31 protein-coding genes, 1 tRNA gene and 2 pseudogenes (1 of these 34 only partly in view) are annotated in these 57,671 nt (G+C 68.5%); 24 read left to right on the top strand and 10 right to left on the bottom strand.

The genetic code is table 11. From position 1 onward, the window contains the following. From KUTG_RS56480 to KUTG_RS20505, 10 genes and pseudogenes are all read left to right on the top strand, one after another. Window positions 1-1,033 (top strand): annotated as a pseudogene (locus tag KUTG_RS56480) (amino acid adenylation domain-containing protein) (its annotated part extends 3,113 nt beyond the left edge of the window); the annotation flags it as partial. Window positions 1,034-1,037: 4 nt separating this feature from the next. Next, entirely contained in the window at window positions 1,038-8,969 is a 7,932-nt protein-coding gene (locus KUTG_RS63755; protein WP_084579582.1) for a non-ribosomal peptide synthetase, read from the top strand. Between the two features lie 16 nt (window positions 8,970-8,985). Continuing rightward, window positions 8,986-11,802, top strand: a complete 2,817-nt coding sequence (locus KUTG_RS20540) for a non-ribosomal peptide synthetase (RefSeq protein WP_157494673.1) — start codon at window positions 8,986-8,988, stop codon at window positions 11,800-11,802. Then, on the top strand, window positions 11,799-21,671 hold the full coding sequence (locus tag KUTG_RS20535; RefSeq protein ID WP_157494672.1) for an amino acid adenylation domain-containing protein: 9,873 nt from the start codon (window positions 11,799-11,801) through the stop codon (window positions 21,669-21,671). Before KUTG_RS20540 ends, KUTG_RS20535 begins: the two co-directional genes overlap by 4 nt. Further along, on the top strand, window positions 21,668-22,345 hold the full coding sequence (locus tag KUTG_RS20530; RefSeq protein ID WP_043718852.1) for a thioesterase II family protein: 678 nt from the start codon (window positions 21,668-21,670) through the stop codon (window positions 22,343-22,345). Before KUTG_RS20535 ends, KUTG_RS20530 begins: the two co-directional genes overlap by 4 nt. Then, complete coding sequence (locus KUTG_RS20525) at window positions 22,339-24,540, top strand: non-ribosomal peptide synthetase (protein WP_043718850.1); 2,202 nt, start codon at window positions 22,339-22,341, stop codon at window positions 24,538-24,540. Before KUTG_RS20530 ends, KUTG_RS20525 begins: the two co-directional genes overlap by 7 nt. Before the next feature lie 97 nt (window positions 24,541-24,637). Further along, entirely contained in the window at window positions 24,638-25,771 is a 1,134-nt protein-coding gene (locus KUTG_RS20520) for a cytochrome P450 (RefSeq protein WP_157494671.1), read from the top strand. Further along, window positions 25,771-26,841: a thiamine pyrophosphate-dependent enzyme gene (locus tag KUTG_RS20515; protein WP_043718847.1), complete on the top strand. Its 1,071-nt coding sequence runs from the start codon at window positions 25,771-25,773 to the stop codon at window positions 26,839-26,841. The genes KUTG_RS20520 and KUTG_RS20515 overlap by 1 nt, the downstream gene beginning before the upstream one ends. Before the next feature lies 1 nt (window position 26,842). Further along, entirely contained in the window at window positions 26,843-27,868 is a 1,026-nt protein-coding gene (locus tag KUTG_RS20510) for an alpha-ketoacid dehydrogenase subunit beta (protein ID WP_052395089.1), read from the top strand. Further along, the gene (locus KUTG_RS20505; protein WP_043718845.1) at window positions 27,853-28,947 is read left to right on the top strand and encodes a dihydrolipoamide acetyltransferase family protein; all 1,095 of its coding nucleotides are present in this window, start codon (window positions 27,853-27,855) and stop codon (window positions 28,945-28,947) included. The genes KUTG_RS20510 and KUTG_RS20505 overlap by 16 nt, the downstream gene beginning before the upstream one ends. A gap of 113 nt (window positions 28,948-29,060) precedes the next feature. Here the strand turns inward: KUTG_RS20505 and KUTG_RS20500 are convergent, their stop codons facing one another. Continuing rightward, a complete protein-coding gene (locus KUTG_RS20500) occupies window positions 29,061-30,146 on the bottom strand; it encodes a branched-chain amino acid aminotransferase (RefSeq protein ID WP_043718844.1) in 1,086 nt (361 codons plus the stop codon). 2,439 nt (window positions 30,147-32,585) lie between these two features. On the opposite strand from KUTG_RS20500, the gene KUTG_RS53665 reads away from it, so the two are divergent. From KUTG_RS53665 to KUTG_RS20475, 4 genes are read left to right on the top strand one after another with little or no spacing between them, the layout of a single operon-like run. Beyond that, complete coding sequence (locus KUTG_RS53665; RefSeq protein ID WP_198047246.1) at window positions 32,586-35,312, top strand: non-ribosomal peptide synthetase; 2,727 nt, start codon at window positions 32,586-32,588, stop codon at window positions 35,310-35,312. A 2-nt stretch (window positions 35,313-35,314) separates the two neighbouring features. Further along, on the top strand, window positions 35,315-36,679 hold the full coding sequence (glyA, locus tag KUTG_RS20485) for a serine hydroxymethyltransferase (RefSeq protein ID WP_043730078.1): 1,365 nt from the start codon (window positions 35,315-35,317) through the stop codon (window positions 36,677-36,679). A gap of 15 nt (window positions 36,680-36,694) precedes the next feature. Beyond that, on the top strand, window positions 36,695-37,621 hold the full coding sequence (locus tag KUTG_RS20480) for a DMT family transporter (protein ID WP_198047245.1): 927 nt from the start codon (window positions 36,695-36,697) through the stop codon (window positions 37,619-37,621). Next, the gene (locus KUTG_RS20475) at window positions 37,596-40,727 is read left to right on the top strand and encodes a non-ribosomal peptide synthetase (protein WP_198047244.1); all 3,132 of its coding nucleotides are present in this window, start codon (window positions 37,596-37,598) and stop codon (window positions 40,725-40,727) included. Before KUTG_RS20480 ends, KUTG_RS20475 begins: the two co-directional genes overlap by 26 nt. Before the next feature lie 485 nt (window positions 40,728-41,212). Here KUTG_RS20475 and KUTG_RS20470 read toward each other — a convergent pair whose 3' ends face one another. Beyond that, complete coding sequence (locus tag KUTG_RS20470) at window positions 41,213-41,488, bottom strand: DUF2076 family protein (RefSeq protein WP_052395076.1); 276 nt, start codon at window positions 41,486-41,488, stop codon at window positions 41,213-41,215. Window positions 41,489-41,875: 387 nt separating this feature from the next. Between KUTG_RS20470 and KUTG_RS58775 the strand changes: the two genes are divergently transcribed. After that, window positions 41,876-41,949, top strand: a tRNA-Ala gene (locus KUTG_RS58775). A gap of 489 nt (window positions 41,950-42,438) precedes the next feature. On the opposite strand, the gene KUTG_RS53660 is transcribed toward KUTG_RS58775, so the two are convergent. Next, the gene (locus KUTG_RS53660; RefSeq protein WP_255361029.1) at window positions 42,439-42,747 is read right to left on the bottom strand and encodes a DUF2326 domain-containing protein; all 309 of its coding nucleotides are present in this window, start codon (window positions 42,745-42,747) and stop codon (window positions 42,439-42,441) included. 74 nt (window positions 42,748-42,821) lie between these two features. Here KUTG_RS53660 and KUTG_RS53655 point away from each other — a divergent pair, with 74 nt between their 5' ends. Beyond that, the gene (locus tag KUTG_RS53655) at window positions 42,822-43,211 is read left to right on the top strand and encodes a hypothetical protein (RefSeq protein ID WP_052395072.1); all 390 of its coding nucleotides are present in this window, start codon (window positions 42,822-42,824) and stop codon (window positions 43,209-43,211) included. A gap of 297 nt (window positions 43,212-43,508) precedes the next feature. On the opposite strand, the gene KUTG_RS20460 is transcribed toward KUTG_RS53655, so the two are convergent. Both KUTG_RS20460 and KUTG_RS20455 read right to left on the bottom strand, forming a co-directional pair. Further along, a complete protein-coding gene (locus tag KUTG_RS20460; RefSeq protein WP_043730072.1) occupies window positions 43,509-44,582 on the bottom strand; it encodes a fatty acid desaturase family protein in 1,074 nt (357 codons plus the stop codon). 24 nt (window positions 44,583-44,606) lie between these two features. Further along, complete coding sequence (locus KUTG_RS20455; RefSeq protein WP_084579576.1) at window positions 44,607-45,722, bottom strand: ferredoxin reductase; 1,116 nt, start codon at window positions 45,720-45,722, stop codon at window positions 44,607-44,609. Window positions 45,723-46,278: 556 nt separating this feature from the next. Here KUTG_RS20455 and KUTG_RS20450 point away from each other — a divergent pair. Continuing rightward, the gene (locus KUTG_RS20450; RefSeq protein ID WP_043718839.1) at window positions 46,279-46,458 is read left to right on the top strand and encodes a hypothetical protein; all 180 of its coding nucleotides are present in this window, start codon (window positions 46,279-46,281) and stop codon (window positions 46,456-46,458) included. 75 nt (window positions 46,459-46,533) lie between these two features. After that, entirely contained in the window at window positions 46,534-46,827 is a 294-nt protein-coding gene (locus KUTG_RS20445; protein WP_052395070.1) for an ANTAR domain-containing protein, read from the top strand. A 522-nt stretch (window positions 46,828-47,349) separates the two neighbouring features. Here the strand turns inward: KUTG_RS20445 and KUTG_RS20440 are convergent. Continuing rightward, window positions 47,350-47,769 carry a CBS domain-containing protein gene (locus KUTG_RS20440; protein WP_043718836.1) on the bottom strand — a complete coding sequence of 140 codons (420 nt, stop codon included), beginning with the start codon at window positions 47,767-47,769 and terminating at the stop codon, window positions 47,350-47,352. Between the two features lie 608 nt (window positions 47,770-48,377). Here KUTG_RS20440 and KUTG_RS20435 point away from each other — a divergent pair. After that, window positions 48,378-49,730, top strand: a complete 1,353-nt coding sequence (locus KUTG_RS20435) for an IS110 family RNA-guided transposase (RefSeq protein WP_232240876.1) — start codon at window positions 48,378-48,380, stop codon at window positions 49,728-49,730. A 374-nt stretch (window positions 49,731-50,104) separates the two neighbouring features. On the opposite strand, the gene KUTG_RS20430 is transcribed toward KUTG_RS20435, so the two are convergent. From KUTG_RS20430 to KUTG_RS20420, 3 genes are all read right to left on the bottom strand, one after another. Continuing rightward, window positions 50,105-50,524 (bottom strand): SgcJ/EcaC family oxidoreductase, encoded by a 420-nt coding sequence (locus KUTG_RS20430; protein ID WP_043730068.1) that lies wholly within the window; start codon window positions 50,522-50,524, stop codon window positions 50,105-50,107. A gap of 259 nt (window positions 50,525-50,783) precedes the next feature. Beyond that, window positions 50,784-51,209, bottom strand: a complete 426-nt coding sequence (locus KUTG_RS20425) for a MarR family winged helix-turn-helix transcriptional regulator (RefSeq protein ID WP_052395068.1) — start codon at window positions 51,207-51,209, stop codon at window positions 50,784-50,786. A gap of 1,591 nt (window positions 51,210-52,800) precedes the next feature. Then, the gene (locus KUTG_RS20420; RefSeq protein WP_043718833.1) at window positions 52,801-53,604 is read right to left on the bottom strand and encodes an SAM-dependent methyltransferase; all 804 of its coding nucleotides are present in this window, start codon (window positions 53,602-53,604) and stop codon (window positions 52,801-52,803) included. A gap of 221 nt (window positions 53,605-53,825) precedes the next feature. Here KUTG_RS20420 and KUTG_RS66340 point away from each other — a divergent pair, with 221 nt between their 5' ends. After that, window positions 53,826-54,005, top strand: a complete 180-nt coding sequence (locus KUTG_RS66340; protein ID WP_043730061.1) for a (2Fe-2S)-binding protein — start codon at window positions 53,826-53,828, stop codon at window positions 54,003-54,005. A 37-nt stretch (window positions 54,006-54,042) separates the two neighbouring features. Here KUTG_RS66340 and KUTG_RS65700 read toward each other — a convergent pair whose 3' ends face one another. Further along, the gene (locus KUTG_RS65700) at window positions 54,043-54,276 is read right to left on the bottom strand and encodes a hypothetical protein (RefSeq protein WP_157494670.1); all 234 of its coding nucleotides are present in this window, start codon (window positions 54,274-54,276) and stop codon (window positions 54,043-54,045) included. 190 nt (window positions 54,277-54,466) lie between these two features. Here KUTG_RS65700 and KUTG_RS58765 point away from each other — a divergent pair, with 190 nt between their 5' ends. The 4 genes and pseudogenes from KUTG_RS58765 to KUTG_RS61480 all read left to right on the top strand — a co-directional run. Further along, window positions 54,467-54,703 (top strand): hypothetical protein, encoded by a 237-nt coding sequence (locus KUTG_RS58765; RefSeq protein ID WP_157494669.1) that lies wholly within the window; start codon window positions 54,467-54,469, stop codon window positions 54,701-54,703. Beyond that, complete coding sequence (locus KUTG_RS58760) at window positions 54,703-55,101, top strand: hypothetical protein (protein WP_157494668.1); 399 nt, start codon at window positions 54,703-54,705, stop codon at window positions 55,099-55,101. The genes KUTG_RS58765 and KUTG_RS58760 overlap by 1 nt, the downstream gene beginning before the upstream one ends. 2 nt (window positions 55,102-55,103) lie before the next feature. Continuing rightward, window positions 55,104-56,441, top strand: coding sequence for a hypothetical protein (locus tag KUTG_RS53650; protein ID WP_052395066.1), 1,338 nt, complete (start codon window positions 55,104-55,106; stop codon window positions 56,439-56,441). Continuing rightward, window positions 56,408-57,671, top strand: a pseudogene (locus tag KUTG_RS61480) (cation-transporting ATPase); the annotation flags it as partial. The gene KUTG_RS53650 and the pseudogene KUTG_RS61480, both read left to right, overlap by 34 nt.

Raw genomic sequence — 57,671 nt, 5'->3', positions numbered from 1 at the left:
GGATGTCGTGGCCAGGCACGAGATCCTGCGGACGACCTTCCCGATCGAGGAGGGCGTGCCGTGCCAGCGGGTCCACCCCCCGGTCGAGGTTGCCCTGACTCACATCGACATCGACGAGGGCGGCCTGCCCGGCGCCCTGCGGGACGCGGCCGACCGCCGGTTCGACCTGGCCACCGAACCTGCCTTCGCTGTCGTGGTGTTCGCGCTTGGCCCGGATTCCCACGTGCTGCTCATGGTGACTCACCATGTGATGAGCGATGGCTGGTCGGCGGGGATCCTCGCGACCGACCTGAGCACCGCCTACCGCGCCCGGTGCGGTGGCCGACCTCCGACGTGGGCACCGCTGCCGGTCCAGTTCGCCGACTACGCGCTCTGGCAACGGGACCGATTGGGTTCCGAGGACGACCCGGAGTCGCTGGTCTCGCGGCAGCTGGCCTACTGGGAACGAGAATTGGACAGCCTGCCCACGGAGCTCCCACTGCCGGTGGACCGCCCGCGCAGCGCCTTCTCCTCCGCAACGGTCTCGCACACCTTCGCACCCGACCTCTGTCGTCGGATTGCCACCGTGGCCAGGGAATCTGGGGCGACACTGTTCATGGTGTTCCGCGCGGCGCTCGCGGTCGTGTTGCACCGGTACGGCGCCGGCACGGACATCCCGATTGGGACCGTGGTCGCCGGTCGCGACGACGACGCCTTGGCTGGATTGGTCGGATGCTTCGTCAACACGGTCGTGTTGCGGACCAACCTGCACGGTGAGCTGTCATTCCGGGAGTTGCTGGGTCGTGTCCGTGAGCAGGACATGGCGGTCCACGCACAGCAGGACGTGCCGTTCGAACGCTTGGTGGAGCGGCTCAACCCGGTCCGTTCGGCCGGCCGGCACCCACTCTTCCAGGTCATGCTGACCATGCAGAACAGCACCCCGCCCGTCCTCGAGCTCGGCGGCGCGCGGAGCGCAGTGGAGCCGCTCGGCCAAGGCGCAACCGAACTCGACCTGTCGGTCGACCTGATCCAGGTCTCGGACGGGACGATCCGGTCGGATGTTTTTTTTCGACGCGGCCCTTTTCGACCCGGCGACGATCGACCGGTTGCTCGGCTCGCTGGTGAGGACTCTGGAATCGGTGGTAGACGACCCAGAGGCACCCGTCCGGCGGCTGGCCCGGCTGGACGGACAGACCCGCGCACGGATCCTCGACGAGTGGAACGACACGGCCATCGACGTCGGGCCGTCCACGATGATCGAGGTTTTCGACGCACAGGTCGCCCGCACCCCCGATGCTGTCGCCGTGGTCGCTGGCGCGAGCACGCACACCTTCGCCGACCTGGATCGAGCCTCCCGGCGGCTGGCCGATGCTCTCGGATGGGCCGGTGCCCGGCCAGGAACGCTGGTGGGACTGGTCCTGCCGCGCACGGCCGACTTCGTCGTCGCGATGCTCGCGGTCTTCCGGACTGGCGCCGGCTACGTCGCGGTCGACCCGGCGCAGCCGTCGTCGCGGACGGCACACGTGCTCGCCGATGCTGGGGTGACGCTCGCCGTCGCGACCGCGGAGACAGCTACCAAGTTGTCCGGTGTGGACATTCCAGTGCTCGGGCCGGACGCGGTCGCACCCGAGGTGACCGCGGCTTCTGGCCGGGGGCAGGTCGCCTACGTCACCTACACCTCTGGGTCGACTGGGCTGCCCAAGGGGGTCGTGGTCACCCAAGCCTCGCTGGTGAACCTGTTTGCCGGCTACCGGGACGTCGTGCGGCTTGCAGCAACCGGACATGCTCGCGTGGCGCATGTGGCGTCGTGGTCGTTCGACGGCGCCTGGGACGGGTTCATGTGGCTGTTCCACGGCCACGAGCTGCACATCGTCGACGAGGAGACTCGGGTCGACCCGGACGCGTTCACGGCGTTCGTCGCCGACCGTGCTCTCGACGTCATCGACGTCACCCCGTCGCACGTCGACCAGCTGGTGCACGCCGGCCTGCTCGACGGCGAGCGCAGGCCTGCGGTTGTCCTCCTGGGGGGTGAGGCCACATCTGTGTCGCTGTGGGCGCGGTTGGCCGGGTACTCCGACGTCACGTTCGTGAACATGTACGGCCCTACGGAGTCCACTGTGGACGCGTGCGCTCAGGTGCTCGTCGGGCCGGGGAAGCCGCTGATCGGCCGGCCGATGCCGGGAGTCCGGTGTTACGTGTTCGATGACGACCTCGAACCCGTGGACGTCGGTGTGGCCGGTGAACTGTACATCGCGGGTTCCGGCGTCGCCCTCGGATATCACCGGCAGCCGGGCCGTACCGCGGATCGGTTCGTTGCCGACCCCTACGGCCCGCCCGGCACGCGAATGTACCGCACTGGTGACCTCGCCAAATGGACCGAAGGTGGTGCCCTCGACTACGTCGGCCGGGTCGACGACCAGGTGCAGCTGCTCGGCGTCCGGGTTGAGCCGGGCGAGGTCGAGGCTGTGCTGGCCGGTCACCCGGATGTGGCTCGTGCCGCCGTCGCCGTACGGGAGTCCGCCGCCGGGACCCCGGTCTTGGTCGGCTTCGTGGTCGCCGTGGCAGCCGGCCTGAACGTCAACGCGGTGCGGGACCACGTGGCCGACCGGCTGCCCGCGAACCTGGTGCCCGCCGCCATCATCGTCCTCGACGAACTGCCGAGGTCGCAGGTCAGTGGCAAGCTGGACCGAGCCGCCCTGCCTGCCCTGGTGACCGAGGCTCCCGTCGGCGGTCCGCGCGACGTGCGGGTGGAGATCATCTGTGGCCTGTACGCCGAGGTGCTGGGTATCCCGTCGGTCGCGCCCGACGACGGGTTCTTCGCGCTGGGCGGGCACTCCCTGCTGGTGAGCCGGCTGCTGAGCCGGGTCCGGGCAGTATTCGGTACGGACCTGCCGGTGCGATCGGTGTTCGACGCGCCAACCCCCGCAAGGCTCGCGCGGCTTATCGACAACGGTCACCACCGTGTCCCGCCCCTGCGCCGTGTTGCTGCGCCTGAACGTCTCGCGCTGTCGTTCGCTCAGCGGCGCCTGTGGTTCCTCAACCACCTGGAAGGACCCAACGCGACCTACAACATGCCGTTGGTGCTGCACCTCGCCGGCCCACTCGACCGAGCGGCGTTGGCCGCCGCCCTGCGGGACGTCGTCGATCGGCACGAGCCGTTGCGCACGATCTACCCGCTCCGTGACGGTTCACCCGAGCAGGTCGTCCTCGGTCTGGCAGCGGCCTGGTCGGCGCTGGATGTCGTGGAGATCGACGAGAAAGACCTCCCCCAAGCCGTCGAGGAGGTCGTGCGGCAGCCATTCGACGTCATGACAACCCTGCCGTGGCAAGCACGCCTGTTCGCGGTTAGTTCGCGACGGCACACGCTCGTGATGGTCCTGCACCACATCGCAGCGGACGGCTGGTCGCTCGGTCCACTGGCGCGGGACATCGAACGTGCCTACACCGCCCGTGTGGCCGGCGAACGTCCGCAGTGGAGCGAACTGCCGGTCCAGTACGCCGACTACACCCTGTGGCAACAGGAGATCGCTGGTGACCAGGACGACGCGGACAGCGCATGGAACCGCGAGATCGCGTTCTGGCTCGACGCCCTGGCCGGACTGCCCGAGCAGCTCACACTGCCTACTGATCGCCCCCGGCCTGCCATGGCGAGCAACCGGGGCGCTTTCGTGGAGTTCGACGTGCCGGCCGAACGGCATAGAGCGGTGGCCGAGCTGGCACGGCGGTGTGACGTCACTCTGTTCATGGTGTTGCAGGCCGCGCTCGCGGCCACCCTGACGCGGCTGGGCGCCGGCACCGACATCCCGTTGGGCAGTCCGATCGCCGGCCGGGTGGACGAGGCTCTGGACGACCTCGTCGGGATGTTCGTGAACACGGCCGTGCTGAGGGTCGACACCGCCGGGGACCCCACGTTCGCCCAGCTGCTGGCCCGGGTCCGGGAGACCAGCCTGGCCGCCTATGACCACCAGAACGTGCCGTTCGAGCACCTGGTCGAGCTGCTCAACCCGGAGCGGTCGCTATCCCGGCACCCGCTGTTCCAGGTGATGCTCGCATTGCAGAACACCGCCGAGGAGCCGTTCGCCCTGCCCGGGCTGGACATCAGCACCGAGCTCACCGGCGCCGGAGTCAGCCGGTTCGACCTCTTCGTCAGCGTCTCCGAACGCCCGGACACGGGCGGCCTGCATTGCGCGGTTGAATACAGCACCGACCTGTTCGAGGCCGACACCGTTCGGGCCATCCTGGCTCGCTGGGAACGTGTCCTTGCTGCGGTTACGGCCGATCCGGGCGTGACCGTCGCGCGGCTCCCAATTACAGACGACGCCGAGCGTGCGTCAATGCTAAAGACCGGCACCGGGTCGGACATTCCGTCGAAGCACGCCACGCTGCACGCCTGGTTCGAGGCGTCCGTGGCCGCCGGGAAGGACCGCATCGCCGTCGCCGACGGGGTCTCGCAGCTGACTTACGACGAGCTGAACGCGCGTGCGAACCGGGTCGCCCGCTGGCTCGTGGCTCGTGGCGCTGGCCCTGAGCGGTTCGTGGGCATCGCCATGCCTCGTACGTGCGACCTGTTGGTGGCCGTGCTCGGCGTGCTGAAGGCCGGTGCCGCGTACGTCCCGCTGGATCCGGCCTACCCAGCGGATCGACTGTCGTTCATGACCGCTGACGCCGACCCGCTGTGTGTGCTCACGGAACTGCCCGACCTCGGCGAGTTCACCGACGCCGACCTCGCGGACGCAGACCGGGTCGGGTCGCTGGTGGGCGCGAACGCCGCGTACATGATCTACACGTCCGGCTCGACCGGCATGCCCAAGGGCGTCGTGGTGACACATGAGAACGCGGCCACCCTGATGGCCTGGGTCACCGGGGAGCTTGGCGCCGATGTGATGGCCCGCGTGCTCGCTTCGACGTCACTGAGCTTCGACGTGTCGGTGTTCGAACTGTTCGGCACGCTCGCCGCGGGTGGCGTCGTTGACCTGGTCACCGACCTGCTGGCGCTGGTGGAACGGCCATGGTCCGGCTCATTGCTGTCTGGTGTCTCCGCCGCCGCGTTGCCGGTCCTTCGGCACGAGGCCGTCCAGGTGGATGTCGGGACCGTGGTGTTCGCGGGTGATGCGCTGACCCGCAGCGGCTGGGAGGAGACCCGGCGCCGCCTGCCGGGTGTGCGGGTGCACAACATCTACGGCCCGACTGAGTCCACTGTGTACGCCACAGCCTGGGCGGGCGACGACCCGTCCGGCGCACCACCCATCGGCGGCCCGATTGCCAACCGTCGCGGCTATGTGCTGGACCTCGACCTGTGTCCGGTCCCGCCAGGTGTGCCGGGTGAGCTGTACCTCGGCGGTGGTGGTGTCGCGCGCGGATACCACGACCGTCCCGAACTGACCTCACACCGGTTTGTGGCTGACCCGTACGGCCCGCCGGGAACCCGCATGTACCGGACCGGTGACCTGGTCCGATGGCAGGGTGGTGAACTGGAGTTCCTCGGCCGGGTGGACCACCAGGTCAAGGTACGGGGACACCGGATCGAGCTCGGCGAGATCGAGGCGGTGCTGCTGGACCACCCGGTGGTCACCGCCGCCGTGGTGGTGGCTCGACCGGATTCGGCGGGCGACACCGAGCTGGTCGCCTACGCCATGGCCCGGGCCGGCGAACGGAAAGCGACGCTGGATGGCGAGCAGGTCGACAACTGGCGTGACACCTATGACGCTCTCTACACGGGCAGCGGCGAGGAGTTCGGCGCCGACTTCACCGGCTGGGTGTCCACAGTGGATGGTCTACCGTTTGACCGGGCGGACATGCTTGCCTGGCGCTCGGCCACGGTGGACCGACTGCGCCAGTTGCGGCCACGGCGGGTCCTCGAGGTGGGCGTCGGCTCCGGTCTGCTGCTCGCGCCGCTCGCTGGACAGTGTGACGAGTACTGGGCGACCGACTTCTCAACTGTCGTGGTTGACCGGCTCGCCGGTCAGGTCGGCGAGGACCCTGACCTGGCCGGCCGGGTGACACTGCGGGCACAGGCCGCCCATGACGTCGACGGCCTGCCGGACCGGTGGTTTGACACGATTGTGCTCAACTCCGTGGTCCAGTACTTCCCCAGCGTGGCCTACCTCAGCGACGTGCTGGCAAAACTTGCCGGCAAGCTTGCCCCCGGAGGCCGGATTGTGCTCGGCGACATCCGCGGCCGGCGCTTGGCCAAGCTGCTGCACACGGAGATCGAGCTGCGCCGCCAGCGTCCCGGGACCGACCCGCACGCGGTCCGGCAGGCTGTGGACCGCCGTGTCGCGCAGGACCGGGAGCTGGTGCTGGACCCCGAGTTCTTCACGCTCTTCGCGGACCGGACACCCGGGTTCGGACTAGCGGACGTCCGGCTCAAGGGCGGCGGCTATGTCAACGAGCTCAGCCGTTATCGCTACGACGTCGTCCTGCACGACAACACTGCGACCACACCGCCCGCCCTCGCTGAACTGGTGTGGGGCACTGACGTTCGGACGCTCGATGAACTGGCCGCCGTTCTGAGTAAGCGTCGGCCGGAAGGCTTGCGCGTCGCGGGCGTGCCCGACCCGCGGCTGGTAGGCCCGACAGCCGCGAGCGACCTGATCGACGCGGGTGACCTGGCGATGGCCGTCCGGACACTGGACGACCGGACCGGTGTGGCCCAGGAGGCCGTCACCGAGGTGGTCACGGGCGCGGGCTACCACTGCGTGCTCACCCCGTCGCCCGCCGCTGGCCGGTACGACGTCCTGCTCGGCGGTCCCACCACTGTCGGTGTGTACGCCGGGGACCCGCGCGACGCCGAGCTGGCCACATGGGCCGCCGAACCGGCTGAGGCGCTGCAGGACCGGCAGTTGAGGTCGGCGCTGCGCAGGCACCTTGCCACCCGGCTGCCCGGGTACATGGTGCCTTCGGCGGTTGTGGTGCTGGACGCGTTGCCGATCGGGCCGACCGGCAAGCTCGACCGGGCCCGGCTGCCCGAGCCGGACCACGGCACGGACGTCGCGGACCGCGCGCCCCGGTCGCCGACCGAGCAGATCCTGGGCGAGCTGTTCTCGGAGGTGCTCGGCCTGCGCAGGGTAGGACTGACTGACAGCTTCTTCGACATAGGCGGGCACTCGCTGCTCGCGACCCGCTTGACCAGCAGGATCCGGTCCGTGCTCGGCGTGGAGGCGCCGATCCGGATGATCTTCCAACACCCGTCGGTGTCCGCACTGGCCAAGGCCTTGGCCACGGCCGGCGCGGCCGAACGGCCACCACTGACGGCCCGGTCGAGGCCGGAACGCCCGCCTCTGTCGTTCGCGCAGCGACGGCTGTGGTTCCTGCACCGGATGGAAGGGCCGAGCGCGACCTACAACCTGCCCACGTTTCTGCACCTGACGGGCTCGCTGGACGTCGGAGCACTGCGTGCGGCTCTCGGCGATCTGACCGACCGGCACGAATCGTTGCGAACGGTGTTCCCGGCAGAGGACGGCGAACCGTGGCAGCAGGTGCTCGAGCCTGCACAGGCGCGTCCAGCCTTGCCGGTGCGGCCGCTTGCCGAGGGCGAGATCGATGCTGTGATCGCCGCAGACGCCAGGCAAACCTTCGACCTGGAGTTCGAGGTTCCACTGTCCGCGGTGCTTTACCGGATCGGCCCCGAGCGGCACCTCCTTTCACTTGTGGTTCACCACATCGCAGGGGACGGCTGGTCGCTCATCCCGCTGGCCCGTGACCTGGCCGAGGCATACACCGCGCGGTCGGCCGGTGACTGTCCACAATGGTCTAGCCTGCCGGTGCAGTATGTGGACTACACGCTCTGGCAGCGCGAGATCCTCAGTGACGAGGGGGGCGAACGCAGTGCGCTGGCCCGCCAGTTCCGCTACTGGCACACACAGCTCGCCAACCTGCCCGCCGAGCTGGCGCTGCCGTTCGACCGGCCCCGTCCTGCTGTCGCGAGCTACCGAGGCGAGCTGTTTCAGCAAATGGTTCCGGCCGACGTTCATCTAGGCCTGCTGGCATTGGCACGTCGCCTGGACGCCACGCTGTTCATGGTGCTGCAGGCCGCGTTGTCAGCCTTGCTGACGCGTCTGGGTGCGGGCACCGACATCCCGCTCGGCAGCCTGATCGCCGGCCGCACCGACGAGGCCATGGACGAGTTGGTCGGGTTCTTTGTCAACACGCTCGTGCTGCGCACGGATACGTCCGGGGACCCCACCTTTGCCGAGCTTGTGGCCCGCGTCCGGGAGACTGACCTGGCCGCATATGCCCACCAGGACATCCCATTCGAGCGGTTGGTGGAGGCGGTCAACCCGGAGCGGTCGCTGTCTCGCCACCCACTGTTCCAGGTCATGCTTGTCCTGCAGAACATGACCGAGAGCCGGCTCGATGTGCCAGGCCTGGAGGTTCGCGAGCAGCCCGGCCAGCCCGGCGCAGCAAAGTTCGACCTGCTGCTGTCCATGGCCGAGACGCACGATGAGGACAGTAGGCCGGCCGGCTTGGAGATCCTTGTCGAATACAGCACGGACTTGTTCGACCGGGCGACCGCAGAGCGGATAGTCAGCTACTTCCGCCGGTTCCTCGGCGGCGTGGCCACCGACCCCGCCGGCCGTATCGGCCTCGTGGACATCCTCGATGAGTCCGAGTGTGCCCTTGCGGCCGCAGCCTCGGCTGGCACGGTGCGCCCGCTCGGTGTGGGGACCGTGGTGGAACTGCTGGACCGGCAGGCTGCGGCCACCCCGACGGCTGCCGCGGTGATCGGCGACGACCGGACCCTCGACTACGCGCGGCTGCACACCGAGACGGACTGGGTGGCCGGCTTCCTCGCCGGCCGCGGGATCGGCGCCGAGGACGTGGTGGCGATCGTGCTGCCCCGCTCGGTGGACCTCGTGGTGGCGATCGTGGGCGTGCTCAAGGCCAGCGCCGCCTACCTGCCGATCGACCCCGACCAGCCGGCCGAGCGGATCGGCCAGCTACTCGACGACGCGCAGCCGGGCGTTGGTGCTGGCCGCGGAGCCACTTGACCGGGTCACGGTGACGATGCGCGACGTCGCTTCCCTGCGCGTCCAGCGGCCCGCGTGCCCCGTACTGCCGGACTCACCTGCCTACCTGATCTACACGTCCGGGTCGACCGGGCGGCCAAAGGGCGTGCTCATCGGGCACCGGGCACTGGTCAACCGTCTGTTGTGGACACAGGACCGCCACGGTCTCGGTCCGGACGACCGGGTGCTGCAGAAGACGTCCGCCGGGTTTGACGTCTCGGTCTGGGAGTTCCTGTGGCCGCTGGTCACCGGTGCCGCTGTGGTCGTGGCCCGTCCGGGTGGCCAGCGTGACCCCGCCTACCTGGCCGCTCTGGTCCGGTCCGCCGGGGTGACCACTGTCCACTTCGTACCGTCGATGCTGCGTTCCTTCGTGGCGGAACCGACCGCGGAGGGCCTGGGCTCGGTGCTGCGTCGGGTGCTGTGCAGCGGCGAGGCACTTCCGCCGGAGCTGGCCGCCACCGCTGGCAAGGTCCTGGACGCGCCGCTGTACAACTTGTACGGCCCCACTGAAGCGGCGATCGACGTGACCGAGTGGCGGGTCGCTGACGAGCCGCTGGGCCACACGGTCCCGCTTGGGCGACCGGCGTGGAACACCGGTCTGCACGTTCTGGACGACGGACTGCGGCCCGTGGCACCCGGTGTCGTTGGCGAGCTGTACCTGTCCGGCGTCCAACTGGCCCGCGGGTATCGCGACCGGCCTGGACTAACCGCCGAACGATTTGTGGCGGCGTCGCAGGGCGCGTCGGGCACGCGGATGTACCGCACTGGCGACCTGGCCCGCTGGCGTCCGGACGGGGTGCTGGAATTCGTCGGGCGCGCGGATTCCCAGCTCAAGGTCCGCGGGTTCCGGATCGAACCGGGCGAGGTCGAACACCACCTGCGGGCGCTGCCCGGGGTGGCTTCGGCGGTGGTCATCGGCCAGCCCGATCAGGACGGTGGGGTCAGGCTGGTCGCGTATGTGGTGCCTGAGGCCGGCATGACCCTCGACCCGGCAGAGCTACGGCGGATACTGACCAAACGGGTGCCAGTCCACCTCGTGCCGTCCGTGGTCACGGTCCTGGACCGGATCCCGTTGTCCCGCAGCGGCAAGATCGACTATCAGGCCCTGCCCACGCCCGAGGTCCAGCCCACCGGACGCCGGCGGCCACGCGGCGACCTGGAACGCATCCTGTGCGGACTGTTCGCCGAAGTGCTCGATGTGCGTGAGGTTGCACCCGACGACGCGTTCTTCGACCTAGGCGGCCACTCGCTGCTTGTCATGCGGCTGGTCAGCCGGGTTCGCGAGGTGCTGCGGGTCGAGGTGTCGGTCCGCAGCGTGTTCGAGAACCCGACGGTTGCGGGACTGGCTGCGGTGCTGCCGGGCTGCGGCTCACGACGGCCACCGGTCGTACCGGGCCGCCGCCCGGACGTGGTGCCACTGTCGTATGCGCAGCGCCGAATTTGGTTCCTGCACCGGCTGGAGACCCAGGGCGCCAACTACCACATCAAGCTGGGCGTGCGGATGACCGGCGAACCGGATGTGGAGGCGTTGCGGCACGCGGTGAACGACCTGTTGGCCCGGCACGAGGTCCTGCGCACTCGCTACCCCGACCGGGACGGTGAGCCGTATCAGGATATCGAGTCGGCCGCGACGGCCCAGGTGCCGCTGTTCAGGCGGGAGGTGGGGCTTGACGAACTCGACGACGTCATGGCCGGCTTGGCCGCGGTCCCGTTCGACCTGGCTACCGAACTGCCGTTGCGCACCCATCTGCTGACCCTGAGTCCCGCGGACCACGTCTTTATCCTGGTGATTAACCACATCGCCGGGGATGGCTCGTCGCTGGCACCGCTGACCCGTGACTTCGGCGAGGCCTACAACGCCAGGTGTGCCGGAAATGCTCCACAGTGGACTCCGCTGCCGGTGCAGTACGCGGACTACGCGCTGTGGCAAAGGGACCTGCTGTCCGCTCCGGGGTCCGATGGCAAGGAAGTACGGACTGAGCAGATCAACTTCTGGCGGGATGCGCTGGCGGGCTCGCCCGTTGAGCTGGCACTGCCGTTCGACCGCCCGCGCCCGGCCCTGCCGAGCCACCGCGGTGGTACGCTGACCGTACGCACCGACGCCGACGAGCACGAGGCGGTGCGGCGACTGGCCACGGAGGCGAACACCACGCCGTTCATGGTCTTCCAGGCCGGCATGGCGGCCGTGCTGTCCCGGCTGGGCGCCGGCCCGGACATCCCGCTCGGCTCGCCGGTCGCCGGTCGAATGGACGAGGCACTGGACGATCTGGTCGGGTTCTTCGTCAACACCGTGGTGCTGCGCACCGACGTACGGGGAAACCCCACGTTCCGGGAGCTACTGGCCAGGGTGCGCGCCGCTGATCTCGCCGCGTACGCCCACCAGGACACGCCGTTCGAGCACGTGGTGGAGGCGCTCAACCCGCCGCGTACGCCGGCCCGACACCCGCTGTTCCAGGTGATGCTCAACCTGCTGAGCATGACCCCGGCAACGCTGGACCTGACCGGCCTGACCTGCCGCGTGCAGCCCTTCCGGTCCGAGACCGCCCGGTTCGACCTGCTGGTCAACATCACCGAGCTGATGACCGAGGAGGGCGCGCCGGTGGGACTGGAGTTGTCCGCAGAGTACAGCGCCGACCTATTCGACCCGGACACCGTAGCGCGAATCCTGCGCTACACCAGGCGATTGCTCGCCGGCGCGGCTGCGGACCCGGACTGCCCGGTCGACGCGTTAGACCTGCTCGACCCCGAGGAGGCCACGCGGATGGTGACCGGCTGGGCCGATTTCGACGACACCGAAGCCGAGGAGTGGTTGTGACCGGACAAGACGAGGCGGGCATGGTCACTATGGCCGCGCTGCTGGCGGCACAGGTCAGTGCGACACCGGCGGCGACCGCTGTGGTGGACGGCCCGGACCGTGTGACGTTCGCCGAGCTGGACACGCGGGCTGCACAGCTGTCGAGCTTGTTGCTCGCCCACGGCGCCCAGCCGGAACAGCTCGTCGCCGTCGCCTTGCCCCGGTCCGCGGGTGCGTTCGTCGCGATGTTCGCGGTGCTGAAGACCGGAGCCGTGTTCCTCCCGATCGACCGTGACCAGCCCCGGCGACGCATTGAGACCACGCTCGCCGAGATGCGGCCGTCGCTGCTGGTCACCACCAGTGAGGTCATCGCCGGTCTGGAGATCGGGGACACCGAGTTGGTCCTCGTTGACGAGCCCGGCCTACTGGCCGGGCACGGGGCCACTCCTCCCATCGAAACCGGTCCGGTCCACCCTGACCAGCTCGCGTACGTGATCTGCACGTCCGGCTCGACCGGAGTGCCCAAGGGGGTTGGGGTCAGCCACCGGGCACTGGCCGGGTTGTGGCACCACCACCGCCGCCGGCTGTTCCGGGCCGGAGCGAGCCGTCCCGACGGCGGCCCGCTGCGGCTGGGCTGGACGTCCGTGCTGACCTTCGACGCGTCTTTCTACGATGTCTTCGCACTCCTCGCCGGCCACGAACTGCACATCGTCCCGGACCGGGTCCGCCACGACGCGCAGGCGTACGTCGCCTACGTGCGCGAGGCGGGCATCGACATCGTGCACAGCACACCGTCGTTCGTCAGCCGGCTGATGGACTATGGCCTATTCGAGGGCGACCATCGGCCCCGCGTGGTCGTCGTGGGCGGCGAAGCCGTCCCGGACGCCCTGTGGCAACAGTTGCGGGACACGTCCGGAACGTTGGTGTTCAACCACTACGGCCCGACCGAGGCCACCGTGCACGCGACCATCGCCCGGGTTGCCGATCACGAGCACCCGGTCATCGGCCGGGCGGTGGACGGCATGCGCTGCTACGTCCTGGACACCGCGTTGCGTCCGGTTCCGCCGGGAGTGCGCGGCGAGCTCTACCTCGGCGGGTCCGGGCTTGCCCGTGGCTACGTCGGCCGGCCCGGGCAGACGGTGTCCCGGTTCGTGGCCGACCCGTTTGGCGCGCCGGGTGAGCGGATGTACCGCACCGGCGACGTCGCCCGATGGTCCGGACCCGGGATGCTGGAGTTCTTCGGCCGTACAGATCTACAGGTCAAGGTGCGCGGGTATCGAATCGAACTGGGCGAAGTCGAGGCGGCCGCCGTGGCCGTGGCCGGCGTCAGTGGCGCGGTGGCCGTGGTACGCGAGGACCGGCCGGGGGAGCAGCGGCTGGTCTGCTACTTCACCGGAACGGTCGGCGAGGCTGTGCTGCGGGACCGGATGACGGCGGCGCTGCCCGACTACATGGTGCCGTCGGTGTGTGTGCGGCTGGACTCGTTCCCCCTGCATCCCAACGGGAAGACCGACCGAGCGGCGCTGCCGCGGCCGGGGCGGCCGGTCGCGGCGCCGGTTCGGACCGGGATTACCGAGCCGCAGGCGCTGCTGTGCGGCATCTTCGCCGAGACCCTAGACCTGCCCAAGGTCGGGCCGGACGACGACTTCTTCGTGCTGGGCGGGCATTCGTTGACCGCCGTGCGGCTGGTGAGCCGGATCAGGTCCGTGTTCGACGTGGAGATCCCGGTCCAGCAGATTTTCCGTACTTCCACGGTGGCCGGCCTGGCGGCCGCGTTGGTGCACGGCGACCGGCCCCGGCCGCCGGTGCGGCCCGCGGGCCGCCCGGAACGCATTCCGTTGTCGCCGGCTCAGCGACGGTTGTGGTTCCTGCGCCGCCTCGAAGGCGCCGGCACCGCATACACGATGCCGTATGCCCTGCGCCTGAACGGTGAGTTGGACGTGGACGCGCTGCGAGCCGCCTTCGCCGACGTGGTCACCCGGCACGAGTCGCTGCGCACGGTGTTCCCGGACATCGACGGCGAGCCGTACCAGGCCGTGCTGGCCGGCCCGTTGTTGTTCAGCGTGTCGACGGTCGCCGAAGCGGACCTCGACGCCGCCGTCGCGGCTATGACCGCCTACGAGTTCGACCTCACCACCGACGCACCCCTGCGGGTGGAGCTACTGCGCGTGGTGCCGGGTGAGCACGTCTTGGTCGTCTTGCTGCACCACATCGCGGGTGACGGCTGGTCGATGCCGAGGTTGTGGCGGGACCTAGCGACGGCGTACACCGCCCGTCGCGACGGTCATGCTCCACAGTGGACCGCACTGCCCATACAGTACGCGGACTACACGTTCTGGCACCGTGAACTTCTCGGTGATGAGTCTGATGTGGACAGTCTGGCCGGTGAACAGTTAGCGTACTGGCGTGCCGCCCTGGCCGGCCTGCCCGACCGGCTGGACCTGCCCGCCGACCGACCACGGCCCGCGGTACCCAGCGGCCGCGGCGGAGCGACCGGCTTCGCCGTACACGGGAAGCTGTACCGGCAGCTCACCGAACTGGCCGTCGCGAACCGGGTCACGCTGTTCATGGTTCTTCAGGCGGCCGTGGCCGTGCTGCTGTCCCGACACGGCGCCGGCACCGACATCCCGATCGGCAGCCCGATCGCCGGTCGTACCGATGAGGCACTGGATGACCTCGTCGGGTTCTTCGTCAACACCCTGGTACTCCGCACGGACACTGCCTGCGACCCGTCGTTCACTGACCTGCTCGCCCGGGTCCGGGCGGTGGACCTGGCCGCGTACGGAAACCAGGACATCCCGTTCGACAGCGTGGTGGAGGCGGTCAACCCGGATCGATCTCGGGGGCTCCAGCCACTGTTTCAGGTCTTCCTGACCGTCCAGGCCCGGTCAAACGCGGACGTGGCCCTGCCTGGCCTCACCGTGACCGAGCACCCGGAGCCCTGGCGGGTGTCCCGATTCGACCTGAGTTTCGTGTTCACCACCGATGGCGACGACTTGGCATGCACGGTCGAGTACAACGCCGACCTATTCGACCTGGACACGGCCGACGCTCTGTTGACGCGGCTACAGCACCTACTCGAGTCTGCCGTCGCCGATCCCGCCCGCCCGATCAGCCGGCTCGACGTGCTCGGTGACGACGTCACCCGACGCGTTCTGGACGGCTGGAACACCACATCGGAGCCCTTGCGGGACGCGGACCGCAGCGTGCAGGAGCGGTTCGCCGAGCAGGTCCAGCGAACCCCGGACGCGGTCGCGCTGCGCGCGTCCGGAGTCGACGTCACGTACGCCGAGTTGGACCGGCGGGCGAACCGGCTCGCTCACCAGCTGATCGCGCTCGGCGTCGGCCCGGAAGACGCGGTGGCCGTGCTCAAGGACCGGTCGGTGGGCCTGGTGGTGGCCATCCTGGGAATCCTCAAGGCCGGTGGGACGTACGTGCCCCTGCACACCGCGTACTCGCCGGTCTGGTTCACCCAGGTCCTCCGCCGCACCGGCAGCTCGGTGCTGCTCACCGACGCCGAGATTTGCCCGCCCGACTTGGACTTCGACGGCGTGGTCCTGCACACGGGCGACAACGGCACTGGCGAGGAGACCCTCTCGGCTGAGGACCTGGGTGTCACCACGCATCCGGATCAGTTGGCGTACGTTATGTACACGTCGGGGTCGACCGGCGAGCCCAAGGGCGTCGCGATCACCCACCGCAACGTGCTGGAACTGGCTTACGACCGGTGCTGGCACGGCAATGGGGCTGCCGGGTGCAGCGCCGAACGGGTCCTGCTGCACGCACCGAGCGCGTTCGACCCGTCCACCTTCGAACTGTGGGCGCCTCTGCTCAATGGTCACCAGATCGTCATCGCACCGCCCGGCGACGCCGATCCGCTCGCGTTCGCTGAGGTGATGACGACCGAGCGGGTCACCGGGGTGCTATTCACCGCGGGCTTGTTCAGGGTAATGGCAGAGGAAGCGCCGGAGGCGTTCGCCGGAGTGCGGGAGGTATGGACCGGCGGGGATGTGGTGTCACCGGCGGCCGTGCAGCGGGTTCGTGCCGTGGCTCCGTATACGACCGTCACCGCGATCTACGGTCCGACCGAGATCACCCTGTGCTGCACGGGAATCCCGCTAGATGACTCGGTCATGGGCCGGACCGTGCCAATTGGCCGTCCATTGGACTGCGTGCGCGCATACGTCCTCGACCGGGACCTGCGGCCGGTTCCTCCGGGGGTCACCGCCGAGCTGTACATCCAGGGCGCCGGAGTCGGCCGGGGCTATCTCGGCCGACCCGACCTGACCGCGGAGCGGTTCGTGGCCGACCCGTACACCGGCGGGCGCATGTACCGGACGGGTGATCTGGCCCGATGGCGGGCCGACGGCGTGCTGGAGTTCGTCGGCAGGCCGGACGGTCAGGTGAAGATCCGCGGTTTCCGTGTGGAGGTCGGTGAGGTGGAGGCCGCGCTCGTACGGCACCCGGCGTTGGCCCAGGCGACAGTGCAGGTGCGTACCGACGCCCAGGGCGACCGGTCGTTGGCGGCCTATGTGGTGCCAGCGCTGGGCTTCGGCCGCGACGAGGCTCGCGAGGCTCAGCAGACCGCAGAATGGTTGGCGGTTTACGACCGGCACTACCACCATCCGCGGGACATCCCGCTCGGTGCGGACTTCAGCGGCTGGAACAGCACCTATAACGGCGAGCCGATCCCACTCGAGCACATGGTGGAGTGGCGCGACGACACCGTTCGCCGGATCCGCGACCTCAACCCCCGGCGGGTGCTGGAGATCGGCGTCGGCTCGGGTCTGTTGCTCGCGCAGCTGGCGTTCGAGTGCGAAACATACTGGGGCACCGACTTCTCCGCACAGTCCATCGCGACCCTCCAGGCGCAGGTCGACCGGTTCCCCGAACTGGTCGGCCGAGTGGAGCTGCGGGTGCGGTCCGCAGAGGACTTCACCGGCCTGCCCATTGGCGTCTTCGACACGATCGTGATCAACTCCGTGGTCCAGTACTTCCCCGGCGCCGCCTACCTGGACGAGGTTCTGCGCGGGTGCATGGCCTTGCTGCGCCCGGGCGGAGCGATCTTTGTGGGGGACGTGCGCAACCTGGCGCTGCGGCGGGTGTTCGCCGCCGGCGTGGCACTCGCGGCCGAACCGGACGCCGATCCCAAGGCGGTGCGGCAGCACGTCGATCGGATCGTCCGTTTGGAGAAGGAACTCCTTGTCGACCCGGCATTCTTCGCCACGTACGCGCCGGACTGTGGCGTCGAGGTCAACGTGAAGCGTGGTCGGCATCACAACGAGCTGACGAGATACCGCTACGACGTAACGCTTCGCTCGAGCGGTGCCGGGCAGCCCGTCTCGCCTCGGACAGTCCACTGGGGACGGGACATGGCTGCGCTCGATGATCTGCGCGCAGCACTCGATGGCGCCTTGTATGTCACCGGCATCCCGGACGCGCGGCTCGCGACCGAACTTGGCGTAGCAGATGCCACCGACTCGATCGAGCCTGCGGCGTTGTACGAACTGGCCGACGCGGCGGGCTACCGCCTCCAGCTCGCGTGGCCTGCCGCCGGTAGGCCCGGCGTGCTCGACGCGTTGTTCGTCCCATTTGGCCAACCAGTTCACTCTGTCCGTAATAATGGGAAGCCGGCCGGCGTGTACACCAACGAGCCGGCGGCCCAACCGTGGTCGGCGGACCTCGTCGACGAGCTGCGCGCCTACCTGGATGGGCAGTTGCCGGAGTACATGGCGCCAAGGGACTTCGTCGTGCTCGACGAGCTTCCACTCACCCCCAATGCGAAGATCGACCGGGGCGCGCTGCCTGCGCCCGAACCAGCCGTCCACGCGAGTGACCGGAGGCCATCGACCGAGCACGAGCACGTGCTGGCCGGCCTGTTCGCCAAGACACTCGGGCTGCCCGATGTGGGCATGGACGACAACTTTTTCGCCCTCGGCGGCCACTCGCTGCTTGCCACCCGGCTGATCAGCCGAGTCCGCGCGCTGCTCGGGATCCACTTGGACATCGGCGCGGTGTTCGACCAGCCGACCGTGGCCGGCCTGGCCGCCCTGGTCCGTCAGGGCGGTATCAGCCGGCCGGCACTGCGCAGGGCGACCGTGCCGGTGCCGATGTCGTTCGGCCAGCGCCGGATGTGGTTCGCCGAACACTTCGGCGCGGACAGCGATCCCCACCTGATCCCGCTGGCCATGCGGATCGGGGGCGCACTCGACCGGGACGCGCTGGAACTGGCCTGGGCGGACGTTGTCGGCCGGCACGCGCCGCTGCGCACCGTGTTTCCCGACGACGGCCAGGGCGAACCGTACCCACGGACTCATGCCGCGCCCGAGCGCGTGCAGCTCCCAGTCGTGGAAGTTGCGGAGCCTGACCTCGATGGCGTCCTCACCCGACTGGCCCGCCAGCGGCTGGACATCCTCCGGCGACCGCCGTATGCAGCGCACCTGCTCAGGATTGGTCCCGAGGACCACGTGTTCTTGCTCGTCCTGCACCACGTGGCGGTGGACGGTTGGTCGATGCGTCCGCTCGCGGATGACCTGGCCTTGGCCTATGAGGCCCGTGCCGCCGGCCGGGCACCACAATGGGCTGCGTTGGCAGTCGAGTACGGCGACTACGCGGCGTGGCAGCATGAACTGCTCGAGGCCGAAGAGGAATCGGAGGGTATCGCGGCGCGCCAATTGTCGTTCTGGCGCAACAAACTCGACGGTCTGCCCGACCGGGTCCGGCTGGCTGTCGAACGGCCAGACGGCGTCCCCGGCCGCAGTGCGGGGGTCGAGCTGTTCACCCTCGAGCTAGAGCTGCACGCGGCCCTGCAGGCACTAGCCCGTCGCCAGCAGGTGAGCCTATTCATGTTGCTGCAAACCGGTTTCGCTCTGCTGTTGGCCGCCGCGGGCGCCGGCGACGACATTCCGATCGGCACCTCCGTCGCCGGCCGCACCGACCAGGGCCTCGACGACCTGGTGGGCTACTTCGTCAACATGGTGGTGCTGCGCACGAGGCTGGCCGACGACCTGACCGTGGCCGACATGCTTGACCGAGTCCGACGTACCGACCTGGCCGCACTTGCTCACCAGGACCTGCCGTTCGAGCGGCTGGTCGAGGTGCTCAATCCCGGCCGCATTGCTGGGTTTCACCCGCTGTTCCAGTTCATGCTGGCCTTGCTGAACACAGAGGAAGGCGACATCCGCCTCGGCGATCTGGATGTGCGCCCGCAGCCGCTGCGCGAGCCCGCCGGCGGCAAGTTCACCCTCTCGCTGACCCTCGCTGAGGGCCCGGCCGGTATCGACGGTCGACTCAGCTACGACGCGGGCCTGTTCGAGCGCGGCGTGATCCGTCGGCTCACCGACGACTACCGGAGGATCTTGAAGACCATGGCCGACCATCCCGAGCAGCCGATCGGTGAGCTGATCACCCGACCGTCTGCGGACATGCGCACCGACACGGTCACAGGTCTGTTCACCTACCACGCCCACCGCACCCCCGACGCGATTGCGCTGGTCGCCGGGCAACGGCTGCTGACCTACCGGCAGCTGGACCAACTCGCCGACCGCTTCGCTCATCACCTGCGCGAGCAAGGCGTGGGCGTGGGGACTCCGGTAGCTATCCACCTCGACCGGTCCATTGAACTGGTCGTGGCCGAGTTGGCGGTGCTCAAGGCCGGCGCCATCTGCGTGCCGTTGGACATCCGGTACCCCAAGGCCCGGATCGAGCAGATCATGCGGCTGGCCGGGGCGACCACGGTGATCACCACCGCCATGGACGAACTGCCCGTGCAGGACTGCACCGTTGTCAAGGTGGACACTGGGTTCCTGGATTCCTTGGCCGGCGGGCTCGCATCACCTGCGCCGGTCGAACCTGGCCACGTGGCGTTCGTGATGTTCACCTCCGGTTCCACCGGTGAACCGAAGGGCGTTGCCGTCACGCACGACAACGTGGTCGCGTTTGTCGGCGACAAGCGATTCGCCGACGGCGCCCACCAGCGTGTCCTCATGCACTCCTCGCACGCCTTCGACGCCGCCACCTACGAGCTGTGGGTGCCCTTGCTGAACGGCTGTCTGGTGTGCCTCGCGCCGCCCGGGCCGCTGCACCCTGCTGTGCTGGCGTCGACGGTCGCTGAGCACGGGATCACCGCGGCCTGGCTGACGGCCGGCCTGTTCCGGCTGTACGCAGAGGAAGTGCCGACATGCTTCGCGGGCCTACGGCAGCTATGGGTCGGTGGGGACGTCGTGTCGCCGGCAGCAGTCGCGAGGGTGCGCACCGCCTGCCCTGACGTGGAGGTCGTGAACGCGTACGGACCTACCGAGACGACCACGTTCGCCACGAGCGGGCTCGTGCCGCCGGTGACCGCCGATACCGCCACAGTCCCGATCGGCACGCCGATGGACGGCATGCGGTGCCACGTGCTCGGCCCGGACCTGAGTCCGGTACCGACCGGGACCGTCGGGGAGCTGTACCTGGCCGGCGCGGGCGTGGCCCTGGGCTACGTCAGCGACATGGTGGTCACCGCGCAGCGGTTCGTCGCCGACCCGTTCGACGAACCCGGCGCTCGCATGTACCGGACCGGTGACCTCGCAAGCGTCCGACCGGACGGCGCGCTGGACTTCCACGGCCGGGTGGATGACCAAGTCAAGATCCGCGGGTTCCGGGTGGAGCCGGGCGACGTCGAGGCGGCGCTGACCGCACATCCGGCTGTCGCCCACGCGGCCGTGGCCGTGGGCCTGGACCGTCTGGGGGACAAGCGGCTCATTGGCTACGTGGTCCCCACTGCCGGCAGCGTCATTGACGAGGAGGAGTTGCGCACGCACGTCGGCGAGTTGCGTCCGGACTATCTGGTGCCGGAGCTGTACGTGGAACTGGCCGCGCTACCCATGACCGAGCTGGGCAAGGTCGACCGGCACGCGCTGCCCGAGCCGGGTTTGACGTCGATGGTCGTAACCCGCTCGGCGCGGACCGTCGGTGAGAACGCGCTCGGCAAGCTGTTCGCCGAGGTGCTTGGGCTGCCGTCGGTTGGCGCGGACCAGGACTTCTTCGCATCCGGTGGGCACTCGTTGCTGGCGCTGAAACTGCTGCTGCGGATCCGGTCGTACTTTGGCGTGGACCTGAACATGCGTGACCTGTTCGAGGCGCCCACGCCGGCATGCCTGGCCGATAGGGTCGGGCTGGACAATCGAGAGAGCCCATTCGCGGCGTTGCTGCCGGTGCGTGTCGGCCTGGATGCCCCGCCGTTGTTCTGCGTGCACCCGGCCAGCGGCATCGGCTGGAGCTACGCGGGTCTGATCCCATTCATGCCGCCCGCGCACCCCATCTACGCGTTGCAGGCCAGGGGAATCGACACACCCGCCGCCAAGCCCACATCCATCACCGACATGGCCGCGGACTACGTCGCGCAGATCCGCTCGGTGCGCCCGAGCGGGCCGTATCACCTGCTCGGCTGGTCGTTCGGCGGGCTGGTCGCGCACGAGATCGCCGTGCAGCTTCAGGCCGACGGCGAGGAGGTGGCTCTGCTGGCATTGCTCGACTCGTACCCGTTGGTCGACAAGCCGGCGGAGTCGCGGGTTCCGGTGTCGTTCCTAGCGCGTGAGGTGATGAGGGAGAGCTTTCTCACCGACATGGTCGGCGAACTGCGGGTGTCCGATTTGATCCACGTCGTGTCCAACAACGTCGAGATGGCCAGGCGCTTCACCCCGGGGCGCTTCGACGGCGACATGCTTTTCCTCAACGCCACCGAAAGAAGGCCGGAAGGCCTGCCGGAGCATGATATCTGGACGGACTATGTCACCGGCACGATCATCAAGCACGACGTCACCTGCGGCCACTACGAGATGATGAAGCGCTCGGCCATGGCCGAGGTCGCCCATGTGTTGTGCGACGCGCTGGTCGGTGAGACTCGATGACACGGCTGGTGTGTCTGCCGTTCGCGGGCGCCGGGCCGTCGTTCTACCGAGCGTGGGCCGGGATGGTCGACGGCTTGGAGGTCGAACCGGTTCCGTTGCCCGGCAGGGAGCGGCTGATCGACGTGGTGCCGTACGGGGACCTGCATGTGGCCGCGGACAGCGTCTCGGCCGACATGACCGGTCCGATCGTCCTTTTCGGACATAGTGTGGGTGGGGTGCTGGCCTACGAGATTGCCCGCCGGCTCGGGCCTGAGGTGCTCCACTTGGTGGTCAGCGGCACGCCGCCGCCGGGTGGTCGCCGGGCGCCACGAGTCTCCGGGCTGCCGGACGACGAGTTTCTCGCTGAGGTGGAGCGGTTGACGGGATATCGCCACCCGGCGTTCGACCACCCGGAGATGAGGGACTTGCTCCTGCCCGCGCTGCGCGCCGACTTCCAGATGGACGAGGACTACGTCCCGAGCCCGGGCGGTCACGTCGATGTTCCGATCACGGTTGTGCGGGGGGCAGATGACGAGTTGGCCGGCGCAGCCGACGTGGACGCGTGGCGGACGTTCACCACCTGCGGGTGCGATGTCGCCGAGATGCCCGGTGGGCACATGTACCTCGCGCAGGATCCTGGTCCACTGCTGCGGCTGATCGTCGAGACTGTCCACGAAGGACGGATGACGTGCTAGGCCCACCGGAATGGGGGCTGCCCGAGCCCGGCGCGACCGGTGCGGCGACCGTCATGTTGCGACTGGACTGCTCGACCGGTGACCGGGCCAGTTGGTTGGGCGCCCTCGCCGTCACGCTCGGGCGGTACTTGGGCCGGGAATCCGTCGTGGTCGGCACCGACCACGGCTCGGTGAGTGTCGATCTCGCAGCCGTGCTGGGTGAGCTGCGGCCGGTCCCGACGGACCAGCCGGTCATCGCCGGTCTGCTCTTCGGCGACAAGGGATCCCCGTTTCCGTTGACCGTCTCCGTCCACAGTGATCACCTGCGGCTCGACTACCGACGCAGCCACTTCGCGCGCGAAATCGTTGAGCAGTTCGCGCGTCACCTCGCGCACGTGCACCAGCAGGTCCAGTCGGTCCCTGTCGCGGAGATCGACCTGCTGGACGACGTCGAGCGGCGCCGGATCGTCGCATTGGGCCGGTCGCGGGAACCGCTGGCTACCTCCCGTGTGTGCCTCCACGAGGCATTCGCGCGCGTTGCGGCGCGGACACCGGACGCGGTTGCCGTGTCTGACGGGGCCGCCACGCTGACGTACCGCGAGCTGGACACGTGGTCGACCCGGCTGTCGGACGGACTGTGGGCTGCCGGAGTGCGTGTTGGTGACCGAGTGGGGTTGTGTCTCGACAGGTCAGCGGACTTCGTCGTGGCCGTGATGGCGGTGCTGAAGGCGGGCGCCACCTACGTGCCTGTCGATCCGATGCATCCGGCCGGACGGTTAGCCCGCATCCTCGAAGGGGCCGGCGTACGGCTCGTCATCACCGACCGGACCGACATCGCCATGCTCGCGCGGACCGTCGACGAACTCGTCGCGTCGCGACCGCGGACGACTCGTCCCCGAATCGACCCGGCCGAACCGGCCTATGTCATCCACACCTCCGGCTCGACTGGACGTCCCAAGGGCGTTGTTGTCCCGCACAGCAACGTGATCGCGTTGGTCGACGCCACTCGGGACCTGTTCGGCCTTGGCCCGCACGATGTGTGGAGCTTCTTCCACTCCGGCGCGTTCGACGTGTCGGTGTACGAGATGTGGGGCTGTCTGCTCACCGGCGGGCGACTCGCCGTGGTGCCGTACGACGTGTCTCGTGATCCCGAGCGTTTCCGTGACCTGCTCGTGGCCGAGCAGGTCACGGTCCTCAGCCAGACTCCATCGGCCTTCACCCAACTGCTGGGGGTCGACCACGGGCTGGTCGACCCCCGGCTGGCGATCTTCGCCGGGGAACCGCTGGACACCCGCGCGCTGCTGCCATGGTTCGACCGGCACCCGCAGTGCCGGATGGTGAACATGTATGGCATCACGGAGACCACCGTGCACGCCTCCCACCTGACGGTCACCCGTGAACTGGCCGAGACTGCGACCCGCTGCGTCGGTACTGCCCTGCCCGGCTGGCACTTCTACGTGCTCGATCAAGCGGGCCGGCTGGTGCCGCCCGGCGTCGTCGGTGAGATCCACGTGGGTGGCGCAGGCGTCGCTGCCGGCTACCTCGGCCAGGAAGAGCTGACCTCGCAACGGTTCCGGCCTGACCCGTACACCGGTGGGTTGCAGTACCGCAGTGGCGACCTCGGGCGGCTGCGTCCCGACGGGACCTTGGACCATCTGGGCCGCGCGGACCACCAGGTCAAGATCCGTGGATTCCGCGTCGAACTCGGCGAGATCCGTGCGGCCCTGCTCGAGGATACTCGCGTGCGTGCCGCCGCCGCGGTCGTGCGTCGGAGCGATCCGGCCGATCCGGCGACGGCCCGGATCGACGCGTACGTCGTGCTGGCCGACGAGGCCGCGGCGGGCATCCGGGACCGGGTCGCCCGGCTGCTTCCGGACTACATGGTTCCCGCCACGGTTACCCCGGTGGCCGAGCTCCCCCTGACACCGAACGGGAAACTGGACATCGTCCGGCTACCGCAGCCCCGCTTCCGGCCAGCCAGGATCTCAGGTGGAGAGGACGACCTCGTGGGCCGGCTGCGGCGGATCTGGAGCGACGTGCTCGGCGTGGCCGTCGGGCCGGACGACGACTTCTTCGAGCTCGGCGGGAACTCGATGTACGCGGTCCGGATCAGCACCGCCATGAGGGCGGCCGGAATGCCGGCGGTCGTTATGGCGAACCTCTATCGAGCTTCCACGGTCCGCGCGGTCGCCGCCGGCCTGGAGAGGACGGAGTGACCACGCCGTGCGAATCGCCACAGAAGTCGATCTGTCCACAGTGGACTTATTTTCCGCCCGGTTCCATGCCGGTGACCCACATCCGGTCTGGGCGGCTATGCGCGAGCACGCCCCGCTGCACCGCCAGGAACTGCCTGACGGCCGGGTGTTCTACTCCGTCACCCGCTACGAGGACGCCTGCCGTGTCCTGGGTGACCACCGCAAGTTCACTTCCGAAGGCGGCAGTCTGCTCAACCAACTCGGTCACGGCGACGCGGCCGCGGGCAAGATGCTCGCTGCCACTGACCCGCCCAGGCATGGCGAGCTGCGTCGCCCGCTCAACAGCTTGTTCACTGGTCGCGCACTCGAAGCCACCGAAGACCGCATCCGGAAGGCGGTGCGGCTGCTGCTGGCCACCGCGTTCGACTCGACCGAATGGGATGTGGCGCAGTGGGCGCGAACCCTGCCGATGGCCGTGGCCGGCTTGGTGCTCGATATCCCGGAACGACACTGGGCCGACGTCGTGACGTGGACCGGCATGGCCGCCGCGCCCGAGGAACCCGAGTTCATGGTCGGCGATGGCGCGACAACTCTCGCGATCGCACACTGCCAGCTCATCGAGTACCTGGCTGAGCAGTACGTCACCCGCAGGGCAACCGCGGGCTCGGACGTGTTACGCCGGCTGATGACCATGCGCGACGGCGAACTTAGCCAGGAGGAGGTGGTAGTCAACTGCTACAGCCTGCTGCTCGGTGCGAACGCGACCACTCCGCACACCGTCGCGGGCACCGTCCTGGCGTTGCTGGAACACCCCGACCAGTGGCGGGCCGTCCAGGGGGACCCGAACCTGGTGCCGTTGCTGGTGGAGGAGGGCTTGCGCTGGACCTCACCCGCAAGCAGCTTCCTACGGCACGCGCGCGGCGACGTGCGGCTGAGCGGCGGAACCGTGCCCGATGGTGCCGCGGTCGCGGTGTGGGTGGGCTCGGCCAACCGGGACGAGTGGAGCTTCGCCGACCCGAACCGCTTCGATATCCGGCGTCAGCCGAACCGGCACATCGCGTTCGGCGCCGGACCGCACTACTGCCTCGGCGCGTCGCTTGCCCGGACCACACTGCGGATCTTCTTCGACGAGCTTGTCCATGGGGTAGACGACCTCGCGCTCGCCGGCGAACCGCGGCGATTGGCGTCGAACTTCATAGCAGGCCTGACCCACCTGCCAGTCACAATATGCCGAGCCGAGGAACGTGTCTAATGCCGACCGATTCGCTGCTTCCCCCGGTGAAGCCGGACAGTCTGATCGATGAGCAGGGACGTCGCGTCGACGGCGCCCGGCATGCCATGCCGGACGAACATCGGCTTCGCGCGGCGTACCGGGCCATGGTGGTCGGTCGAGCGTTGGACCAGCAGGCGACTCGGTTGGCCAAACAGGGTGAACTGGCCGTATACCCGTCCGCGCGGGGACAGGAGGCATGCCAGGTGGGTGCCGTGCTCGCGTTGGGAGAGCGAGACTGGTTGTTCCCGACCTACCGCGACACGATGGCGGTGATGGCACGTGGCGTCGATCCCGTGGAGGCTCTGACGCTTATGCGCGGCAGCTGGCACTGCGGCTACGACCCGCGCCGACACCGCGTCGCCCCACAGTGCACACCGCTGGCTACGCACGCCACGCATGCCGTCGGATTCGCTCACGCGGCTCGCCTACGAGGCGAGCATGCCGTGGCCATGGTGCTGCTTGGCGACGGCGCCACGAGTGAAGGCGACTTCCATGAGGCACTCAACTTCGCCGGAGTGTTCCGTGCGGGCGTGGTGTTTCTTGTTCAGAACAACCACTACGCCATATCCGTGCCTCTTGAGCGCCAGACCGCCGCGCCTTCATTGGCGCACAAGGGTATCGGCCACGGCGTTCCCGGTGAGCGGGTCGATGGCAACGACGTCGCCGTCGTGCTGGCCGTGCTCGATCAGGCCGTGGAGCGGGCCCGGGTCGGCGACGGTCCCACGCTCGTGGAGGCGATCACCTACCGGATGGAACCCCACTCCAACTCTGACGATGAGACGCGCTACCGCGATCGCGAGGAGGTCGATCGCTGGGCCGCGGCCGATCCGGTGGACCGGCTCGGCGTTCACCTCGAACTATCTGAAGTGGATGGGAAAGAGATCGACGGCGAGGCCGCCGCCCGCGCCGCCGATCTGCGTGACCGGATGGTGGTGTCCGTCCCACCGAGGCCGGACGAGCTCTTCGCACACGTGGGTGCGCCGATGTCGGCGCGACTGGCGCGCCAGCTGGCGCGGGTGCGTTCGGAACTCGCTGCGGAAGGACTTTGACATGACAGTTCTCGTCAACAGCAGGCAGACATCGATCCGGACCGCGACCGGCGTTATCACGATGGCCCACGCGCTCAATGCCGCGCTCGCCGATGCGATGGCGGCCGACGACACGGTCGTGGTGTTCGGCGAGGACGTCGGCCCGCTGGGCGGAGTCTTTCGAATCACCGACGGCCTGTACGGCCGGTTCGGTGACGGCCGGTGTTTCGACACGCCACTTGCCGAGTCCGGAATCGTCGGGATGGCGGTGGGCATGGCGATGAACGGGTTCCGGCCGGTGGTGGAGATGCAGTTCGACGCCTTCGCCCTGCCCGCGTTCGAACAGGTCGTCGGACACGTGGCCAAGATGCGCAACCGGACGCGGGGCCGGTTGACCCTTCCGATGGTGATCCGGGTGCCCTACGGCGGCGGGATTGGCGCGGTGGAACACCACAGCGACTCCTCGGAGGCCTATTACGCGCACACCCCAGGCTTGACGGTTGTCGCGCCAGCCACGCCCCAGGACGCGTACAGCCTGCTGCGCGCGGCGATCGACCACCCGGATCCGGTGATCTTCCTGGAACCCAAGCGGCTGTACTGGTCGAAGGCGGAGGCCGATCTGTCTGTGCACACAGGACAGATCGGGACGGCGGCGATCCTGCGCCGGGGTGCGGACGCGACGTTGATCGCGTACGGCGGGACCGTCCCGCTGGCCCTGCAGGCGGCGGAAGCAGCCGCCGAGGAAGGCCGTGACCTGGAAGTCGTCGACCTGCGCACGCTCGTGCCGTTCGATGAGGACACTGCGGCCGCCAGCGTGCGCGAGACCGGGCGGGCCGTCGTGATCGCCGAGGCCCCGGGTTTCGCCTCGGTGGCGACACAGGTGGCCGCAGATCTGACCGACCGCTGCTTCCACTACCTGCACGCGCCCGTCGCCCGGGTCACCGGCCTGGACATCCCGTACCCGCCACCCCACCTGGAACGGCATCACCTGCCGACGGTGGACCGGATCCTGGCGGCCGTCGCCGACCTGCAATGGGAGGACCGTTGACGCTTGTCGAATTTCCCCTGCCGGACCTGGGTGAAGGACTGATGGAGGCGGAGGTGGTGCGGTGGCTGGTGGCGATCGGCGACGACGTCGCTGTCGACCAGCCGTTGGTGGAGGTGGAGACGGCGAAGGCGACCGTGGAGATCCCCTCGCCGCACGCCGGGACAGTGGTGACCCTGCACGCCGGTGAGGGCGCGGTGGTACGTGTGACCGAGCCGTTGGTCACGGTTCGCAGCGAGCAGCATCGGGTGCTCGTCGGGTACGGCGTCCCGCCGGAGGAGCCGCGACGGAACACAGGCGTGACGTCACCAGTCGTGCGGCGCCTGGCTGTGGAACATGGCGTCGATCTCCGTTCGGTGCAGGGCACGGCCGTGAACGGAATGATCACGCGGGCGGACGTGATGGCCGCGGTGACTGCCGGTGAACGTGTCCCGCTGCGTCGAGCCCTCGCGGAGAAGCTGACTCGCGCGGCGTCTGCGCCGACAGCCACGGTATGGGTGGACGCGGACGTGACAGGTTTGGTTGAGCTGCGGGAGGTGCTCCGCGAAACAGACTCCCCGGGATTGTTGACGCTGTTCGCGCGCTGCGCGGTGGTCGGACTTCGGCGGTTCCCGGCGCTCAACTCCTCCGTGCAGGACAACGAGATCGTTCGCCACAGCACGGTCAACCTGGGCATAGCCACCCAGACTGCCGTGGGGCTGGTGGTGCCGGTAGTGCGCGCGGCCGACCAGTACCACGCCCGCCGGTTGCATGGGGAGATCACCAGGCTCGTGACGGCCGCGCGGAGGGGTGAGGCCACCAACACGGAGCTGACCGGTGGCACGTTTACCCTCAACAACTACGGTGTATATGGCGTAGACGGCAGCGCGGCGCTGGTCAACCACCCCGAGGCGGCGATCCTCGGTGTCGGGCGTGTGATGGACCGACCGTGGGTCATTGACGGTTCACTGGTGGTACGCAAGGTGGCTCAGCTGTCGCTGGTGTTCGACCACCGGGTGTGCGACGGCGATGTGGCCGGCGGGTTTCTGCGATATGTAGCCGACCTGGCCGAGCGTCCCGCGATCGCCCTGGCGGATTTCTGACCTGCCAAGTTGATCGAGCCGTCCGTCGCTCGGATCGGGCGTTCACCAGGAAGATCGCCTGCTGGTCGAACTGTGTCCCCGGTCCCGCTGAATTTCGTGCAGCCGCGAACGGCCTACACCACCCGACGTAGCCAGCCTCGCTTGTCCGGCACCCGCCCATACTGGATATCCAGGATGTGCTCGCGAACGGCCAGCGTCGTCTTGCCCGGCCTGTTGTCCCCGACGGCGAACTCGTAGCCGTCGCCCTTGAAGCCGACGATCGGCGTGATGACAGCGGCCGTGCCCACCGCGAACGCCTCTGTGATCCCGCCGCTTCGACACCCGTCACGAAGCTCGTCGAGGCCGATTTGCCGCTCGATAGCACGTAACCCGTGGTCGGTGGCCAGCTCCAACACGCTGGCGCGGGTCACTCCCTCCAGAATGGTGCCCAACATGGGCGTGACCAACTCGCCGTCGGCGGTGACCAGGAAGACGTTCATCGTGCCGGACTCCTCTAGCCACCGGACCTCCGCCCCGTCCAGATACATCACCTGGTCGCAGCCGTGCTCACGGGCCTCGATCTGGGCGGCAAGGCTGCCCGCGTAGTTACCGCCGCACTTCGCGGGACCAGTGCCGCCCACGGCAGCCCGGGTGTAGACGGTGCTAATCCACAGCGTCACGCCGATGACCCCGGAGGCGAAGTATGGGCCCGCGGGACTCGCGATCACCGCATAGACGACCTCCTCGGCCGGCCGCATACCGAGGAATGCCTCTGAGGCGAACATGTACGGCCGCAGGTACAGGCTCTCCTCGCCGCCGTGATCGGGCACCCACGGCTCGTCGGCTCGCACCACGGCCTCGACGCTGGCGAGGAACGCGTGCTCGTCCAGATCGGGCAGCGCCAGTCGGCGGGCCGAGTCCCGGAACCGGCGAGCGTTGAGTTCCGGGCGGAACAGCCACACGCTGCCGTCGGCGTGGCGGTAAGCCTTGAGTCCTTCGAAGATCTCCTGCGCATAGTGCAGAACGGCGGTGCCGGGATGCAATGAGTACGGCCGCAACGCAGCCACCCGGTGATCGTGCCAGCCCGCATCGGGTGTCCATCGCGCCGATGCCATGTGGTCGGTGAAGTAACGGCCGAATCCAGGATCGGAGAGGATCTTTGCGCGATCGGCGGGAGAAGTTGCGCGATCCGTCTGACGCAGCGGGAAGTCAACGTTCATTGCCGAATTCTAGCTGCTGGCGACGTGGAAGATGACCTGTTTTCGTTGTTACGGGGTGCATACCCCGCCGGCCTCCAGCGTCGCGCCCAGCGCCATTGACGAGATACCGCCGCCCAGTCACGGCGACCAGCGAGAGGCGTTCGTTTGCGTCAGGGGTGGGCGGATCCAGTGGATGTGGTGGTTGGGGGCAGGTTCTGGGGGTGTAACGGCATTTGATGGCGGCGAGGCGGTCGTGGCCTGAGGAGCTGTAGACGGCGCGGAGGGCGGCGGGAGTGGTGGCTTGGGCACTCAGTGAGGAAGGCTGGCGTTCAGGTCGTCTTGGGCATAAAGAGCGAGGGAAGCGAGCGCGGGGCGGAAGGCGGGGGTCTGGAAGCGATGGAGGGTGGTGCCGGCGGCGGAGAACCTCCAGTGGGCGGCGTGCGGCCGGAGACGGCGTTGGGGACGGCCTTGGTCAAGGTGCCGCCGAGGGCGCGCACTCTGGCTAGGGCGAGGGTGGTATGCGAGTCGGGGCACAAGGCTGCGGCGGGTCTACCAGGAGGTTGCGCCAGGTGTGCCTGAGGTGTCCTCAGTGGACAAGGTTGCCTCTCGCTGGCGCACCTGGTTAGCCTTGAGTAACGGCTCTGGCCAGTCAAAATACTCACTTGGCGACATTGTGCCGTGGGTAAACTTAGCGGCATTGGATCATGGGTAGTCGCTCGGTAGCCTATGGGTAGTGAGTTGGGTAAGCATTGTCCTTGAGCGACGGCCTTCGGCGTGCATTCGGTCAAGGTTGAGGGTGAGATGGGGGGAGAGGTGATGATGTGCGTGCTCATCACAGGATTGGCACTGTCGACGGGGATTATTGACCGGCATCCTGTTTATCGGTGTGTCAATTGTTGGAGATTTGACTGTGGCGCGCCTGTGTTATCAACGATGTGGTAAACGGTGATGCTCTGGCCAAGTCTGGGCCGGTTTTCGTCGATGCGGATGTGCTTCTGTGGAGTCGCGGAAACATTCACGCGGCCACGCGCCGAACGGTGCGACCAAAGGTTTGTATCCCACCTCGATGGTGCTCGTTGGCTGCTTGCGGTAACGTGGATCACCTATTTGTGTAGGCGGGCAACGGGCTGGCTCAATGCCTATTCGATCTTCATGTTGTAGCTCTGGTCGTTCTTCCCGGACGAACGGCGTGGTGGGTTGGGCCGGTCCGGTGACCAGCGGGCCGCCAAGGCGGTGTGGATCGCGCGCATAACGTGCCGAATCGGTATTGGCGGGTGTGCGACCAGTCGGTCATCGTCGACTGTGGTCGTCGCCTGGACGCGGCGCTCCGATAGAGAGCGGTCAGCTGGGTCGGGGCGCTCGTCTCTATGGAACGGTTGCCTTGGCCGTCGAACAGGTGGCCGTCGACCGTGCACTTGAGTTGCCCGATCCCTTGAGGCAGGTGCACCGGATCACATTGCTGGAATTGTCATGCGCTTCCTGAACACTACCAGCGGGGCAAGGTTCTACCGTTGTGGCGACGGCCTCATACACAGCCTCGCTACGGGTTCCCGTCCGTGGCTCATGCCGCTGCTCGGCGAGCATTGGCCCGTTGCGATCGTCACGGTGGCGGTGGGCGCTGATCGCAGCTGCGGTCCTCGCGGGACCGAGGAAGGTCGACCTGATCCTCGGCGCCGGTTCACACCTGCCGATCGGACCTTCGTCGAATCTGCCCGGCTTCATGTTGTCGATGACCGCTCTGCTGGTCATCGGGTGCTCCGGTGCTCGACTGCAAAGGAGGACGTCTCGACCGGACGGAGAACGTCATTGGACCGTTGGCATGGGCTCGGACGGTGCCTGAAAGCGCACACGCTGCGGTGGCCCCTGGCCGGCCGCTCTGAATTCGAACGGATCTACACGAACACCAGCGCCAACAACAGGCACCTGATGCGGGTCAACGAGCAGATCGGGTTCGCGGTCACACGCGCCCTAGTCGCGGTGAACCGTGATGTCGACGGCTTGACGTCCACATTGACGACCTGACCACCACCGAGTGGTGTGGCCGGCTTCGCCGGCGCAGCTGAGAGGAGATCGAACACCGTGGTCGAACACGAGGGTCAAGCGCTGCTCGACTTCCCGATAGGCGTGGTGGCGGCCGACCCGACCGACGCGCGCCGCGCTTCCACGTCGCTGAGGCTCCCGGCGGACCTGGTCGAGCGGTTACACGTCTTCTCCACAACGAGGCGGCTGCCGCCGTGGCGCGTGGTCGCTGCGGCGTTGGCGGTCCTGTTATACCGGTACAACGCACAGGAAAGCGTTGACATCGAGCTGTCCATTCCGGACGAAGAGACCCTCCTCCGCGTTGACCTGTCCGGCACACCCATCTTCGACGAGGTACCGAACCGGATCACCCACATGTCCCGGGATGCCGACGCGTGGGATGGGCCGCGCACCAGGGTGTCGCTGGTCCTCGGCGGACCCGTGGCGGACCCGGCCGACCTGGTGTTCGCCCCGGACAAGGACGTCATCACCTATCGGGAGGCGCTGTTCGAGCGCGGCGCCGTCGAGCGGCTGGCCGGGCACTTCCGAGAGCTGCTCGCCTCGGCCATCGCCGCGCCGACGACCCCGGTGACCGAGCTGCGCCTGCTCGGCGATGTGGAGCGTCAGCGGATGCTGTTGGAGTGGAACGACACCGGCCAACCGTTCCCGGACAAGTGCTTGCACGAGCTGTTCGAACGGCGCGCGGCCGAGCACGGCGACGACGTCGCGATCGCTTGTGGCGCCGAACGGTTCTCCTACGCGCAGTTGGACCGGCTTGCCGACCATTTCGCCCACCATTTGCGCGACATGGGCCTCGGACACGGCGACATCGTCGGCATCTGCCTGCACCGGTCGATCGAGCAGGCCGCCGCGGTGCTGGCGGTGTTGAAAGCGGGCGCGGCATACCTGCCGCTGGACCCGGACTACCCGGCCGACCGGCTTGAGTTCATGGTCACCGATTCCGTGGCGAGCGCCGTGCTCACCGACCACGACTTCCTCGGACGCTGGGAGGGGGTGCGGACGGTGCCGCTGGATGATCTGCGGGCCGCTGCCCCGCTCCCGGTTCCCTTCGCGGCGGACCACGACCCTGAGCAGCCCGCGTACGTCATCTACACCTCCGGCTCGACGGGCAAGCCCAAGGGAATCGTGTTGCGGCACCGCGGCGCGGTGAACAACTTCATCGATTTCAACTCCCGCTTCGGGATCGGGCCGGGTGACAGCGTCCTGGCGGTGTCGTCAGCGAGCTTCGACATGTCGGTATACGACTTGCTGGGCACGCTGGCGGCCGGCGCGACGGTGGTCATGCCCGCGCGGGAAGCCGCTCGCGACCCGGCGCTGTGGACACGGCTGCTGCGCGAGCATCGCGTCACCGTCTGGCACTCCGCGCCGGCCCTGCTCGAACTGCTGCTCGACGCGGTGGAGCGGGACGGCGGCGGACCGCTGCCGTTGCGGCTCGCGCTGCTCGGCGGCGACTGGATCGCGGTGACACTGCCCGATCGGTTGCGCGCGGTGACGTCAGATCTGGAGTTCATCAGCCTGGGAGGGGCGACGGAGGCGTCCATGGACTCCATCATCTTCCCGGTTGCCGAGGTGAACCCGGCCTGGGCCAGCATTCCCTACGGGCGGCCGATGGCCAACCAACGCGCCTATGTGCTGGATGCCGCGATGCAGCCGGTTCCGGTCGGCGTGCCGGGCGAACTGCACCTGGCGGGAGTGGGCCTGGCGCTGGGTTACCTCAACCGCGCCGAGCTCACCGCCGAGCGGTTCGTTGAGCGCGAACTCGCCCCGGGACTGCGCGAGCGCCTCTACAAGACCGGTGATCTGGCCCGCTTCCGCCCCGACGGGGTGATCGAACTGCTCGGGCGTATTGACTTCCAGGTCAAGGTGCACGGCATGCGGATCGAGACGGGCGAGGTGGAGGCCGCGCTGCGCCGACACCCGGACGTGCTCGACGCTGTTGTCGTCGCCCGCGGTCAGCGCGGGAACACTACTCTGGCCGCCTTCGTACGCCCCCGAGCGGTCGACGCCACACCGTCCGATCCGGTTCTGCGAGCATTCCTCGCCGAACGGTTGCCGCAGCATATGGTGCCCGGTGTCATCGCCATGGTCGACCGTTTCCCGACCACGCCGAACGGGAAGGTCGACCGGCGCGGGCTGAGCGAAGTCGAGCTCGTCTCCGACGCCGGCGAACCGCTGACCGACGACACGCAGCGCCGGATAGCGTTGGTGTGGCAGGAGATCCTGGGCACCGGCCCGCTCAACGCGGATTCCGACTTCTTTCGCCTTGGCGGGGATTCGTTCACGGCAATCAAGGCGATGACCGCCATCGATCGGACGGTGCCGGTCGTCGAACTGCTTACCCACCGCACGGTGGCCGCGCTCGCCGACGTGGTTCGTCGATCCGACCGGCGCCGCGGCTTAATCCATCGGCTGACGCCGGGCAGCGCCGCCGCCGCCGTCACCCTCGTCTGCGCGCCGCACAGCGGCGGCAATGCGGTCAGCTACCAACGGCTCGCCGCGCACCTCCCCGCCACCGTCGAGTTGCGGGCCATCGCTCTTCCCGGCCACGACCCGGGTGATCGCGATCCGTTGCTTTCGTTCGACGAGGCCGCGCGGCGATGCGCCGAGGAGTTGGCGGCCTCGGTCACCGGACCCGTGATGGTGTACGGGCATTCCGCTGGCACGGCGCTTGCGGTGGCGCTCGCTCGCGAACTGGAAAAACGCGGCGTCGACCTGCGGCACGTGTTCCTCGGCGCCGCGGTGCCGCCGGCGGACCCTGGTGCGGTCCTGAGGGAGGAGCGCGCGATGACGGACCGGGAGTTGTACGGCGCTTTGCGGGAAATAGGCGGCTTCGCCGGCGACCTGGGGTGGTCGGAAGTCGAGCCTATCCTCCACGCGGCCCGGCACGACATGCGGCAGGCAGCCTTGTTCCATCTGACGGCGACACGCGAGGAACCAGAGCCGCTGGTGACGCCCGCGCAGTGCGTGTTCGGCGCCGACGACTTGACCACCGCTGATCACCTCACCACCCACACCCGCTGGCTGCGGCACTTCGACTCGGTCGAGTCGATGGTGATCGCGAACGCGGGCCACTACTTCGTCAAGGACCGCGCCGCCGAACTGGCGGCGATCATTCGGCGTGCTCTGCCCGCGCCGGGACAGGGGTGATCATGATCGACGACCCGTTACACGCGTTGGTGCAGGGCGGTCTGAGCAAGCTCGCACTAGAAGATCCGGATCTGTGGGACGCGATGCTCGCGGAGCAGCGCAGGCAGGCCGGCACGCTCTCGCTCGTGGCCTCGTCCAGCGTCGTCGACCCCTCCGTTCTCGCCAGCCAGGCGAGCGTCGCGGTCAACGTGACGGCCGAGGGGTACCCGGGCCGTCGCTACCACGCCGGCTGCGAGGCGGTGGACGACATCGAGCGGCTGGCGGTCGACCGGGCGAGGAGGCTGTTCGGCGCGCGGTACGCGAACGTCCAGCCGCACTCGGCGACGACGGCCAACTACGCGGTGCTCTCGGCGCTGATGCGTCCCGGCGACACGATGCTCGGAATGGCTCTGGACAGCGGCGGCCACCTCACGCACGGAAGCCCCGCCGCCTACGCCGGCAGGTACTTCCACGCGGTGGGGTACGGGCTGACCGAGACTGGACTGCTCGACTACGACGAGGTCGCCGAACTCGCCGCGCGGCACCGGCCACGGGTCATCGTGTGCGGCGCCACCGCGTACTCCCGGACCATCGACTTCAGGCGCTTCCGGGAAATCGCCGACCAGACGGGGGCGTACCTGCTGGCCGACATCTCGCATACCGCCGGCCTGGTCGTGACCGGACACCATCCCAACCCGATCGACCACGCCCACATCACGACGTGCTGCACACACAAGCAACTCTACGGGCCGCGTGGTGGCCTCATCCTGAGCGGCGAGGACGCCGACGGGGCCGCGCCCATCGGCTCGGGCACGCTGGGGGACTTCCTGCAGCGGACGGTGTTCCCGTTCTACCAGGGCGCTCCCGCGTTGAACGTGATCGCAGCAAAGGCCCGCGCCCTGGCCATCGCGGCGGGCGACGACTTCCGCGCCACCATGGGCCGCGTGGTGGCGTTGTCGCGGGTGCTTGCCGACGAGTTGGCGTCGAAGGGCCACACGGTCGTCTCCGGAGGCACCGACAACCACATCGTGCTGTTGGACCTCACGCCGCTGGGCATCACCGGGGTGATGGCGGAACGGGCGTTGCAGGAATGCGGCATCGTGGTGAACAAGAACCGAGTTCCTGGCGACACCAAGCCCGCACTGGTAACGAGTGGACTGCGGCTGGGCGTCAACAGCGTCGCCCTGCGCGGGATGGGCGCCACTCAGGCGCGTGCGTGCGCGCGGTTGCTCGACGATGTGCTGCGCGCGGTGCGAGCGGATGGTCCTCGCCACCACCTGCCCGAGGCGGTCCGGGACGCCACTCGCGCGGCGGTGGCGGACCTCTGCGCCCGCTTCCCCGTGCCTGGCTACCCGGTGCCCGCGTCCGTGCTGAGCAAGGCCGGGTGACCCGGGGTGCGTGCCTTGCTGGTCCTGCTCCTCGCGACGGCGCTGTGGGGCAGCGCGACGGCCAGTTCCAAGTGGGCGGTTGGCGCCGCCCCGTTTGAGGTGGTGGCAGCGATCCGGTTCGCGGCGGGGGCGGTGATCATGCTCCTCGTCGTCAGGTTCACCCGGACGGCCACCCCGGTCGCCCGAGTGAGCTCGGCACTGGCCGGGCTGTTGGGTGTCTTCGTCTACAACGCGCTGTTCTTCTGGGGGCTGAGTCTCGCACCGGCGGTCGACGCCAGCGTGATCGTGCCCGGCCTGAGTCCGTTGATCACGGCGGCCGTGTCGGCCGTGACCGGTGGGCAGGGGCTGTCGCGCCGACGGGTCGTGGCGTTGTGCTCGGCCTTGGCCGGCACGGCGTTGTTCGCCGTTGGCGCGTTCGAGGGGCCGTCCGCCGGTACCGACCGGTTGCTCGGTGACCTCGTGTTCCTGGTGTGCGCGGCCATCTGGTCCGGCTACACTCTCCTGGGCCAGCGTGCCCTGGCCGGCACACCGCCCCTGCACGCCACCGCGTACGGTCTGGCCGCGGGCGCGGTGCCACTGCTGTTGTTGTCGGCGCCCGCCGCAACCCAGGTCACCTGGTCCGCGTTGTCGGCCGGGTTCTGGTTCAACATGGTCTTCCTGACACTCGGGCCCACCTGCCTGGCTGGTCTCCTGTACTACTCGTCCATCCGCGATGTCGGGGCCGCTACCGCGTCGGTCGCGACGTTCCTCGTCCCGGTCTTCGGCGCGGTGTTCGCGACTGTCTTTCTGGGCGAGTCGGTGTCCGCCGTGCAGGCCGTCGGCGCAGTGGTGATGCTGTGCGGCTCGGCGGTGGCGGTGCTCGATGGGCAGGCCGCGCGTGCCCGGAAACGCGCCGAACAGAGGGAGGGAGGCGGCCATGAGCCCGCGCGCCAGATCGGGTGAACCCGAGAATGCGGTGCTAGCGCGCCTGAACGAGTTGGCGCGCGAGGTGTTGGGCGCTCCGAGCGGCGACGGCCTGCCGCCCGCCCGCAGCTTCGTCCAACTCGGCGGCGACTCGCTGGCAGCCATGCTGTTGGCATCGAGGACAACCGAGGATGTCGGACGCGACCTGTCGGTGAGCGCGCTGCTCGGCCCCGAACCGCTGGCCGCCGTCCTGGAGCGCGCGGCGCGCGGTCGCGGTGTCCCGACGGCCGCGGTCACCGCCGGAGCCGCGCTGGACGACGTCCCCACCGTGTCCCAGCGCGGCATGTGGGCGGACGAGCAGGTCGTCGGCGAGCCGGTCTACAACCTCGTCTTCAGCGCCGTGCTGGAAGGCGAGTTGGAGGTCGGACGGCTGGAGTCGGCTCTGGTGGCGACTGCCCGCCGCCACGATGGACTGCGCACGTGTTTCCCGACCGCGGACGGTGATCTGCGCCGGCTCGTGCTGGCGGACCGGACACCGGACCTGGAACGGGTCCGCGTTCCTGCGGCCGGCTTCGCACAGCACGTCCGCCGCGTGGTCCGCCGCCGCGGGCGCCTGCCGTTCGCCGTGGGCGGGCTACCACCGCTGGACTTCGTGCTAGTGACCGGCGGACCGCGGCAGAACGTCCTGCTGCTGGTGACCCACCACATGCTCCTGGACGCCTGGTCGGTCGGCCTTGTGCTGCGAGAGGTCTTCGCCCGGTACGCGGGTGGGATGGGCGACCAGGCGGATCCTCCCCAGCCTGACGTCCTGGTGGCGCACCAACATGCGCTCCGAGAGTCCGGGCTCTGGGGCGAACAGTTGAGCTTCTGGCGCGAACAGCTCGCCGAGGTGCCGCTCACCGTCGATCTGCCCACAGACCGGATCCGGTCTCGAGTGCGCGACGGCGAAGGCGTTCAGCTGCCTTTCGAACTGCCTGCGGAGACCGTGGACGCCGTACGGCAGCACGCTGCCCGGCTGGGTGTCACGCCGTTCGCGCACCTGCTCACCGCCTACGGCCTGCTGGCGTCCCGCTACACGGGACAGCGGCGTTTCCTGATCGGCGTGCCCACGACCGGCCGCCCGACGAAGGCCCTGCGCGAGCTGGTCGCGCAGTGCGCCGCGGTGGTGCCGGTCGTGATCGACGTGGACGACGACCGGACCACTGACGAGCAGATCCGCGCGGTGCAGCAGTCGCTGGGACGAAGCCTCGACCATGCCGACGTGCCCAGCGTCGAGTTGGTGCACTCGCTTGGGATCGGGGCGGATGCCGGCCGCAACCCGCTGGTGCAGCTGGTCTGCAACGGTTACAGCGACCTGGTGGACCGCGAACTGCTCGCGGGTGGCCTGCGGGTGCGGGTGACCGAGGAGCACAATGGCCGTGCCCCGATGGACCTCAGCCTGGTGTTCCAGCGGACGGATGAGAAAATCACCGGCTTCCTGGAGTTCGCGACCGCGGTGTGGACCCGGGAAGAGGCGGCACGGTTCCTGGACGATCTCGTCGCCACATGCGAGCAGCTGACGACCGCCACGCGAGTCGTCGAGGTGCGTGGCATCTCCACCGGATCGGCGGCGCTGCTCGACGCGCTGGCGTCACCGACGCCGGACAACCCGGTGGACTGCCTCGACACGGCGTTCTTGGCCCAGGCGGCGCGCACCCCGGATGCCATCGCGGTTCGGGAAGGTGACGACCGGCTGACTTACCGGGAGCTGGCGGCGGCGAGCGCGGCGCAGGCCGTGTTGCTGAGGAAGGCGGGCGTGCGCCCGGGGGACGTGGTGGTGGTCGACCTGCCGCGCTCGATCGACGAAGTAGTCGCGGTCCTCGGCGTCGTGCGTGCGGGCGCGGCCTACCTGGGCGTGGACGAGCGGATGCCTGAGCGGCGCAAGGCGGAGATCCTGCGGCGAGCACGGCCCGCCGCCGCCGTCTCCCACGCGGCTGCTGTGTTCGATCTGCCCGTCGTGGTGTGTCGTTGGAGGGACTGGCTCCATGACGACGCACCCGAGCCGCACGTCGTCCCCCAGGACCCGGAGCGGGTCGCGTTCCTGTCGTTCACCTCTGGCTCGACCGGTTCCCCGAAGGGTGTGCTCGTGCCGCACCGCGGCATCGCCCGCCTGGTGGCGGGCGCCGACTACGTCGACTGCGGACCTGGCACGAGGTTCCTGCGGTTCGCCCCGCTCGCCTTCGACGCGTCCACGATCGACCTGTGGTTCCCGCTGCTCGGCGGCGGGTGCGTGGAGGTGCACCCGCCGGGCGTGCCGTCGCCGGCCGAACTGGGCCGCTTCGTCGTCGAGCGCGGCGTCACCGCGCTGTGGTTGACCTCGGGCTTGTTCCGGTTGCTCGCGGAGTTCGCGCCGGGGTCGCTCGCGCAGGTTCGCTACCTGCTCACCGGTGGCGATGTCGTGCCGTCCGAGCACGTCCGGCGGGTGTTGGAGGCGAACCCGGCCCTGACCGTGGTCAGCGGCTACGGCCCCACGGAGAACTCCACGTTCACCACGGTCCACGTCGTGGACTCGCCGGAGGACGTGGTGGACCCGCTGCCGATCGGGCTGCCCGTGCGCGGCACCTCCGTTCATGTGCTCGACGAGCGCGGACTTCCCGTCCCGCCCGGCGCGGTCGGCGAGCTGTACACCGGTGGAACGGGCCTGGCCGTCGGCTACCTGGGCGACCAGGAAGCAACCGGGCTCGCGTTCGGGTACTGGGGCGCGAACCCGTCCGAACGCCTCTACCGCACCGGGGACCTGGTCCGCCTGGACGCGCAAGGCAGGCTGCGGTTCCTCAGCCGCCGCGACGACCAGGTGAAGGTGGGCGGTTTTCGCGTGGAGCCGGCCGAGATCCGCCAGGTCGTCATCGACCACCCGGACGTGGCCGATGCCGTCGTGTTGCCGTTCGAGGGTGCCGGTGGGCACAAGCAACTGCTCGGAGCCTATGTGCCCCGCACGCCGGACGACGACCTCGGCGAACGCCTGACCGAGTTCACCGGTGCCCGGCTGCCGGAGTACATGGTGCCCGCTCGCTGGCTGCGGGTGCAGACGCTACCGGTGACCGCGAACGGGAAGGTCGACCGGAAGGCGTTGGTCGACGCCGCGCTCGGTGCTGCACGTCGGTAGTCGACGGGATCGGCCTACGGCGCGCCGATCTAGTAGTACGGTTGCCTAGTGATAACGTGATTTTATAACGGTCCGCGTCGACTCCATGAGATGTTTCCCCACCTGGTATTGGTGCTAACATATTCCCTAAAAGGTCGACATAAACCCTACAAGGCCAATTCCAATTAGAATGGTGGATGTGGGACAGATCGACCACGTGCGTTTGGTAATCGACCCCACGACTTGAGAAGCGCATCCTTGTTAGTCTGTTGAGGCGTTGGCAGTGTCTATCATGGCCTTTCTGTGCTCCCTCCGCTTGCTTGCGCGCCGTACAATCTGCATCTGGTCTGGGACGATAGCAGTCTACTTGTAAGTATATACATACCCCTTCTGGTTCGTGCCAAGTAGGGACGCGTGCTTATTTACTGAGCCGCTAAGCATGGGTATGAAACGCTCAACGTTGCACCGACGAGTGGCCGCCAGTTGTCACAACGACCGGGTACCGCTCACCACTGATCTTCGTCGTCCCAACCGCCGGGCTCGTCCATGGCGTGGTGCGCCTCGCTCCCCGACCCCTCGTGCCCGCCGAACATTCCGTTCAACCCCTGGAACAGCAGCGCGCCTCCGGCGACACCGGCCGCCGCGGCCGCCGCCGTCTTCAGGAACCCACCGCCGGAGCCGCCCTGCGGCGCACCCATCGGCGCGGCGCCCTGGTTCTGGCCGAACATGCGGGACATGAAACCGCCACCGCCGGCCTGAGCGGCCGGCTGCCTGTCGGTCACGTGTCCTCCTGTCTGGTTGAAGCGCCATCTTAAGGGATCGACGCTCGTTGAGCCTGGAAGCTCAATGCCCTGGCGTTGCTGGGGACATCAAAGGTCTAGGCCGCGTAGCCCGCAATGCAATGCTCACGACACAACTTGCGCCGCCCTCTGGTGGAGTATTGAACCAGCCCCTGTGCTCAAGTCGCCGTAAGGGTAGGGACGGTCAGGGTGTCGCCAGGTACAGGCCTCGGCCTGGGATGCGGCTGTATCCAATGCTTTCACACTGAACGTGGCGGAGCAAAACTGGAGCAGGGATGCGTGTTGAAACTACATTGAACTGCACTGTGTGGCACTCAATTGCAGTGACTGCAACGGGTTTGACGTGGCGGTTCTCTGTTTCCGCAGGCCGGGTGCGCTGTTCGCAATGGTCGTGCGCCACACTGGCAGTGTGAGGGTCAGGGGTTCGAGTCCCCTCAGCTCCACAATTGTTGAATAACTCAGATACGCCCTCTGACCTGGGAGAACTAGGTTTGGGGGCGATCTTGTTTTTCGGTCCCCGGTGGACGGTCGCACCCGCTTCTGGAGCAAAACTGGAGCAGGGTCAGGATTCCCGCGAAATAGGGTCAGGATTCTGCTCCACCTCATCTGGGTGATCCTTGGCGACGAGCCTTCCGGTCCACCGCTGACAGCGTGAATGGTGGTCGCCGGTATCCCGTCGCGCCGCTGGCTGCTATCCCGGCTGCGGCCCGTTGACGGACCGAGCGGGCCGTGCCCGATCGACACGCTGTGGATTAGCGCAGGGCTGCCCGGCGATGTCGAAGACTGCACGACCACCTGACCCGCGTGGGGAACGACTCCGAGGCGACGAGCAAGCGGACGGCATCCGGCACACGAGCGATACGCAGTTCGGACGTCAGATCATCTGTTGAGGAAACTCGTTAGTCCCGTCCACTGGTGGCTTCGGCAAGGCGCTAGAACCGCAATCCGAAGAGGCCGCCATCCTCGCCATGGTCGGTGAGACGTTCAGGCAGGACGAAGTCTTCGACGGCACGGCCGTCAGGCAGGTCCTTCGGAGCTTCATCGCTGTTGAGCGTGACGATGTACTGGAAGCCCTCAGCCGCGGCGTACTCGGCGCCCAGTTGCAGAGCCGAGGCTCGTTGGCGTTCATCGACGCCGTCGAACAGGTGGCTGTCGTGGACCAGAAAGCCGGGACCGCGTTGCTTGTGGGACCACAGCACGCTCAGGTTGAGGTCGAAGCAGTAGACCTGCATGTTGGTGATCCCTTGCTGCGCCCGCGTGGAATCGTGACGCTGATGTCAGGCCCATTGTCGGTGGCGTTGATCACCAGGCGGCCGTGTTGCTGGTCAGCGTAGAGGCGTTGGGACAGGCGCTCGAAGATGACGAACGCCGGACGCGGGATCTGTTGGCGCTCGGCCAGGTCGCGGGTCAGGGCGGCGGCGAGTCGCTGGCGTTCGAGACGGAGTTCGTCTTGTTCGGATTCAAGAGCGACGGCGTTATCGTAGCGGTGGCGGAGTTGCTCGACGCGGACCTGACGCTTGGCGACATCGCGTTGGAGCTCGAGCAAGGTCTCGATGGCACCACCGCTTGCGAGCAGGCGCATCCCATCGGAGCGTTGCCCAGCGAGGCGGTCCCGCTCGGCGGTGTCAGCGACCAGGTCGGCGCCGCTGCGGCGAGTCTCGGCGTCGAGGTACTGGCGTCGGTTGGCGATGACGGAGTCGTGTAATGCCTGCGCGTCGTCGTAGGCGGCTAGCGCGATGTCGGGAAGTTGGACGTCGGCGGCGGCATCGTGACCGAGCGGACCTTCTGGGTCGGCGTCTACCCGGGCATCACCACGGAGATGATCGAGTACGTGATCGGCACGCTCAAGGAGTTCACCACCGCGCGTGGCTGACATTCGCCTACCGGGCGACAAGATTGTTCGACGCTCCGAACAGGAACCCGGCATCCGGAAGGCGGTCGGTGACCGGGGCGAGCGTCTCGGTCGGCTCGGCGCTGCCTGCGTCGTCCGGGGAGCGGCGGCTCAGCGGTTCGGAAGCGCGTGGCGAAGGATCCGCCGCCAGGTGGAGGCGTACTGCCGGAGCAACGGGCCGGTGACGTAGGGAAGGCCGTAACGCTGGCAGATCTCGCGCACCCGGGGGGCGAGCTGGGCGTAGCGGTTGCTGGGGAGGTCCGGGAAGAGGTGGTGTTCGATCTGGTGACTGAGGTTGCCGGTGAGGATGTGGAAAAGGGGGCCGCCGTCGATGTTGGCCGAGCCCTGGATCTGGCGGAGGTACCACCGGCCGCGGGTCTCCTCGTGGACCTGCGCTTCGGTGAAGGTTTGGACCGCGCCGGGAAAGTGACCACACATGATGATGGTGTGCGACCAGATGTTGCGCACGGTGTTGGCGGTGAGGTTGCCCAGCAGGCAGGGAACCGCCGAAGGCCCCGCGAGCACGGGGAAGAGCAGGTAGTCCTTGGCGAGTTGGCGCAGGGCCTTGGCCGCCAGCCTCGCCGCGTCGTCGACAAGATGGCGAGGGCTCCTGCCGCCGGAGAGGACCACGTCCGGTTCCAGGTCGTACAGCGCGATGCCCCATTCGAACACGGGCGCGAGCAGGGCGTTGGCCAGCGGCTGGGCCAGATGGGCCGGGTGCCAGGGCTGCTCGGGGCTCATCCGCAGCACGGCGTAGCCGAGGTCCCGGTCGCGTCCGACGACGTTGGTCCAGGTGTGGTGTTGGTGGTTGTGGGTGCGTTTCCAGGCGTCGGCCGGGGTGAGGAAGTCCCATTCCCAGGTTGTGGAGTGGATCGCCGGGTCGCCCATCCAGTCCCATTGGCCGTGCAGGATGTTGTGCCCCAGTTCCATGTTCTCCAGAATCTTGGCGGTGCTGAGCATGAGGGTGCCGCAGACCCAGGCGGGGGGGAACAGCGAGAACGCCAGGGCGATCCGGCCCGCGATCTCGAGGGCCCGCTGGCCGGTGATGATCCCTCGGATGTAGCGGGCGTCGGGTTCGCCGCGGGTGGCGATGACCTCGGCCCGCAGACGGTCGAGTTCTTCCCCCAGCGCTTCGGTCCACTCAGGGTGGGGCGGGAGATCGGATTCTGCGCCAGACGCCCGCACAGTGGGTCCTCCTTCGGGTTGGGTCTAGATGTCGAGGGCGAGGGGACCAGCTGCGGCCGACACACAGGTCTGGATCAACCGACCGGGTTCGTCATGGATCTCGCCGGTCCTCAGGTCGCGCACTCGACCGTGTGCCAGCGGGGTGAGGCAGCCGAAGCACAGGCCGCGACGGCATCCGTACGGCATCGCCACGCCGGCCTGCTCACCGACCTCCAGCAGGGGAACGGTTGTTCCGGCGTCGGCGTCGACGCCCGTGCGGAGGAAGCGGACGCGGCCACCGGAGGTGTCGCTGTCGTGCGGGAGAAACGGGGCCATACGGAAGCGCTCCACGTGCAACCGCTCGGTCACCCGGGCCTCGGCCCAGTGCGCCTCGACAGCCTGGAGCATCGCCTCGGGGCCGCAGGCCCAGGCCTCGCGTTCGCGCCAGTCCGGGCAGAGCCCCGCCACATGGCCGGGGGTGAGATGCCGGGACGGTGCCCCACCGGGGCGGGTGTGGTGCGGGACGAACCGGAACCACGACAACTGCCGGTGCATGGCCTGTAGCTCGTCACGGAAGATGCACTCACGGATCGTGCGGGTGCTGTGCAGGAGGAGCACATCGGGGTGCGGGCCGGTCGGGGGTCGTTCGGCCAACGTGCGGAGCATTCCCATCACCGGGGTGATGCCGCTGCCGGCGGTGAGCATCAGGATGCGCGGCGGTGGCGGGTCGGGGAGGCTGAAGTCGCCTTGCGCCGGCCCCAGTCGCAGCACTGTCCCCGATGGCGTTTCATGTGCCAGGCGTGGCGAGACGCGGCCGCCCGCAGCGGCATGGACGGTGATGGACAGGAGCCCGTCGGTGGGCTCGGGCGGACAGGTCAGGGAGTAGGTGCGCCAGTGCAGCGCACCGTCGATCCGCACGCCTATGGCCAAGTACTGGCCGGCCTTGTGACCGGCCCAACCCCGGCCGGGTTTGATCAGGAGTGTGGTGGCGTCGTCGGTTTCGGGCCGTGCCGCCACCACACGTCCGGCCGGGTGGCGGGCGCACAGCAGCGGATCGACCAGGCCGAGGTAGTCGTCCGCGGTGAGCGGGCTGGTCAGCCAGGCCGCCGCGGCGAGCAGAGGGGTGCCGCTCCAAGCCGGACGCCGAGGGAGTACGGGCATTCGAGGGCTCCTCCTGCCTTGATTGCGCGAGGGCGCTCGGTGGTCGTGCTCGCCAGCGCGCCCGGTCCGAATTCTTCCCTGCGCGAAGCACCCGACCGCGGACACATCCGAGCCATCCTCTGGAATCCAGACCACGCGCTGCGCAGTAGCCAGTCAGAACACCGAAGACGTTGCGGCGCAGGGAGTTTATTCTTCGTCGCCGCTCTCCGGGGCCGGTTCTTATTGTGAGTCAGACACGGGGACGGGGACAGGGGCCATTGACGGCCTGCTGGCGGTGCGCAGTCACAGGTGACACGGCACAGGTCCCTTCCGCGCACTGCCGTGCTTCATCGCCGGTCGAGTGGCTCAAGGCCCGGGAGGAGACCAGGCAGCACCTGGCTGGCGCGACACCGCCAACCGCGCAACCCGGCGACCGTGGCCGGCGACCGACCACAGCAGGTCCGACGGTTCGACATCGAGGATCATCAATTCGCCACTGGGCGGCCGCCGGGCGTGATGACGTCCCGATACCGTCCGATGGCCGCCAACGACGCACTATCGCCAGGGTGCGGTGCCCGTGGTGCTTGCCGGCCAGCCGTTTTGGCAGTTGGTCATGCTGCTCACGCAGGTGCACGCGGTCCCGACCAGTCCGTCGCCGGCCCAATGGAACCCGATCGCCGACCTGCACGCGCGTATCACTGCTGCCGGAACCATCGGTGCCGATCACCAGCGGTGGCCGTGGTCGCCGTGCGAGTAGCTCGCTGAGGGAGCTGGCCTGCCTGTGCTACCGAGTGCCTTGCGCGGTCGTCCACGGCGACGCCCGACCGGCGACTTGTTCACCGCGCGCACCCTGGCCGACGTTGCCGCGATCGGCTTGGTGCAGGAACGATCGCTGAGGGATTCTCGGATTCACCGTGCGCAACTCCGCCCACGCGTCGGCTCCCGGATCAAGATCGAGTACGCCAAGGGCGTCATCGTGCGGCAGAGAGGTCTCACGCTCGACGAGGCCTTCGCGCTGATCCTCCAGCACGCATCCCGTGCCAATCGTCAGCTGGTCGACGTATCGCACGACATCGTGGTCAAACGCCTCACCGCGAGAGACCTCGTGCGCCTGCCCCGCACCTGACCGAATCTGGCCAGGTCCGGTCCGGCTTGCGGTGTTCTTGAGAGGGCACGCTGTGCTGCCGTGAGCCAGTTCGACATGAACCCCGGCCTCCTCGACGAAATAGCCTTCGTCCTGAGGACGCGGTGCAGCTACAAGATCGCCGACACGAGAGGCCGCCTGAACAGACCCCATGCAAGCTCCACAGTGGACACCGTGTGGTTCGGCCTCGGGAGTTCGCACGAGGAACGCTCACAACGGGGAGATCGACGCGCCGCCGAACGGCGGTGACGCAGGTGAACTTGGATGTCAAGGACCCACTGGTGGGCGTGTGAAGGCCAGCGTCGGGGACACGGTGAATCGGCTCGATGCCGAGCCATGGCAGCTCGATCTGAGCGGCTTGCCGTTCATGTTGTTCCTTGACGCCGAGCGCGGCAGTGCAGCGTGCTCTGTCACCGCCACCACGGCTGCCGCAGGCTCATCACACCGGCGTCCTGCCACTACTGGCCGTGACCGCAGATGATGCGGCAGGGGTCCGCGTGATGGTCAGCTTTGCGCGCAGATGGCCGCGACGCAGCGGCCGACAGCTTCGGCGGGAAGGTGCCGTGCGAGGTCGGCCTCGCTGATCATGCCGACGAAGCGGTGGTTCTCGATGACCGGAAGCCGGCGGATCTGGTGCTCTTCCATGAGAGCCAGCACGTCCTCAACGCCGGCGTCGGTGGTGACGGTGCGGGGTTTGCCCTGTGCCAGGTCGCTGGCGGCCATGGTCCGTGGGTCGTGGCCCGCACCGACACATTTGATCACGATGTCCCTGTCGGTGACGATCCCTCGCAACCGGTCGTCATCCCCGCAGATCGGCAACGCACCAACGCCGAGTTCACGCATGCGCTTCGCGGCGGTGTCCAGGGTCTCGTGCTCGCCAATGCACTCGGCGGCTGTGTGCATGATGTCCTTCGCGGTGGTCATCGGACCCTCCTTTTGCGTACTCGACTTTTGCGTACTCGACGCGGCATTTGCACCGTGCTCCGGGGCCGTTCGGTTGGGAAGGGCCGAAGGTCCTCACTGCCCAAGTGGTCGCCTGCGGACGCGCCATCTCCTGCCGGTCGGGCTGGGCGGCGTCGTGGGCCGTCACCACGAAATGGCCGAGAACAGCCAAGATGGTGAAGCGAGCACTGATCACAGCGCGGTTGGTGATCCTGGCAGGCACGATTGTTGGTGGCCAGTTTGAACTCCCCGCTGGCGGCCAGTCAGCGGGACGTTATCTGGCCACTCACCCGGTTACGTGGCGTGACTCTCGACAGACGTAGCCGTAGCCCGTGGAGAGGTGCCCGTGCCGTCGGCTGGAGTGGCTTCAATCTGTCGTCGCCAAGGCCGAGCACCGTGTCGCCAGTCGTAGGACCACCGACACCAGCGCAAGTGGAACGGGTTATTACGCGGTTCGTCGGGCTGCCGCCGCGCTCCCGAACGACCGCTCGGCGGCATAGAAAGACGTTCTGCGTGTCGGTGCACGGCATGGGAACGCCCTCCTGATGCGCTTGTCGGGCTTGGTGTCCCATCTCAGGAGGAGGACGTTCGTGAGCAACCGTAGCGGCGTATCCCGGGGTGATCGCAACCGCAACACCCGGCTGGCCCGGCTCCGCGCGATGGTGCCGGTCGACAACGCCATCGTCGGCATCGACCTGGCCGACACAAAGCAAATGGTGGTGGTGGCCGATCACGACTCGAAAGTATTGGCACGCAAGACCTTCCGCTGCCGCGCCTGGGACATGGGGACCGCCCTGGACTGGGCGGCCCAGCGCGCGAGGGCGGCGGGGTTCACCGGTGCGACCGTGGCCTGCGAACCGACCGGCCACTGCTGGCGAGTACTCGGCCAGTTGGCTGCCGACCGCAGCATGCCGTTCGTGTGCGTCCAGCCCTCGATGACCGCCTGGGCGCGCCGCGCCGAGGACCTCACCCACGACAAGACCGACGAGAAAGACGCCGTGCTGATCGCCCGGCTGACCGCGCAACTACGCTGCTACCTCCCCGAACCAGTCGACGAGACCTGGGGCCGGCTGCGGCATTTAGGCGCACGCCGGGAACAGCTCATCGTGGACATGGTCCGCCAGATCCAGCAGATCCGGGCCCTGCTGGAATGCGTCTGGCCGGCCGCCCTGGACACCGCGGCACAGCCCTTCCGGTCCCGCACCTGGGTCGCGGCGATGAGCATCGTCTGCGACCGGGATGGCGGCGATCTCACCCGCACCCGCCGGCTCGGCCTGGCCCGCTTCGAGCAGGCGGTGCGGCGTGAGATCACCCGCCGCGGCGGGCAGAAGCCGTCGCTACGGATCGCGCGCAACCTGTTCGCCGCACTCGAAGACCAGCGTGGGGTGCTCGCTCACCGGCGTGGTGCGCTGGAGCGGATACATCTGATACTCGGTGACTGGCAGGACAACCAGCGGCGGCTGGCCGACACCGAGGCCCGCATGGTCGGCGTGCTCGACGAACTGGAACTGACCGAGCTGGTCACCTCCATCGTCGGGCTGTCCGCGGTCGGCGCCGCCGCTATCCTGGCTGAGACCGGCGACCCCACCCGCTTCACCACCGCGCGTGCGCTGGTCAAACACGCCGGCCTTGCCCCGCGCGAGCGGCTGTCGGGTACCTTCACCGGCCGCACCAAACTCACCGGCCAGGGCCGACCCAAGCTCCGATTGGCCGCCTGGCGGGCGGTGTGGGCCGCGAAGAAGGCCAATCCCGTCTACGCGGCCCGCTACCAACACCTGACCACTCGCGAGACCAACAAACTCACCGCGCCACAAGCACAAGCCGCGATCGCCGCGGCGATTCTGCGGCATCTGCACGCGGTGATCACCACCGGCCAATGCTGGGATGCGCAGACCGCGACCCACGGCACCAGTCCATCCGCGCCGCATTCCCGCGCTGCCTAGAAAAACCATGGCGGCCATCAAGCAGGCGGTCGGGGTGAGCCCCACGCGGCATTGAGACACACTGTGATCTCGCCTGTCATCTAGGGCAGCCCCGTCCGTCGTCGCACCAACCCGATTACACGCTGCTGGGACCAACCCCATTACCGCTATGCAGGGACCGACGACGGGCGAGGCACCGACCGCATGCTTGACACAAACCGCCTTACGCTGATTACAGGATGTTCTTGAGCTTGATGTTCTTGAGCTTGGAACGCGGTTGGCCCGGCGTGAGTGTTCGACGCCTGGCAGTGTGCGGGTCGGGTCGGCGGGTCAGCCGGTTCGCGGAGTGGCGTAACTGTTGGCCTGCCGCGGAACCGGCTGCTCGGCCGTGGTGGTCAGGCGTGGTGGGTTTGCTTGGCGCGGTCGCTCATCTCGGTGTTCTGGAACGCGACGCATTCCCAGCGGCCGGCGCGGCGGCGCAGGGTGTAGGTCTGGTACTTGTCGTAGTCGATCGTGGCGCCGATGCCGATGCCGCCGATCGTGGTGACGACAGTGGTGTCGGTGTCGACGGCGCGCACGTCGATGGGTTTGACGGTCATCCGGGTTCCCCGCTGCCATTTGGTGAACACGTCGTGGTGGGTCTGCTCGATGGCGTTCCGTCCGAACAGAGCGTCGCCAAGGAAGATCACGTACGAGGCGTCCTCGGCGAACTGCTGTGCATAGGTCGCGGCGTCGGCTGTGTCCCATGCGTGGCGGACGCGGTCCAGAAAGGCCTCGACGGTGTCGTGGTCCGGTGTCTGGGCGGCAGCGTTCATGGTCGTCTCCACTTCGGTTGGGCGGTGTCCGGGCTGCTCGCACGGCGGCGGAGCGGTCCGTTCCATCCGATATTGTTTCAGCTGAAACTACTTCAAGCGAAATGGTTTGGCAAGTAAGAGACTTGGGCGTGGGCGACACTCGCTGACCGGCGCGACGATGCTGGTCAGAGTGTGCTGATCAGTACGGGTGCCGCGTCAGCGGCGCTGTCTCGGTCCAGCGGCGCGACGGCAGGACGAAACGCGGTGACGGCCCGAGCGATCACCAGACGCGGGTGCGCGCACCGTCGGGTTCGGCGGCCACGTTCGCGTGGACGATGCCCAGCAGCCGACGCAACTCCGCCTTGTCCTGGGCGTTCAGACCAGCGGTCACCCGGCGCTCGGACTGGCCCGCGACCGCGATCAGGTTCTCCAGTTCGGCGCGTCCGGCGTCCACCAGCCGGACCAGCTTGACCCGCCGGTCCGTCGGGGAATCGTGGCGCTCCACCAGACCTCGCTCGACCAGCAGGTCCAGCAGCCCGACCAGACGGCTGGCGGGAATGCCCAACGCCGCCGCGAGCTGCTGCTGCGACTGTGCCTCACCGCCGCGCAGCCCCTTCAGCACGGCGAAATGGCGCGGATGCAGCCCGTGCGGGGCCAATGCCTCTTCGAAGGCCAGCGACGCCGCGTGCCCAACCGAGGCGATCACGAACCCCAGTGGCTCATCCCGCCCTGCGCGACGGGTGGCAGGCGCCTTCCGCATCCGGCGAACGTACCACCATCGAAACGATTCCCTCCGAAACGATCGCCGGTGGGGATACCGGGCACATCACACGGCGCACGCGATGGTCGGCCAGGCTTGGCCGAGGTGTCGGCGGGTGCAGGAGAACGCCACCACGATCCAAACCGTACTCAACTCGGCAGAAGAGGGCATTCGCGGCAGGAGGAGGCTGACGCGCGGACACCGTTATCGAGAACGTGTTCTAACAACGACGCCGAGCTGTAAGGTGGTCCTATCGCTGGCAACACGGTGGTCCCACGACTCGGCAACTGACGGATCCCCGTACCACCGCGCCGCGCCGTTCACCGCGCCGTGCCGTTCACCGCGCCGTGCCGTTCACCGCGCCGTGCCGTTCACCGCGCCGTGCCGTTCACCGCGCCGTGCCGTTCACCGCGCCGTGCCGTTCACCGCGCCGTGCCGTTCACCGCGCCGTGCCGTTCAACGCGCCGTGCCGACGTCGCGGCATGACCAGCACGGCCGCGCCGCCCGACGAACCTACAGCGACCACTGACCGTGCAACTGGCCGCCAGTGGGGATCGAACTGGCCGTCCGTGGGTGGCCGCCCGCGGGGAATTCCGGCTGGCCGCTGACACACGGGCCGAGTGGGCAAGACGCCGCTGGCGTTGTCTGTTCGTCTCGGGCACTTGAGGCCTGTCACAACACAACGCGGCAAGACGCGTTGGCGTAGCAGGTGTCCTGAGCCTCCGCGCGGGCCGCCGGGCACGCCAGCTACGCCGCCTACGGCGTTATGACCACGAACCGCATCGACGCCCACCGGAGCCGTCGCGACCATACCGGCCCCCGAGTCGGACGTCGGCAAGCCGAGAGCTCTGTGGGGCAGACCCTGTTCCGGCCCGCCCGGAAAGTTTCCAGCGGCCGGGCTGCCCCAACAGCGATCTCTCACCGCGCCCGACCAGGTGCCACGCCCCGGCCCGACACCATGTGACGCGACCCCTGGCACCAAGGGGAAAAGTGCCAGGGGTCGCACGCCGGCTGGACGCGCTGCGCCCTGAAGGGCCAGGCCAGGACCCGCAACCTCGGAGCGGCCAGCCCGTCGGGGTGAGGGGTTCGCGCCTGCTTCGAGCCGGTTGCGCTCGCGAGTGCACGACCGGCAGACGATGGCCTCCCTGTGATCTGCTGGGGAGGCGCGGGAGGCCGCCTGCCGGTCACGACCTCCACACTTCCTGTCGACGGTCGGCACTCGCACGGCCCGATAGCCGCTGACGGTGACTTCTTCAGCTACCGGGCCGCAAGCCCAGAGTGCCGCAACCCACGACCCGGCGGGAGGGGCCAAACGCGGAACCCTCACAACTGGACGCCGGTGTCAACAACTCGCCAAGCCTGATGCCGGCACGCTTCGCTGATCTGCCCGCTGTCCAGCTCGCGGCGGGACAGCCCGCAGCGGGGTCGTCCGAGCTGCGGGTGTCGGGCACCGCCGCATGCGGAACGCTGGGTATCGCAAGAGACGGTGGCGGCGCGCCGATCCAGCCTGCGCGGGAGGACGGAACTTCGCGTCGAATCATGGCTTTCGGCCGACACCGGCGAGGACTTCCGTGCGGTCGGCGTCGTTGCCGACCGGGCCCTCGGGGCGCCACAGGGCGGTGGCGACCACGCCGGGCTCGACCATGTCGAACCCGGCGAACAACTCGACGATCTGCGCGCGGGTCCGCAGGTGGATCGGGTTGGCGCTGCGCTTCATCACCTTGACCATGGCGGCCATCTCGGCCGGCCGGCTGTCCGCGGTGAAATGGGACACCGCCAGATAGCTGTCCGGTACCAGCGCGTCCCGATAGCGGCGCAGGATGCCGACCGCGTCCCGCGCGATCGGCACGAAGTGGAGCACCCACACCATCAGCAGCCCGATCGGCTGGCTGAAATCCAGCAGTCCACGAACCTGCGGTGCGTACAGGATCGACTCGGGCTCGCAGAGGTCGGCCTTGATGGCTAGGGCCTGGGGGTCGTCTGCCAGCATGAGTTGGCTGTGCGCGACGGCGATCGGATCGGTGTCGACGTAGACCACCCGGGAGTCCGCCGCGACGCGGCGGGCGGTCTGGTGGACGTTGCCCGCGGTGGGGATGCCCGAGCCGATGTCGAGGAACTGACGGATGCCGGACTCGACGAGGAACAGCACCGCGCGGCGCAGGAAGGCGCGGTTGAGGCGGGCGATGTCGCGGGAGCCGGGCAGCGCCTGGTCGAACATGTCGGCCAGGGCGCGGTCGGGGGCGAAGTTGTGGCTGCCGCTCAGCAGGTAGTCGTACATCCGTGCCGCGCTGGGTGTGTCGATGTCGACCTCGTGCGGCACCCAATTCAGATTCGGTGTCACCGTTGACCTCCCTGTGTGCTGTGAAACGCTCACCCGCCGTGGACGGTACTGATCACGGTGCGGTTTCAGCGTATGCGTCGTGCCGTGGTGATCCCCGCCCGACCGTTCAGAGCGGACACCGAGGCGATGATTACCGAGCCATTCTCGGCTATGGCTTCCCGAGGTCCACTCCAGATGACAAGTAGCCTGACCTGAGTATCGGCTTGTGGGAGGCGCCTGTCATGTACGTCTGCGTCTGTGCGGCGGCGACCGATGCCCAGGTGTGCGCGTGCATCGACGCCGGGGCGAGCACCGTCGAGGAGATCGGCGCGGGGTGCGGAGCCGGGACCGGGGGCGGAAGCTGCCTCCACCGGCTGGCGACGATGATCGAGCAGCGTCTCTCCGGTGGCGGTGCCGCCTGACGGTCGGGTGACCGCCCCTCGACGGGTTGCCGAACTGTCAGCGCCCGTTCCCGGTGTGTGTCGGCCAGACGGTCACCGAACAGGTCGGCGCCGACCTCACCGTCGAGCGTGATGTCGTGGACCGGCTACGCGCGGGAATCGCGATGTGCCGCGAGAAGGGCGACATCACCCCGGCGAACCTGCACGAAAGCTTCTCGCCGACGAGGAACACCACATCGACTATCTGGAGACCCAGCTTGAACTGATCGACAAGCTTGGCGAGCAGCTCCACCTCGACCAACTCCTCGATCGGCCACCCGCAATCGGTCAGCTCCGGAGGCGCTTGGCTGCCCGGCGTCGAGACGCGGTCGTCGACGATTGGGTCCAGGTCGGCGACTCGGCTCGGTGTGGAGTGCCGGCGGTGAAGGGTGTGCACCGTCAGGCGCGGCGTCGTAGACACGGATGGTGACATCGGGAGGTCGGTGAGCCAGGCCCGCTTGCCGCCCTGCGAGATCGTCTTTGACGGTCATCTGAACGGCATTGAATCCAGACCCCGCGTTCGCGTCGCCCGGCTGGGCGTGCGGGCGTGTCGGCGGCCTCCGGGCGTGGCCGCGTCAGTGGCACAAATGCGCCACGACCTGGCCCCGCCGTTGTCCCGTCACAACCTGTTAGCTTTGTTTTTCCTTGAAATTTTGGAAAAGCCTTTACGGGAGAAGTGATGGCGACAATGGAAGCCAAGGGGGCGCGTTCCCCGGACAGGGGACGGGAAACCGGAGCCAGTGGTCAAGAAGTGGAAAAGCACGTCCACGAGGGCGGCCAGCGCACGGGGACTCTGAGCCTTCCGTTTGCCACCGTGCACTGGCGGTTGCCCGAGTTCCGTGTGCCCGGCCGTCAGGAGATGGACGCCGCGGTTCACGCGGTGCGTTCGGTCCTGCCACCACCCTCGCAGTTGGCGTACTACACCGGCCTCGGAGTGCTCGCCGTGTTCGAGGTCGTCGAGTGGCCGGTGGTCGCGGTGGCGGCTGCCGGCATGATCGTGGCCCAACGGGCCTTCCGGTCCCAGGATGAACACGGGGAAAAGCCAGACGCCAAGGCGTCGGGAAAGTCAGCGGAATAGACATGCCATTCCAGCAGCTGTTCTCGTTTGCGTCGAAGATTGTCGGCGTTGCGGTCGCGACGGCTCGGGCATTCGCGCCGACCGGCGTCGGCCGCCGCGTCCGCGTCGTCCACGACCGTGCCTTTATTGAGGTCCACGGCATTCACCGGCCCGGTACGGAAGATGCCGCAGGCGAACTCGTCAAGCGGCTGACCGAGTTGTACGGTGTGCGCACCGTCGAGGTCAACGCTCCGCTGGGCTGGGTGATGGTCTCGTTCGACCACGACAAGGTCGACGTCAATCACCTGGTGCGGATGGTCGGTGAGGTCGAGGACGCACACGAGCTGCGCGCCGCCAGGCGCGCCGGCAGCGGGCAGTTCCCCGGCGCCGGAAAGCAGGTGGCGACCGAGGTGATCGCTCTCGGCATCGATCTTGTCGGCCTGCCCTACGCGTTCGCGGGTCGCCTGCTTCCGCTCCCCAAGGCGCCGACGACCTTGTCCGCACTCGTCGCCGTCGCCGACTACTCGCCCCGCATCCGCGGCTACGTGGAGGGCGCGGTGGGTCGTCCGGCGACAAACGCGCTGTTCGCCCTGACCGGTTCTGTGGTCAACACCATGGCCCAGGCCCCCCTGCTGCTGATCAACGACGCCTGCCACCGCTGTTCCATGATCACGGAAGCGCTGGCCCGGCAACACAGCTGGGAGCGGTGGGACAGAGCGCTGGCAGAGCGCGAGGGTGCATACGACGCCCCGCCGCTCGCCCGCACACCGCGCCCAGTCCCGCTGCCGGCCAGCGCGGCCGACAAGGTCGCCGACGTCGTGACGTCGCTCGGCACGGCCGGTGCCGGCGTGACGTTCGTCGGCAACAGGCAGCGCGCACTTGGCGTTCTGGTCGCCAGCGCACCACGTGCAGCGCGCATGGGCAGGGAAGCCTTCGCCGGTCAGCTCGGCCGCGGCATCGCACGGCGTCGTGTCCTCGTGGTCGACCCGGATGCGCTGCGGCGACTGGACCGCGTCGACACGGTGGTACTCGATTCGGCGATCCTGCGGACCGGCGAGCAGATCATCGACGAGGTCGTGCCGACCGGGGCGAGCATCGGACTGGACGAGCTGTACACGCGTGCTCATGAACTGGTCGACCCGGTGGTCCCGGACGCTCCTCGGGAACGCGACGGGTGGTCGGTCGTGCCCGCCGCCGACAGCCCGTTGAGCGCGGACGCCCGGGTGCGCGAATGGACGGCGCGGGGCGCTCGCGCGCTGTACTCTGCACGCGTCGAGTCGTGGGTTGATCAGCGTGGCCACCGACTCGATCGTTGGCCGAAGCGCTGGTGTCTGCGGCGCAGGCCGCTGGGGACGTGGTGATCGTCGGGGCGGACCGGATGCTGAAGAAGCGTCTCGACGCCGACGAGTGGATGCCCGGTGACGGCGAACTGGCCTCCTCCGTGCGCACACTTCAGGCCGGCGGTCACGTCGTGGCGGTTGTCTCGGCCCACGGCCTGGCCGGTCTGGCCGCCGCCGACGTGGGCATCGGGATCACCCGAGCGGACACGCCGCCGCCCTGGGGGTCTTCGGTGCTCTGCGGACCGGGTCTCGGCGAGGCGTGCCTGCTGCTGCAGTCCGTGCCCTTCGCGCGAAAGGCCAGCCGGCGCAGTGCCCAGATGGCCATCGCGGGCGCGGTCGCCGGCAGCCTGCTCGCGATCCTGGGGCCGACCAGGGCCGCACCCGTCCGGGCCCAGGTTCCGGTTCAGGTCGCGGCGCTGCTGGCGCTGGCCGCCAGCACGTGGTGGGGCAGCCGGCCGATGCGCATGCCCGCGCCCGTGCCGGTCACCCGCACCCCGTGGCACGCCATGCCGCCCACCATCGTGCTCGACAGGCTCGGGACGTCGCCGGACGGGCTGGACGACAAGGAGGCCACACGGCGTCGACAGGGCCGACCGGACCAGGAGGCAGTGCCGCGGACCGGAGGTGTCGCCGAGACCTTCCTGGAGGAGCTGGACAATCCGGTGACGCCGGTGCTCGCGGGAAGCGCGGGCCTGTCCTGGTCCGTAGGGTCGATGATCGACACGATCCTGATCCTGGGAGTGCTGGGGCTGAACGCGTTCGTGGGCGGCACGCAGCGACTGGGAGCCGACCGCGCACTGCACCGGCTCACCGAGGCCGTGGCGGTGCGGACCCGGCTGCGGCGGGGCGAGCAACGGGTGGAGCAGTCGGCGGACCAGCTCGTGGTGGGCGACGTGGTCGAGCTCGAGGCGGGTGACGCCGTGCCCGCCGACTGCCGGCTGCTGGTCGCGGAGGACCTGGAGGTCGACGAGTCGAGCCTGACCGGCGAGTCCCAGGTGGTCGGCAAGACCGTCGACGTCGCGCCGGCCCGCGTGATCGCGGACCGACACTGCATGCTCTACCAGGGAACGGTTGTCGCGGCCGGCTCGGCCGTCGCGGTCGTCACCGCGGTCGGCACGGACACCGAGATCGGCCGCACCACCCTGATGGGCGGCGCGCCACGGTCCGTCGGTGTGCACACCAGGCTGAACTCGCTGGTGCGACTGGCACTGCCGATCTCCGTCGGCGCCGGGCGTGACGCTGTTGGGCATC

It is taken from the genome of Kutzneria sp. 744 (genome assembly GCF_000568255.1).
In the GTDB taxonomy this organism is placed as follows: domain Bacteria; phylum Actinomycetota; class Actinomycetes; order Mycobacteriales; family Pseudonocardiaceae; genus Kutzneria.
Note: the sequence above shows the minus strand (reverse complement) of the source record. Positions and strands in the feature narration are given on the sequence as shown.

Excerpts from the sequence above, each read along its gene's own strand:
- KUTG_RS20510 (WP_052395089.1), top strand. The coding sequence starts at position 26,843 with ATGACAGTTCTCGTCAACAGCAGGCAGACATCGATCCGGACCGCGACC.
- KUTG_RS20500 (WP_043718844.1), bottom strand. The coding sequence starts at position 30,146 with ATGAACGTTGACTTCCCGCTGCGTCAGACGGATCGCGCAACTTCTCCC.
- KUTG_RS20515 (WP_043718847.1), top strand. The coding sequence starts at position 25,771 with ATGCCGACCGATTCGCTGCTTCCCCCGGTGAAGCCGGACAGTCTGATC.
- glyA (WP_043730078.1), top strand. The coding sequence starts at position 35,315 with ATGATCGACGACCCGTTACACGCGTTGGTGCAGGGCGGTCTGAGCAAG.
- KUTG_RS66340 (WP_043730061.1), top strand. The coding sequence starts at position 53,826 with ATGTACGTCTGCGTCTGTGCGGCGGCGACCGATGCCCAGGTGTGCGCG.
- KUTG_RS20440 (WP_043718836.1), bottom strand. The coding sequence starts at position 47,769 with ATGACCACCGCGAAGGACATCATGCACACAGCCGCCGAGTGCATTGGC.
- KUTG_RS63755 (WP_084579582.1), top strand. The coding sequence starts at position 1,038 with ATGTTTTTTTTCGACGCGGCCCTTTTCGACCCGGCGACGATCGACCGG.
- KUTG_RS20455 (WP_084579576.1), bottom strand. The coding sequence starts at position 45,722 with ATGCCCGTACTCCCTCGGCGTCCGGCTTGGAGCGGCACCCCTCTGCTC.
- KUTG_RS20520 (WP_157494671.1), top strand. The coding sequence starts at position 24,638 with ATGCGCGAGCACGCCCCGCTGCACCGCCAGGAACTGCCTGACGGCCGG.
- KUTG_RS20505 (WP_043718845.1), top strand. The coding sequence starts at position 27,853 with ATGGGAGGACCGTTGACGCTTGTCGAATTTCCCCTGCCGGACCTGGGT.
- KUTG_RS58760 (WP_157494668.1), top strand. The coding sequence starts at position 54,703 with ATGGCGACAATGGAAGCCAAGGGGGCGCGTTCCCCGGACAGGGGACGG.
- KUTG_RS53650 (WP_052395066.1), top strand. The coding sequence starts at position 55,104 with ATGCCATTCCAGCAGCTGTTCTCGTTTGCGTCGAAGATTGTCGGCGTT.
- KUTG_RS20430 (WP_043730068.1), bottom strand. The coding sequence starts at position 50,524 with ATGAACGCTGCCGCCCAGACACCGGACCACGACACCGTCGAGGCCTTT.
- KUTG_RS20540 (WP_157494673.1), top strand. The coding sequence starts at position 8,986 with ATGCGCGACGTCGCTTCCCTGCGCGTCCAGCGGCCCGCGTGCCCCGTA.
- KUTG_RS20475 (WP_198047244.1), top strand. The coding sequence starts at position 37,596 with ATGAGCCCGCGCGCCAGATCGGGTGAACCCGAGAATGCGGTGCTAGCG.
- KUTG_RS20530 (WP_043718852.1), top strand. The coding sequence starts at position 21,668 with ATGACACGGCTGGTGTGTCTGCCGTTCGCGGGCGCCGGGCCGTCGTTC.